Annotated in this window: 52 protein-coding genes (1 of these 52 running past the window's edge); 27 read left to right on the top strand and 25 right to left on the bottom strand. The window is 69.6% G+C overall.

Annotation, left to right across the window (positions count from 1 at the left end):
* Nucleotides 1-234: 234 nt before the first annotated feature.
* Nucleotides 235-558, top strand: a complete 324-nt coding sequence (locus MET9862_RS11300) for a YbaB/EbfC family nucleoid-associated protein (RefSeq protein ID WP_142583056.1) — start codon at nt 235-237, stop codon at nt 556-558.
* A 10-nt stretch (nt 559-568) separates the two neighbouring features.
* A complete protein-coding gene (locus tag MET9862_RS11305; protein ID WP_244612675.1) occupies nt 569-1,327 on the top strand; it encodes a class I SAM-dependent methyltransferase in 759 nt (252 codons plus the stop codon).
* A gap of 58 nt (nt 1,328-1,385) precedes the next feature.
* Here the strand turns inward: MET9862_RS11305 and MET9862_RS11310 are convergent, their stop codons facing one another.
* Both MET9862_RS11310 and MET9862_RS11315 read right to left on the bottom strand, forming a co-directional pair.
* Entirely contained in the window at nt 1,386-2,399 is a 1,014-nt protein-coding gene (locus MET9862_RS11310) for a PAS domain-containing protein (protein WP_142583057.1), read from the bottom strand.
* A gap of 357 nt (nt 2,400-2,756) precedes the next feature.
* Nucleotides 2,757-4,376: a phosphoenolpyruvate carboxykinase gene (locus tag MET9862_RS11315; protein WP_142583058.1), complete on the bottom strand. Its 1,620-nt coding sequence runs from the start codon at nt 4,374-4,376 to the stop codon at nt 2,757-2,759.
* Nucleotides 4,377-4,827: 451 nt separating this feature from the next.
* On the opposite strand from MET9862_RS11315, the gene recR reads away from it, so the two are divergent.
* The 4 genes from recR to truA all read left to right on the top strand — a co-directional run bounded on the left by recR (nt 4,828) and on the right by truA (nt 7,758).
* Nucleotides 4,828-5,433: a recombination mediator RecR gene (recR, locus tag MET9862_RS11320; RefSeq protein WP_142583059.1), complete on the top strand. Its 606-nt coding sequence runs from the start codon at nt 4,828-4,830 to the stop codon at nt 5,431-5,433.
* A gap of 103 nt (nt 5,434-5,536) precedes the next feature.
* Entirely contained in the window at nt 5,537-6,052 is a 516-nt protein-coding gene (gene def, locus MET9862_RS11325; protein WP_142583060.1) for a peptide deformylase, read from the top strand.
* Nucleotides 6,052-6,981 (top strand): methionyl-tRNA formyltransferase, encoded by a 930-nt coding sequence (fmt, locus tag MET9862_RS11330; protein ID WP_142583061.1) that lies wholly within the window; start codon nt 6,052-6,054, stop codon nt 6,979-6,981. The genes def and fmt overlap by 1 nt, the downstream gene beginning before the upstream one ends.
* Before the next feature lie 12 nt (nt 6,982-6,993).
* Nucleotides 6,994-7,758: a tRNA pseudouridine(38-40) synthase TruA gene (gene truA / locus MET9862_RS11335; protein WP_142583062.1), complete on the top strand. Its 765-nt coding sequence runs from the start codon at nt 6,994-6,996 to the stop codon at nt 7,756-7,758.
* On the opposite strand, the gene dapE is transcribed toward truA, so the two are convergent.
* The gene (gene dapE / locus MET9862_RS11340; protein WP_142583063.1) at nt 7,737-8,900 is read right to left on the bottom strand and encodes a succinyl-diaminopimelate desuccinylase; all 1,164 of its coding nucleotides are present in this window, start codon (nt 8,898-8,900) and stop codon (nt 7,737-7,739) included. The genes truA and dapE overlap by 22 nt on opposite strands.
* A 229-nt stretch (nt 8,901-9,129) precedes the next feature.
* Between dapE and MET9862_RS11345 the strand changes: the two genes are divergently transcribed.
* Nucleotides 9,130-9,471 carry a hypothetical protein gene (locus MET9862_RS11345; protein ID WP_142583064.1) on the top strand — a complete coding sequence of 114 codons (342 nt, stop codon included), beginning with the start codon at nt 9,130-9,132 and terminating at the stop codon, nt 9,469-9,471.
* Here the strand turns inward: MET9862_RS11345 and MET9862_RS11350 are convergent.
* Nucleotides 9,422-11,749, bottom strand: a complete 2,328-nt coding sequence (locus MET9862_RS11350) for an amylo-alpha-1,6-glucosidase (protein WP_142583065.1) — start codon at nt 11,747-11,749, stop codon at nt 9,422-9,424. The two genes, MET9862_RS11345 and MET9862_RS11350, sit on opposite strands and share 50 nt — an antisense overlap.
* 167 nt (nt 11,750-11,916) lie before the next feature.
* The gene (locus MET9862_RS11355; protein WP_142583066.1) at nt 11,917-13,050 is read right to left on the bottom strand and encodes a glycosyltransferase family 4 protein; all 1,134 of its coding nucleotides are present in this window, start codon (nt 13,048-13,050) and stop codon (nt 11,917-11,919) included.
* A gap of 401 nt (nt 13,051-13,451) precedes the next feature.
* Between MET9862_RS11355 and rpmI the strand changes: the two genes are divergently transcribed.
* The 5 genes from rpmI to MET9862_RS11380 all read left to right on the top strand — a co-directional run bounded on the left by rpmI (nt 13,452) and on the right by MET9862_RS11380 (nt 18,804).
* Nucleotides 13,452-13,655, top strand: coding sequence for a 50S ribosomal protein L35 (rpmI, locus tag MET9862_RS11360; RefSeq protein ID WP_142583067.1), 204 nt, complete (start codon nt 13,452-13,454; stop codon nt 13,653-13,655).
* A gap of 50 nt (nt 13,656-13,705) precedes the next feature.
* Nucleotides 13,706-14,071, top strand: a complete 366-nt coding sequence (rplT, locus tag MET9862_RS11365; RefSeq protein ID WP_142583068.1) for a 50S ribosomal protein L20 — start codon at nt 13,706-13,708, stop codon at nt 14,069-14,071.
* Between the two features lie 188 nt (nt 14,072-14,259).
* Nucleotides 14,260-15,348, top strand: a complete 1,089-nt coding sequence (gene pheS / locus MET9862_RS11370; RefSeq protein ID WP_142583069.1) for a phenylalanine--tRNA ligase subunit alpha — start codon at nt 14,260-14,262, stop codon at nt 15,346-15,348.
* 82 nt (nt 15,349-15,430) lie between these two features.
* A complete protein-coding gene (gene pheT, locus MET9862_RS11375; protein WP_142583070.1) occupies nt 15,431-17,851 on the top strand; it encodes a phenylalanine--tRNA ligase subunit beta in 2,421 nt (806 codons plus the stop codon).
* Between the two features lie 104 nt (nt 17,852-17,955).
* Complete coding sequence (locus MET9862_RS11380) at nt 17,956-18,804, top strand: DUF1186 domain-containing protein (RefSeq protein WP_142583071.1); 849 nt, start codon at nt 17,956-17,958, stop codon at nt 18,802-18,804.
* Here the strand turns inward: MET9862_RS11380 and MET9862_RS11385 are convergent.
* Nucleotides 18,799-19,638 (bottom strand): aldo/keto reductase, encoded by an 840-nt coding sequence (locus MET9862_RS11385; RefSeq protein ID WP_142583107.1) that lies wholly within the window; start codon nt 19,636-19,638, stop codon nt 18,799-18,801. The two genes, MET9862_RS11380 and MET9862_RS11385, sit on opposite strands and share 6 nt — an antisense overlap.
* 256 nt (nt 19,639-19,894) lie before the next feature.
* Here MET9862_RS11385 and MET9862_RS11390 point away from each other — a divergent pair, with 256 nt between their 5' ends.
* Together MET9862_RS11390 and MET9862_RS11395 are read left to right on the top strand one after the other, a co-directional pair.
* A complete protein-coding gene (locus MET9862_RS11390) occupies nt 19,895-20,971 on the top strand; it encodes an adenylate/guanylate cyclase domain-containing protein (protein WP_142583072.1) in 1,077 nt (358 codons plus the stop codon).
* Nucleotides 20,971-21,168 (top strand): hypothetical protein, encoded by a 198-nt coding sequence (locus MET9862_RS11395; protein WP_142583073.1) that lies wholly within the window; start codon nt 20,971-20,973, stop codon nt 21,166-21,168. The genes MET9862_RS11390 and MET9862_RS11395 overlap by 1 nt, the downstream gene beginning before the upstream one ends.
* A gap of 118 nt (nt 21,169-21,286) precedes the next feature.
* Here the strand turns inward: MET9862_RS11395 and MET9862_RS11400 are convergent, their stop codons facing one another.
* The 7 genes from MET9862_RS11400 to MET9862_RS11430 form a co-directional block, all read right to left on the bottom strand.
* Entirely contained in the window at nt 21,287-21,529 is a 243-nt protein-coding gene (locus MET9862_RS11400; protein ID WP_142583108.1) for a BrnA antitoxin family protein, read from the bottom strand.
* Nucleotides 21,530-21,534: 5 nt separating this feature from the next.
* A complete protein-coding gene (locus tag MET9862_RS11405) occupies nt 21,535-21,834 on the bottom strand; it encodes a hypothetical protein (RefSeq protein WP_244612677.1) in 300 nt (99 codons plus the stop codon).
* Nucleotides 21,835-22,216: 382 nt separating this feature from the next.
* On the bottom strand, nt 22,217-23,257 hold the full coding sequence (gene tolA, locus MET9862_RS11410; RefSeq protein WP_142583074.1) for a cell envelope integrity protein TolA: 1,041 nt from the start codon (nt 23,255-23,257) through the stop codon (nt 22,217-22,219).
* 4 nt (nt 23,258-23,261) lie between these two features.
* Nucleotides 23,262-23,753: a protein TolR gene (gene tolR, locus MET9862_RS11415; protein ID WP_142583075.1), complete on the bottom strand. Its 492-nt coding sequence runs from the start codon at nt 23,751-23,753 to the stop codon at nt 23,262-23,264.
* Between the two features lie 114 nt (nt 23,754-23,867).
* On the bottom strand, nt 23,868-24,554 hold the full coding sequence (locus tag MET9862_RS11420; protein ID WP_142583076.1) for a MotA/TolQ/ExbB proton channel family protein: 687 nt from the start codon (nt 24,552-24,554) through the stop codon (nt 23,868-23,870).
* A 120-nt stretch (nt 24,555-24,674) separates the two neighbouring features.
* A complete protein-coding gene (locus MET9862_RS11425) occupies nt 24,675-25,148 on the bottom strand; it encodes a Tat pathway signal protein (protein WP_142583077.1) in 474 nt (157 codons plus the stop codon).
* A 52-nt stretch (nt 25,149-25,200) separates the two neighbouring features.
* Complete coding sequence (locus tag MET9862_RS11430; protein WP_142583078.1) at nt 25,201-25,698, bottom strand: hypothetical protein; 498 nt, start codon at nt 25,696-25,698, stop codon at nt 25,201-25,203.
* Nucleotides 25,699-26,161: 463 nt separating this feature from the next.
* Here MET9862_RS11430 and MET9862_RS11435 point away from each other — a divergent pair, with 463 nt between their 5' ends.
* Together MET9862_RS11435 and MET9862_RS11440 are read left to right on the top strand one after the other, a co-directional pair.
* Nucleotides 26,162-26,590, top strand: a complete 429-nt coding sequence (locus MET9862_RS11435) for an Hsp20 family protein (RefSeq protein ID WP_142583079.1) — start codon at nt 26,162-26,164, stop codon at nt 26,588-26,590.
* Nucleotides 26,591-26,685: 95 nt separating this feature from the next.
* The gene (locus MET9862_RS11440; protein WP_142583080.1) at nt 26,686-26,970 is read left to right on the top strand and encodes a BQ00720 family protein; all 285 of its coding nucleotides are present in this window, start codon (nt 26,686-26,688) and stop codon (nt 26,968-26,970) included.
* Between the two features lie 101 nt (nt 26,971-27,071).
* Here MET9862_RS11440 and MET9862_RS11445 read toward each other — a convergent pair whose 3' ends face one another.
* Nucleotides 27,072-27,848, bottom strand: a complete 777-nt coding sequence (locus MET9862_RS11445) for an alpha/beta fold hydrolase (RefSeq protein WP_142583081.1) — start codon at nt 27,846-27,848, stop codon at nt 27,072-27,074.
* A gap of 145 nt (nt 27,849-27,993) precedes the next feature.
* On the opposite strand from MET9862_RS11445, the gene MET9862_RS11450 reads away from it, so the two are divergent.
* The 3 genes from MET9862_RS11450 (at nt 27,994) to MET9862_RS11460 (ending at nt 30,885) form a co-directional block, all read left to right on the top strand.
* Nucleotides 27,994-29,211, top strand: a complete 1,218-nt coding sequence (locus MET9862_RS11450; RefSeq protein WP_142583082.1) for a glycosyltransferase family 4 protein — start codon at nt 27,994-27,996, stop codon at nt 29,209-29,211.
* 284 nt (nt 29,212-29,495) lie between these two features.
* Entirely contained in the window at nt 29,496-30,017 is a 522-nt protein-coding gene (infC, locus tag MET9862_RS11455; RefSeq protein ID WP_244612678.1) for a translation initiation factor IF-3, read from the top strand.
* 88 nt (nt 30,018-30,105) lie between these two features.
* Nucleotides 30,106-30,885, top strand: coding sequence for a HesA/MoeB/ThiF family protein (locus MET9862_RS11460; protein ID WP_142583084.1), 780 nt, complete (start codon nt 30,106-30,108; stop codon nt 30,883-30,885).
* Nucleotides 30,886-30,889: 4 nt separating this feature from the next.
* Here MET9862_RS11460 and MET9862_RS11465 read toward each other — a convergent pair whose 3' ends face one another.
* On the bottom strand, nt 30,890-32,740 hold the full coding sequence (locus MET9862_RS11465; RefSeq protein WP_142583085.1) for an AsmA family protein: 1,851 nt from the start codon (nt 32,738-32,740) through the stop codon (nt 30,890-30,892).
* A gap of 265 nt (nt 32,741-33,005) precedes the next feature.
* Here MET9862_RS11465 and MET9862_RS11470 point away from each other — a divergent pair, with 265 nt between their 5' ends.
* Both MET9862_RS11470 and MET9862_RS11475 read left to right on the top strand, forming a co-directional pair.
* Nucleotides 33,006-33,737 (top strand): CoA transferase subunit A, encoded by a 732-nt coding sequence (locus tag MET9862_RS11470; RefSeq protein WP_142583086.1) that lies wholly within the window; start codon nt 33,006-33,008, stop codon nt 33,735-33,737.
* 28 nt (nt 33,738-33,765) lie between these two features.
* Nucleotides 33,766-34,428, top strand: coding sequence for a 3-oxoacid CoA-transferase subunit B (locus MET9862_RS11475; protein ID WP_142583087.1), 663 nt, complete (start codon nt 33,766-33,768; stop codon nt 34,426-34,428).
* A 156-nt stretch (nt 34,429-34,584) separates the two neighbouring features.
* On the opposite strand, the gene acnA is transcribed toward MET9862_RS11475, so the two are convergent.
* The gene (acnA, locus tag MET9862_RS11480; protein WP_142583088.1) at nt 34,585-37,284 is read right to left on the bottom strand and encodes an aconitate hydratase AcnA; all 2,700 of its coding nucleotides are present in this window, start codon (nt 37,282-37,284) and stop codon (nt 34,585-34,587) included.
* Between the two features lie 264 nt (nt 37,285-37,548).
* Nucleotides 37,549-37,914, bottom strand: a complete 366-nt coding sequence (locus tag MET9862_RS11485) for a hypothetical protein (RefSeq protein WP_142583089.1) — start codon at nt 37,912-37,914, stop codon at nt 37,549-37,551.
* A 232-nt stretch (nt 37,915-38,146) separates the two neighbouring features.
* Here MET9862_RS11485 and MET9862_RS11490 point away from each other — a divergent pair, with 232 nt between their 5' ends.
* Nucleotides 38,147-38,902: an ABC transporter permease gene (locus tag MET9862_RS11490; protein ID WP_244612679.1), complete on the top strand. Its 756-nt coding sequence runs from the start codon at nt 38,147-38,149 to the stop codon at nt 38,900-38,902.
* A 149-nt stretch (nt 38,903-39,051) separates the two neighbouring features.
* On the opposite strand, the gene fabG is transcribed toward MET9862_RS11490, so the two are convergent.
* Complete coding sequence (fabG, locus tag MET9862_RS11495; protein ID WP_142583091.1) at nt 39,052-39,789, bottom strand: 3-oxoacyl-[acyl-carrier-protein] reductase; 738 nt, start codon at nt 39,787-39,789, stop codon at nt 39,052-39,054.
* A 140-nt stretch (nt 39,790-39,929) separates the two neighbouring features.
* Nucleotides 39,930-40,865, bottom strand: a complete 936-nt coding sequence (gene fabD, locus MET9862_RS11500; RefSeq protein WP_142583092.1) for an ACP S-malonyltransferase — start codon at nt 40,863-40,865, stop codon at nt 39,930-39,932.
* A gap of 188 nt (nt 40,866-41,053) precedes the next feature.
* On the opposite strand from fabD, the gene MET9862_RS11505 reads away from it, so the two are divergent.
* From MET9862_RS11505 to MET9862_RS11515, 3 genes are all read left to right on the top strand, one after another.
* Complete coding sequence (locus tag MET9862_RS11505; RefSeq protein WP_142583093.1) at nt 41,054-42,289, top strand: FAD-dependent oxidoreductase; 1,236 nt, start codon at nt 41,054-41,056, stop codon at nt 42,287-42,289.
* Between the two features lie 257 nt (nt 42,290-42,546).
* A complete protein-coding gene (rpoZ, locus tag MET9862_RS11510; RefSeq protein WP_142583094.1) occupies nt 42,547-42,957 on the top strand; it encodes a DNA-directed RNA polymerase subunit omega in 411 nt (136 codons plus the stop codon).
* 182 nt (nt 42,958-43,139) lie between these two features.
* Nucleotides 43,140-45,371: a RelA/SpoT family protein gene (locus MET9862_RS11515; RefSeq protein WP_142583095.1), complete on the top strand. Its 2,232-nt coding sequence runs from the start codon at nt 43,140-43,142 to the stop codon at nt 45,369-45,371.
* Between the two features lie 16 nt (nt 45,372-45,387).
* On the opposite strand, the gene MET9862_RS11520 is transcribed toward MET9862_RS11515, so the two are convergent.
* On the bottom strand, nt 45,388-47,736 hold the full coding sequence (locus MET9862_RS11520) for a transglycosylase SLT domain-containing protein (RefSeq protein ID WP_142583096.1): 2,349 nt from the start codon (nt 47,734-47,736) through the stop codon (nt 45,388-45,390).
* A 224-nt stretch (nt 47,737-47,960) separates the two neighbouring features.
* Here MET9862_RS11520 and dapA point away from each other — a divergent pair, with 224 nt between their 5' ends.
* Together dapA and smpB are read left to right on the top strand one after the other, a co-directional pair.
* Complete coding sequence (gene dapA, locus MET9862_RS11525) at nt 47,961-48,824, top strand: 4-hydroxy-tetrahydrodipicolinate synthase (RefSeq protein ID WP_142583110.1); 864 nt, start codon at nt 47,961-47,963, stop codon at nt 48,822-48,824.
* Nucleotides 48,825-48,895: 71 nt separating this feature from the next.
* A complete protein-coding gene (gene smpB, locus MET9862_RS11530) occupies nt 48,896-49,369 on the top strand; it encodes an SsrA-binding protein SmpB (RefSeq protein WP_142583097.1) in 474 nt (157 codons plus the stop codon).
* Nucleotides 49,370-49,488: 119 nt separating this feature from the next.
* Here the strand turns inward: smpB and MET9862_RS11535 are convergent, their stop codons facing one another.
* The 5 genes from MET9862_RS11535 to MET9862_RS11555 all read right to left on the bottom strand — a co-directional run.
* Entirely contained in the window at nt 49,489-50,115 is a 627-nt protein-coding gene (locus MET9862_RS11535; protein ID WP_142583098.1) for a LabA-like NYN domain-containing protein, read from the bottom strand.
* A gap of 329 nt (nt 50,116-50,444) precedes the next feature.
* On the bottom strand, nt 50,445-51,035 hold the full coding sequence (gene pyrE / locus MET9862_RS11540) for an orotate phosphoribosyltransferase (RefSeq protein ID WP_142583111.1): 591 nt from the start codon (nt 51,033-51,035) through the stop codon (nt 50,445-50,447).
* Between the two features lie 446 nt (nt 51,036-51,481).
* Nucleotides 51,482-52,195, bottom strand: coding sequence for a ligase-associated DNA damage response endonuclease PdeM (gene pdeM, locus MET9862_RS11545; protein WP_142583099.1), 714 nt, complete (start codon nt 52,193-52,195; stop codon nt 51,482-51,484).
* 38 nt (nt 52,196-52,233) lie between these two features.
* On the bottom strand, nt 52,234-54,984 hold the full coding sequence (locus MET9862_RS11550) for a ligase-associated DNA damage response DEXH box helicase (protein WP_142583100.1): 2,751 nt from the start codon (nt 54,982-54,984) through the stop codon (nt 52,234-52,236).
* Nucleotides 54,981-55,778 carry the 3' portion of an alpha/beta hydrolase gene (locus MET9862_RS11555; protein WP_142583101.1) on the bottom strand. 159 nt of this gene lie beyond the right edge of the window, so the window shows 798 of its 957 coding nt (coding positions 160-957); its start codon lies beyond the right edge, outside the window — the gene reads right to left on this strand; its stop codon occupies nt 54,981-54,983. Before MET9862_RS11555 ends, MET9862_RS11550 begins: the two co-directional genes overlap by 4 nt.

A 55,778-nucleotide genomic window follows, 5' to 3' on the forward strand; every position in this document is an offset into this window, starting at 1 on the left:
ACTCTCGTTTCATGCATCATACACTCATCTCACAATCTACTATTTTTTTTTTTTTTTTAATGATCCGGCGCCCCCCGAGATCTACCCTCTTCCCCTCCACGCCGCTCTTCCGATCTAGACCGAGATTCTCGGCGAGGCCGACGCCGCCGAGGCGGGCGCCGAGGACGAGGCGTAGCATCTCGTCCGTTCGCGGCTTACATCGGACCAGAGAACTCGAACCGGACGGGACCCGCCATGCGCGACATCATGGGGCTGATGAAGCAGGCCCAGGCCATGCAGGAGAAGATGGCGAACCTGCAGGAGGAGCTTGAAACCGTCGAGGTCACTGGGGCCGCCGGCGGCGATGCCGTCCAGGTGACGATGACCGCCAAGGGCCAGACCCGGTCCGTGCGGATCGACCCGAGCCTGATGGTCGCCGACGAGCGCGAGATCCTGGAAGATCTGCTGGTCGCCGCCCTCAACGATGCCCGCGGCAAGGCCGAGCAGGCGGCGCAGGAGCGCATGGCCGAGCTGACCAAGGGCCTGCCCCTCCCCCCCGGCATGAAGCTGCCCTTCTAGGCCGGCGGCGATGATCAACCTGCTCCGCCCGGGGCGGCCCGCGCAGCTCCATCCGGGCTTCTCGGGCACGCTCTATCTCGATTTCCTGGCCGAGCTGGCGCGCAAGCGCGGCACGCGCAACTACCTGGAGATCGGTGTCCATTTCGGCCACGCCCTGACCCGGATCGCCTGCGACACCGCCATCGGCGTCGATCCCGACTACGTGCTGCAGGAGGACGTGACGAAGGAGAAGCGCCGCACCCTGCTCCATCGCTGCACCAGCGACCGCTTCTTCGCGGAGACGGATGTGCGGTCGCTGATCGGCGGCGGCATCGATCTCGCCTTCCTCGATGGCCTGCACCTGTTCGAGTTCCTGCTGCGCGACTTCTACAACACCGAGGCCGTGAGCGACCCGAACGGGCTGATCGTCCTGCACGATTGCATGCCGCTCAACATCGAGATGACGACCCGCGATCCGGCGGCGCCGCGCACCGACCCGTTCAAGGCGATGTGGACCGGCGACGTCTGGAAGATCGTGCCGATCCTCAAGACCTACCGGCCGGACCTCGACGTGGTGCTGGTGGATTGTCCCCCCACCGGGCTCGTCTGCATCACCGGGCTCGACCCGTCGTCGCGGTTGCTGCACGACCGCTACCGCGAGATCGTGCGCGCCTTCCGCAACCTGCCCGACCCGGCCGAGCGCATCGCCGCGATGTATGCCGAGACCCCGGTCCAGCGCTCGGCCGATATCCTGAGCGGCGAGGACCACTCGCTGTACTTCCGGGTCTGATCCGGCGTCCACGCGATCCGAGCGGCAACCGGATCGGCAAGCCCGCGCGGCGCGGCGCTCAGGCCCGCGCGACCGCGACGGTGCCGTCATCCATGCTGAGGAACCGCACGCCGCCCGCGCGCAGGGCCTCAATGGCCCGGTGGCGCGACCGGTCGGATTGCGGTGCGCCGTCCTCCTCCAGGCGGCGCACCGTGGAGAGCGACAATCCGCTGGCCCCGGCCAGCGCCGCCATCGACCAGTCGAGGAGCGCCCGCGCGGCTCGCAGGTGGTGGCCCTGCACGGATTGCTCCAGGGCTATCCGCAAGCGGTCGCTCACCTGCGCGCGCTCCGGCTTCTCGACGGGATATTTAAGCCCCGTCCGGCCGAGATAGGTGCCCTCCAGCCCCCAGACGGCAGCGGCCACGATCCGGAAATGCCGGATGTCCCCGTTGGTGAGCCGCTCGTGCACCAGGCCCTGGAAGTTCAGCCGCCGGCTGTCGGTCTCCCAGGCGTGAACCCGGAACCGCTCACGCTCCTCGGGAATGACCATCAGGAAGGGATCGAGGCAGATCTCGTCGTGATCGAGACCATGCACCTCCGAGACCGAATCCGGAAACTCGTAGCGCAGGTCCAAGTCGAGGGAGAACGTCGTGATCTGGGACGTGCGGTACAGAGCTTCGCGCCGCTGCCGCTCGATCTCTTGGAAGCGGGCCAGACTCTCCTTGTCGCTGACGTCGAGGGCGATGCCGCGCAGCCCGATGGGCCGTGCGTCGATGCCGAGATGAACCTCGATGCGGAGCGACAGGGTGCGGATCGCACCATCGGGAAGGATCACCCGCACGGTCCGGAACAAGGAACTGACCCCTTGCACCAGCAGTTGCGGTTCCAGACCCTGCCGGTCTTCGGGATGAATCAGGCTTAAAAAAAGGCCGTAGCTCGGCCTTGTAGTTTCCGGGTTCAGTCCGAGCATTCGGAACAATCCGGGAGACCAGACCTGCTCGTTCGTCGCGAACCGGACAGACCACAGACCGATCTGCAGCTCGCTTCCGGGGTCGGGATTAAATGCAGCAGATTTGACTAAAACGCCGCTCATATACGTGACTTATTGATTCATGATCATGCTTCGGCATCAAACCATCACAAAAATAAAGTCGAAATTTCGCTTCTGATCGCCATATTCATCAAGAAATCGTGTTCTCGAAGACGCTGGTGCGCCATCTGTCACCACTCAGCGACTTCCAAATCCTCCCCTACCCCATCCGGGTATTCCGGTCGAGACCCCGAAATCAGTATGGATAGCTGATCTGTGGTGCGAACGCTTTAGCGACCGATGATGATCGTTGAGGTTGCCTTCTCAGGTCGACCGCTCAACAAAAAACCCTCCCCGCGACGGCGGGGAGGGTCGGTGGTGATCGCGGGCGCTGCGAAGGCAGACGCTCGTGGGGGAGGCTCAGGCCGCGATCGATTGAGCGGCCGGGCCGGCCTGACGCACGTCGGCGTCGACATGGGTCTCGAACCGCTTGAAGTTGTCCTCGAACATCTGCACGAGGCGCGCCGCGGTCTCGACGAAGGCACCCTTGTTCGCCCAAGTCTTAACGGGGGTTAAGATATGCGGCTCGACACCGGGTACGGCGACCGGCACCGCGAAACCGAAATAGGGGTCGCGGCGGAATTCGGCCTTCGAGAGCGAGCCGTCGAGGGCGGCCGTCAGCAGGCGGCGGGTGACCCGAATCGGCATGCGGCGGCCGGTGCCGACGCCGCCGCCGGTCCAGCCGGTGTTCACGAGCCAGCAATCCACGCTGTGCTTGCCGATGAGGTCGCGCAGCAGGTTGCCGTAGGTGCTCGGATGCCGCGGCATGAAGGGGGCGCCGAAGCAGGTCGAGAAGGTCGCCTCCGGGCCGGTCAGGCCGCGCTCGGTGCCTGCCACCTTCGCGGTGTAGCCCGAGAGGAAGTGGTACATCGCCTCGGCGCCGGTCAGCTTGGCGATCGGCGGCATCACGCCGAAGGCATCGCAGGTCAGCATGACGATGTTCTTCGGGTGCCCGGCCCGGCCTGTGGCGCTGGCATTCGCGATGAAGTCGAGCGGGTAGGCGCAGCGGGTGTTCTCGGTGAGCGAGGCGTCGTCGAAGTCCGGCACTCGGGTGGTCGGGTCGATCACCACGTTCTCCATCACCGTGCCGAAGCGCTCGGTGGTGGCGTAGATCTCGGGCTCGGCGTTGCGCGAGAGGCGGATGGTCTTGGCGTAGCAGCCGCCCTCGAAGTTGAAGATGCCCTCGTTCGACCAGCCGTGCTCGTCGTCGCCGAGGAGCTGGCGCGAGGAATCGTTCGAGAGCGTGGTCTTGCCGGTGCCGGACAGGCCGAAGAAGATCGCCGAGCCGCCCTCGGCGTCGAGCGCCGCGTTGGCCGAGCAGTGCATCGGCATCACGCCCTGACCGGGCAGGATGTAGTTCAGGTAGGTGAAGACCGACTTCTTCATCTCGCCGGCATAGGCCGAACCGCCGATAAGGACGATCTTCCTGCTGAAATCGATCGCGATCACGGTCTTCGAGCGGCAGCCGTGCCGGGCGGGGTCCGCCTGGAAGCTCGGCAGGTCGATGATCGTCATGTCGGGCCGGTAGGTCCCGATCTCCGAGCGGTCGGGCCGGATCAGCAGGTTGCGGATGAACAGGGAGTGCCAAGCAAGCTCGGTGAAGACGCGGGCCTTCACGCGGTGGGCCGGGTCGGCGCCGCCGTAGAGGTCCTGCGCGAAGAGCTCCTTGCCTTCGGCGTGCTTCAGGAAGTCCTGGTATAGCGTCTCGAACTGCTCGGGCGTGATCGCGCCGTTGTTGTCCCACCAGACCTCGTTCTCGGTGGCCGCATCGCGCACCACGAACTTGTCCTTGGGCGAGCGGCCGGTATGGCTGCCGGTCGTGGCAACCAGAGCCCCGCCCTTGGCGAGCTGCGCCTCCTTGCGGCTCAGCGCCTCCTCGTAGAGGCGCGGCGCCTCGAAGTTCCAGTGGACGGCCTTCAGGTCGCGAAAGCCGATCGCTTCCGCGCCGTGGCCCGTGTTGAACTCACCGATATTGGTCACGTTCGTGTCTCCCGAGCCCCTGGTTCGTGCCGTTTCGCAACCCGGACAGGTCAGGGTGTCCGTGGCTCATTCGTGGAAGCGTCCGATCGCTCGCCGCTCCCGGCCCCGCTTTGGTTGGACAGCCACGCTGTCGCGTCAATATGTATTTTTGGCCTAGACTACCAAGCACAACCAAATGTAGGCCGAGGATGTGTGGAGAAAACCGGCCCCTCAGGACCATTCAAGTGTCGGCCCACCCCAGACCATGAATGGCAAGATCCTGTCCGGGTGCTTCGTGGACGGATCTGCTATATTGTAACATGGTCGACCAGATACTCTGACGGCTCGACGGCGGGCGCGCGGCGAGACGCGCCCTTCCACATGGGCTGCCTGTACCGCTATGCGCTGTGGGGGCGCCCGCCCCGTCCGCAGGCCCCTGCCCCGTGCCGTGCACGAGTGAGTTCGAGAACCCATGCCTCAAGCCGTCGCCGGACCCGAGATCGAGCGCCTGATCCAGCTCCTCGCTCGCATGCCGGGGCTCGGCCCTCGCTCCGCCCGGCGCGCCGCCCTGCAGCTGATCAAGAAGCGGGACACGCTGCTCGGCCCCCTCGCCGAGGCGATGCGGATCGCCGCCGAGAGCATCGTGGTCTGCAGCACGTGCGGCAACGTCGATACCCGCGACCCCTGCACCGTCTGCCGCGATCCGGCCCGCGACCCGACCACCCTCGTGGTGGTCGAGGACGTGTCCGATCTCTGGGCGCTGGAGCGATCGGGCGCGGTTTCCGCGCGCTACCACGTGCTCGGAGGCGTGCTCTCCGCCCTCGACGGGGTGCGGCCGGAGCATCTCAACATCGCCAAGCTCGTGGAGCGTGCGAGCGACCCGGCAGTCACGGAGGTGATCCTGGCGCTGAACGCGACCGTCGACGGCCAGACCACGGCCCATTACGTCACCGAATCGATCCGCCACCTGAATCTCAAGGTGACCCGGCTCGCCCACGGCGTGCCGGTCGGCGGTGAGCTCGACTATCTCGACGAGGGAACGCTCTCGGCGGCGATCCGCAGCCGGACGGCGTTCTGAACCCTCTTCATTTGACCGCTTCGGCGCCCCACCCTATTGCCTTGCGCTTTCGCGCATCGCCCGCGCGCGCGCCCTGCCCCCGTCGAGCCATTCCCGTCGATCCATGGCCATCCTTCCCCTCGTCATCCTGCCGGATTCGCGCCTGCGGCTCGTCTCCGAGCCCGTCGGCTCCGTGACGGGCGAGATCCGCAAGCTCGCCGACGACATGCTGGAGACGATGTATGACGCGCCCGGCGTCGGCCTCGCGGCGATCCAGATCGGCGTGCCGAAACGGCTCGTGACCATCGATACCTCGAAGGAGGAGAATGTCCGCCGTCCGCAGGTCTTCATCGATCCGGTGATCACCTGGGAATCGGAGGAGACGCGCAGCTACGACGAGGGCTGCCTGTCGATCCCCGATTACTATGCCGAGGTGATCCGGCCCGACCGGGTCCGCGTGCGCTTCCTCGACCTCGACGGGCAGACGCAGGAGATCGAGGCGGACGGCCTGCTCGCCACCTGCATCCAGCATGAGATCGACCACCTGAACGGCACGCTGTTCATCGATCACATCTCGAAGCTGAAGCGCGACCGCGTGATGAAGAAGTTCACCAAGGCGGCCAAGCGCGACGCCGCCTGATGCGCGTCGTCTTCATGGGCACCCCGGATTTCGCGGTGCCGACGCTCCAGCGCCTGGCGGAAGACGGGCACGACATCGTGGCCGTCTACACCCGCGCGCCCGCCAAGGCCGGCCGCGGCATGGCCCTGCGCCCCTCTCCCGTCCACGCGCTGGCCGACAGGCTCGGCGCCCCTGTGCTGACGCCCGCGAGCCTGAAGGGTCCCGAGGCGGTCGCGACCTTCGCGGAGCACCGGGCCGACGTTGCGGTGGTCGTCGCCTACGGCCTGCTGCTGCCCCAGGCGATCCTCGACCTGCCGGGCCACGGCTGCCTGAACCTGCACGGCTCGCTGCTGCCGCGCTGGCGCGGCGCCGCCCCGATCCAGCGTGCGGTGATGGCGGGCGATGCCGAGAGCGGCGTCGGGGTGATGCGGATGGAGGCCGGTCTCGATACCGGCCCGGTGGCGCTGGAGGCGCGGCTGCCGATCTCGACCGGCATGACGGCCGGCGAATTGCACGATGCCCTGATGCCACTTGGCGCCGGGCTGATGGCGGAGGCGCTGCGCCGCCTGGAGCGGGGCAACCTTGCCTTCACGCCCCAGCCCGCGGAGGGCGTCGTCTACGCGCACAAGATCACCAACGACGAGGCCCGGATCGACTGGTCCGAATCCGCCGAGGCGGTGGCGCGCAAGGTCAACGGGCTCGCGCCCTTCCCGGGCGCCTTCTTCGAGGCCGATCTCGGCAAGGGGCTGGAGCGGGTGAAGGTGCTGCGCGCCTTGGCCGCCGCCGGCACCAGCGCGCCGGGCACCCTCCTCGACGCCGACGCCACGGTCGCCTGCGGCAGCGGCGCCGTGCGCTTGGTCGAGCTGCGCCGCGCCGGCAAGGGCGGCAGCGCCAGCGGCGCCGACTTCCTGCGCGGTGCCCGGCTTGAGCCCGGCGCCCGGCTCGCCTGAGCGGCGGACGCCATGCCGCGCTACAAGCTCGTCATCGAGTATGACGGTGCGCCCTTCTGCGGCTGGCAGCGGCAGGCGGAGGACCCGTCCGTGCAGGCGGCGCTGGAGGCGGCGGTTCTGCGCTTCTCCGGCGAGTCGGTGCGCCTGACCTGCGCCGGGCGCACCGATGCGGGCGTCCACGCCATCCATCAGGTCGCCCATCTCGATCTTGCCAAGGACTGGCGCACGGACACGGTGCGCGACGCGCTGAACGCGCATCTGCGCCCGCTGCCCGTCGCGGTGCTCTCCGCGGAGATCGTGCCGGAGAGCTTCGACGCGCGCCATTCCGCGATCCGGCGGCATTACCGCTACCGCATCCTCAACCGCCGGAGCCCGGCCGCGCTGACCCGCGCCCAGGTCTGGCACGTGCCCTGGCCTCTCGACGCGGACCTGATGCACGCGGCCGCGCAGCGGCTCACCGGCCGCCACGATTTCTCGGCCTTCCGCGCCGCCGAATGCCAGGCGAACAGTCCGGTGCGGACGCTGGAGCAGCTCGACGTGGCCCGGCAGCAGGTCGGCCTGTTCGAGGAGATCGTGGTCTCGACCGCAGCCCGCTCGTTCCTGCACCATCAGGTCCGCGCCATGGTCGGCACGCTGATGCTGTCGGGATGCCGCCGCCTAGGCGCAGACGACGTCGCCGAGATCCTGGCGACCCGGGCCAAGCACCGCTGCGGCCCGCTCGCGCCGGCCTGCGGACTGACCTTCGCCGGCGTGGACTACGCCGAAGCGGAGAAATAGGCGTCGAGCACCCGCCGATAGATCGCCGTCAGCCGCGCGATGTCGGCGACCGCCACGCATTCGTCGACCTGATGCATGGTCTCGCCGACGAGGCCGAATTCGATCACCGGGCAGGCGTCCTTGATGAAGCGCGCATCCGAGGTACCGCCGGTGGTCGAGAGCGCCGGGCGCCGGCCCGTCTCGGCCTCGATCGCGTCCGAGACGAGGTCCACGAAGGCGTCGGGCCGGGTGAGGAAGGCCGGGGCGTTCGAGGGCTGCAGCGCGAGTGTGTAGCGCACCGCGTTGCCGGCCGCCGTCTGCAACCGCGCGCGGATCTCGTCGCCCAGCGTCTGCGCGGTCCAGATGTCGTTGAAGCGGATGTTGAACACGGCCCGCGCCTCGGCCGGGATGACGTTGGTCGCGGGGTTGCCGACGTCGATCGTCGTGAATTCCAGGTTCGAGGCGTCGAAATGCTCGGTGCCGCCGTCGATCGGATCGGCGGTCAGCGCCGCGACAAGACGGATCAGGCCGGGGATCGGGTTCTCGGCCCGGTGCGGATAGGCGACATGCCCCTGCCGCCCGTGCACGGTGAGCGTGCCGCTGAGCGAGCCGCGCCGGCCGATCTTGATCATGTCGCCGAGGGCCTGCGGATTGGTCGGCTCGCCGAGCAGGCAATGATCGAAACGCTCGCCGCGCGCCTTCGCCCAGTCGAGGAGCTTCACCGTGCCGTTGACCGCCGGCCCCTCCTCATCGCCGGTGATCAGGAAGGCGATGGAGCCCCGCTCCAGTCCGTATGCGCGCAGGTGCTCCAGCGTCGCGGCGAGCATGCAGGCGACGCCGCCCTTCATGTCGGCGGCGCCACGGCCGTAGAGCATCCCGTCCGCCACCGTGCCGCCGAACGGGTCGTGCCGCCAAGCGCCCGCGTCGCCCGGCGGCACCACATCGGTATGACCGGCGAAGACGAGGCAGGGCGCGCCGGTGCCGATCCGGGCGTAGAGATTCGCGATGTCCGGCGTCCCGGGCTCGGAGAAGACCGGCCGCTCCACCGCGAAACCCGCCTCGCCGAGCACCTGGGCGAGCAGAGCGAGCGCCCCGCCCTCCTCCGGCGTGACCGAGGGGCAGCGGATCAGGGCCTGGGCGAGATCGAGGGCAAGGGAGGACATGGCGCGTTCCGAGAGGCGAGCGGGGCGGACACGATCACGCCGCCGGATTCGGCGCAAGATCCAGACCGTTAAAATTTAGCGCAATTAGGCGCCTATTCACCGCAAGTCTCGATCTCGATTTGAGCATCTATTGCGTAATTCCATTCTATAGCCGTAGTGATTGTGGAGAAAGGAGCCGATCGACACAATCATGAGTGAAAATACGGATCAAGACACTTCTGAGGGTTGCATGTCGGATCTCGACACGCAGAAGCACACCTTCGTCACGATTCCGGCCGCCGTGATCATGCCGGGCGGCGCGATCGCGGCCTGCGTGGTTCGCGACATCACGCCGAAGGGCACCCGCATGTCGATCGCGCGGCGGCACAAGCTCCCGTCCACCTTCCTGCTGCGCATGCCGAAATACGCCAAGCCCTTCCCCATGCGCCTGGTCTGGCAGGAGGGCGACTTCGCGGGCGCGACCCTCGACCTGCCGGCCGCCAAGGAGAAGGCGGCCGGAGCCGAGGCGGCGAACGCGCCGCCTATTTCACCATCGACACCTGGGCGTCGCCCGTCCGGCGCAGGACGCTGACGGTGACGTCGTCCGCCAGCCGGTGCAGCTTGAGGTCGAGGCGGCTGCCGCCGAGCTTCAGGTTGAAGATCGAGATGCCGTCCAGGAAGGGCGGCAGGATCGGGTTGCGGAAGCGCACGCGGTTGCGCGCGTGGTCGATTTCCAGCCCGAGGCAGGCCGCCAGGAAGGCGAAGGGGGCGGCTGCCGCCCAGGCCTGCGGGCTGCAGGCCACCGGATAGGAGACCGGCCCGCGCTGGCGCCGCCGCATGAAGCCGCAGAACAGCTCGGGCAGGCGCTTCTGGTCCTGGTAGAGCGAGGTCTCGAACATGCCCTGGAAGATCCGGGCCGCCTCCTGCTTGAGGTCGTAGCGGGCAAGCCCCATCGCGATCATCGCGTTGTCGTGCGGCCAGATCGAGCCGTTGTGGTAGGACATCGGGTTGTAGCGCGCCTCGCCGCGGGCGATGGTGCGCACGCCCCATCCGTTGAACCCGTCCTTCGAGAGCAGCTGCTCGGCGACCTTGGCCGCGCGCTCGGGCAGCGCGATGCCGGTGAACAGGGCGTGCCCCGCATTCGAGGAGCGCACCGCGCACTGCTTCTTGGCCCCGTCGAGGGCGAGCGCGTAGGTGCCGATCTCCTCGTTCCAGAAGGCGGCGTCGAACGCCTCGCGCAGGGTGCGGGCCTCGTGGGTCAGCCGCTCGGCCAGGGCATCGTGGCCGAGCATGGCCGCGAGCTTCGCCATGCCGTTCTTGGCAGCGTAGACGTAGCCCTGCACCTCGCAGAGCGCGATCGGCCCCTTCGCCAGTTGTCCATCGGTATGGAAGATCGAATCGTGGCTGTCCTTCCAGCCCTGATTCTCCAGGCCCTTGTCGGTGTCGCGGGCATATTCCACGAAGCCGTCGCCGTCGCGGTCGCCGTACTCGTTCATCCAGGCGAGGGCGAGTTCCAGGGCCGGCCAGATCCGCGCGATCGTCTCGCGGTCGCCGGTGACGGCGTAGTACTCCCAGGCCAGCATCACGAAGAGCGGCGTGCCGTCGATCGTGCCGTAATAGTGCCGGAACGGCACCTCGCCGAGCATCGCCATCTCGCCGCGGCGGGTCTCGTGCAGCACCTTGCCGGGCTGCGCGTCGGCGGCCGGATCGACCGCCTTGGCCTGGGTCGAGGCGAGGTAGCGCAGCACGCCCTTGGCAAAATTCGGGTCGATCCACAGCGCCATCATCGCGGTGATGATGCCATCGCGGCCGAACACGGTGGAGTACCAGGGGATGCCGGCGAAGGGGTAGATGCCCTCGGGCGTCCGGCTCGCCAGCATGTAGAGGTCGGCGGTGGCGCGGCAGGCGCCCTCGTTGAACTGGTCGTTCGAGGAGATGATCGTGGTGATGCCGGCGCAGAGGGCGCGCAGGTCACGCCGCCCGTCGCGGTAGGCGCGGGCGAAGATCGTCCCCTCGGAGAGACCCTTCGGATGGCGGAGGCCGCCGCCGCTGCTGCCGGCCGCGAGGGAGAGCTTGGCCGCCGCATCCTCGCCGACCTGCTCGGCGCTCGGCGCGCTGATGAAGGCGCGGTGCGATTCAAACACCACGCGCACGAACAGCGAGGCCCGGCCGCCCGGCGGCAGGGAGACCTCGAACACCGCCTTGCCTGGCTCCAGGGTCTTCGGGGTCGGCCCGAAATGCAGGGCGGTGGTGCGCACGATCTCGTCGAGGCCGACATAGCGGAACTGCACCTCGGTCTCGCTCGCCACCTGAACGGCCCGGCGCCCGCGCCGCGGCCGGTCGGTGCCGCGCACCTCGAACAGGTCGCGGTAATCGGCGTCGAAGGTGACAGCGATCCGGAGGGTGCGGTGGCGCGAATCGTAGGAGCGCAGGCCGATCCGGTCGTAGCAGGCGCCCTTGAACAGGAACTTGGTGCGCTCGATCGCAATCACCTCGCGCGGGATCGTGGTCCCGTCATGGGCGTCGAGGCGGATGTCGGGCGTCGTCATGTCGACGCTCAGCGCGCCGTTGTCGTCCTGCATCACCGAGGAGAGCATCAGCGGGCGCTGGCCTTCCACGGTGAATTCGAGGCGCGAGAGATAGCGCGTGTCCTGAAAGTAGAGCCCCTCCGGCCCCGGCTGCACGCCGATATCGCCGTAGGAGTCGAGCACGGCGAAGGACTCGCCGTATTTGAGGGCGCGGAGCGGCCGCTCGGTGAGCGAGGTCTGCGCCTCGATGTGATAGGGGGGCAGCACCTCGTCGGCATCCTGGAAGCCGCGCAGAGCCGCCTTCATCGTGTTCTGCACCTTCGCCGTCACGCTCTCCGCCATGCTTCAGCTCTCCGGTCCGGGTGTGGTCAGGCTACGAATCGACAGGGCCGCCGCATCGCGATGCGGCGGCCCTTGTGACCGTCTGAGTTAGGCGCTTGTGGGACGCCCGCCAGGGTGCCCGGCCCGAAGCAGGCCCGGCGCCGGCACGAAATCCGGCGTCGCCGTCGTCAGGCCGGCATGGCGGCGACCGAGATCGCCGGACGGGCGGTGCCGTTCATCTCGCCATAATGCGGCGCGAAGGGCGCGGCCTTGGAGAGCTTGATGACCTCGCCCTGGCGCGAGAGCAGCTCCTCGTAGGCGGCGACGTACTTCTTCACCATGCATTCGGCGGTGAAGGCGGTCTCGAAGTGGCGGCGCACGCCGGCGCGGCTCATCGTCTTGACCTTGTCCACCGCGGCGACCGCCTCGTCCATCGAGTCGCAGAGCACGCCGCCGACACCGTCCTTGATCACCTCGGGGACCGAGCCGTTGCGGAAGGCGATCACCGGGGTGCCGGCCGACATCGCCTCGATCATCACCAGGCCGAAGGGCTCCGGCCAATCGATCGGGAAGGCGAGCGCCAGCGCGTTGCCGAGGAAGTCCTTCTTCTGCTCCTCGTTGATCTCGCCGATATACTCGATCAGCGGGTGGTGGATCATCGGCTCGATGACCTCGTCCCAGTACTCCTGGTCCGCCTTGTCGACCTTCGCGGCGATCTTCAGCGGCACGCCGGAGCGCTTGGCCATCTCGATCGCGCGGTCGGGGCGCTTCTCGGGCGAGATGCGGCCGAGGAAGGCGAGGTAGCCGCCCTTCGATTCGGGGTAGAACGGGCAGTTCTCCGCCGGCAGGCCGTGATGGATGGTCGACAGCCAGTTCGAGTTCGAGGGCATGGGCAGGCGCTGGTTGTCGGAGATCGACACCAGGGGCATGCCGGTGAAGGTCTTGTAGACCGGCATGAAGTCCGGCACGTCGAGGCGGCCGTGCATCGTGGTGACGCACTTGTAGTAGAGATCCTCGAACATCGGGTACTGCAGCAGGTCGATGTGGAAGTGCAGGATGTCGAATTCGTGCGCCCTGCGATGGACCTGATGCAGCATCGCGAGATGGCTCGCGGTGTGGTCGCGGTAGCCGAGCAGGCGCAGGCCCTCCGGCGTGCAGGCCGCAAGCTTGGCGCTCGTCTGGGAATCGCCGCTGGCGAACAGGGTCACATCATGGCCCTGGCGGACGAGTTCTTCGGTGATCCAGCTCACGACGCGCTCGGTGCCGCCGTAGAACTTCGGAGGGACGGCCTCCGAAAGCGGGGCAATCTGGGCAATGCGCACGAAAGTGTCTCCTGTGAAGGCCGGAATTTCGGGGATCTAACCCGTTCGGGCCTGAGTGGGACATGAACGAAACGGACGGCCAAGGTTTATGGTTCCTGGGCACCGCCACGGTCACGCGCGATTTGTGCAACGCGCAAACCGGTCCCCGATTTCCACGCCTCACCGCTGATTCGTGCGCGGTTTCGGGCCGGATGCGCCCCAGCCGCGCCGGGCGACGCCGCAGGCGGCGCGCCTTCGGGGCCGGGCATTGATGCGGCGTCTCGTTTCTGTCATAAGCCGCCCCGCGTCGAACCGCCCGGCCGTAGGGCTGCCGTGGCGGTTCGTGCTGCTCCTCAATGAAGCATCAAAGGCGCGTGGTTCCGGTCTCCCGGCCGGAAGCGTTCGCGCTATCGGAGAGCCAAATGCCCAAGCTGAAGACGAAATCGGGCGCCAAGAAGCGCTTCAAGATCACCGGGACCGGCAAGGTCCTCTACGCCCAGGCCGGCAAGCGCCACGGGATGATCAAGCGGACGACGAAGCAGATCCGCAACCTGCGCGGCACCACGACCCTGTTCGAGGGCGACGCCGCCAACGTGAAGAAGTACTTCCTGCCGAACCAGCGGTAAGTCCTTCATCCTTAAGCGTATCTGAATTCTAGAATTCCAGGAGATATCCCATGGCCCGCGTCAAGCGCGGCGTGACGAGTCACGCGAAGCACAAGAAGGTCCTGAAGGCGGCGAAGGGCTATTACGGCCGTCGCAAGAACACGATCCGCATCGCCAAGCAGGCGGTCGAGAAGGGCATGCAGTATGCCTACCGCGACCGCAAGAACAAGAAGCGCACCTTCCGCGCCCTCTGGATCCAGCGCCTCAACGCCGCGGTCCGTGAGCATGGCCTGACCTATTCGCGCTTCATCAATGGCCTCGCCAAGTCGGGCATCGTCGTCGACCGCAAGGCCCTGTCGGAGCTCGCCATCCACGAGCCGGCGAGCTTCGCCGCCGTCGTCGAGAAGGCCAAGGCCGCCCTCCCGAAGGCCGCCTGAGCGCGACCCGGCATCCCGCGATGCTGCGAAAGGCGCGGCGCTCCTCGTGAGCGCCGCGCCTTTGCTTTTTCCGGCGCCTCGCAATGCGGCGATGCGGGCGCCCGTCGTTTGCGCGCTTGCGTGAGATCGCGCAAACGCGCAAACGCCTCCGCACCAGCACGACCAGCGGCGACATGACGACCGGCGACATGGCAACGACCGACCTCGACACCCTCGAACGCGATCTCCTGGCCCAGGTCGAATCCGCCTCCGACGAGGCGGCGCTCGAGGCCGTGCGCGTCGCCGCGCTCGGCAAGAAGGGCAGCGTCTCGGACCTCCTGAAGACCTTGGGCGCCATGACGCCCGACGAGCGCAAGACCCGCGGCCCCCAGATCAACGGGCTGCGCGACCGCGTTCAGGGCGCGCTTGCCGGCCGCCGGGAAGCGCTCGCCGAGGCGGCGCTCGAGGCCCGTCTCGCAGCCGAGCGGATCGATGTGACGCTGCCCTTGCGCGAGGCGCCGGAAGCGCGCGGACGCATCCACCCGATCTCCCAGGTCGTGGACGAGATCACCGCGATCTTCGCCGATATGGGCTTCGCGGTGGCCGAGGGGCCGGACATCGAGACGGACGAGCTGAACTTCACCGCGCTCAACTTCCCGCCCGGCCATCCGGCGCGCGAGATGCACGACACCTTCTTCCTCGCGCCCGACGCGCAGGGGAAGCGGAAGGTGCTGCGCACGCACACCTCGCCGGTCCAGATCCGCACCATGCGCACCAAGGCGCCGCCGATCCGGGTGATCATCCCGGGCCGGACCTACCGGCACGATTCCGACCAGACCCACACGCCGATGTTCCACCAGTGCGAGGGGCTGGTGATCGACTCGGCGGCCAATATCGCGAACCTGAAATGGGTCCTGGAGGAGTTCTGCCGCGCCTTCTTCGAGGTTGACGCCGTGAAGATGCGCTTTCGGCCCTCGTTCTTCCCCTTCACGGAGCCCTCGGCCGAGGTCGACATCCAGTGCGCCCGCAAGGGCGGCGAGATCCGTTTCGGCGAGGGCACGGATTGGCTGGAGATCCTCGGCTGCGGCATGGTCCACCCCAACGTGCTGCGCAATTGCGGTCTCGATCCGGACCAGGTCCAGGGCTTCGCCTTCGGCGTCGGTCTCGACCGCATCGCCATGCTCAAATACGGCATGCCGGACCTGCGCCCCTTCTTCGAGGCGGATGTGCGCTGGCTCGACCATTACGGCTTCCGCCCGCTCGACGTGCCGAGCCTGGTCGCCGGCCTGACCGCCTGATCCCTGCGGCGGCCGCGGGCCGCCCTCCGCGCATCCTGCCCGGCGCGCCGGCCCGACCGGCGCCTGCCGAGGGACCTATCCGATGAAGTTCACGCTCTCCTGGCTCAAGGACCACCTCGATACCACCGCGACCCTGGACGAGATCGCCGAGACGCTCACGCGCATCGGCCTCGAGGTCGAGGGCATCGAGGACAAGGCCGCCGCCCTGAAGCCCTACGTCGTGGCCAAGGTGCTCACCGCCGAGCAGCATCCGAACGCCGACCGGCTGCGCGTCTGCACCGTCGATGCCGGCGACGGCCAGCCGCTGCAGGTGGTCTGCGGCGCGCCCAACGCCCGCGCCGGCATGCTCTCGGTCTTCGCGCCGCCGGGCACCTACGTTCCGGGCAAGAACATCACCCTCGCGGTCGGCACCATCCGCGGTGTCGAGAGCCGGGGCATGCTCTGCTCGGGCGCCGAGCTGGGCCTCGGCGACGATCATGACGGCATCCTCGACCTGCCCGCGGACGCGCCCGTCGGCACGCCCTACGCGCTCTATGCCGGGCTCGACGATCCGGTCATCGAGATCAACCTGACCCCGAACCGGCCGGACTGCACCGCCGTCACCGGCATCGCCCGCGACCTCGCCGCGGCCGGTCTCGGCAGCCTGAAGCGCGAGCCGCAGCCGCCGGTGCGCGGCGAGGGCCCCTGCCCCGTGGGCGTCAGCCTCGACCTCGACCCGAACCACCGCGACCTCGCCCCGCTCTTCGCCCTTCGCCTCGTGCGCGGCGTGCGCAACGGGCCCTCGCCCGACTGGATGCAGGCGCGGCTGCGGGCGATCGGGCTTCGCCCGATCAACGCGCTCGTCGACATCACCAACTACATGACCTTCGACCGCGGCCGGCCGCTGCACGTCTTCGACGCGGCCAAGGTGCAGGGCGACCTCTCCGTCCGCCTCGCCCGCGAGGGCGAGAGCCTGAAGGCGCTCGACGGCCGCACGCACGCGCTCACCGCCGAGATGGTGGTGATCGCTGATCGGCAGGGCATCGAGTCGATCGCCGGCATCATCGGCGGCGAGGCCTCGGGTTGCGACGAGACCACCACCGACGTGCTGATCGAATCGGCCCTGTGGAATCCGCAGAACATTGCACAGACCGGGCGGCGCCTCGGCGTCGTGACGGATGCCCGCTACCGCTTCGAGCGCGGCGTCGATCCGGCCTCGACCCTGCCCGGCCTCGACATCGCCACCCGCCTCGTCCTCGAGATCTGCGGCGGCAGCCCGACCGAGGCCGTGATCGCGGGCGAGCTGCCCGAGACCGAGCATGTCATCGACTTCCCGTGGACGGAGGTGCGCCGGCTCGCCGGCATCGACCTGCCGCGGCCGGAGATGAAGGTGATCCTCGAGTCCCTCGGCTTCCACGTGGCCGGCTCGGGCGACCGGGTGAAGGTACTCACCCCCTCCTGGCGCCCGGACGTCGAGGGTAAGGCGGATCTCGTCGAGGAGATCGTGCGCATCGCCGGTCTCGACCGGATCGAGGCGAAGCCCCTGCCCCGGCCCGCCAGCGTCGCGAAATCCGTGCTCACGCCCCTGCAGAAGCGCACCCGCCTCGCCCGCCGAGCGCTGGCGAGCCGCGGCCTGATGGAGGCGGTGACCTGGTCCTTCATCCCGCACGCCGTTGCCGAACTGTTCGGGGGCGGACGCGCGGATCTGGTTCTCGCCAACCCGATCGCCTCCGACCTGTCGGACATGCGCCCGAGCCTCGTCCCCGGCCTCGCGCGCGCGGCCCAGCGCAACGCCGACCGCGGCTACCCGGATGTGGCCCTGTTCGAGGTCGGCCAGTGCTTCGGCAACGACGAGCCCGAGGGGCAGTCCCTGCGTGCGGCGGCCCTGCGCCGCGGCACCGCCGGCTTCACCGGGGCCGGCCGGCACTGGGACGGCACGGCCGCGACCGTCGACGCCTTCGAGGCCAAGGCCGACGCCCTCGCCCTGCTGGCGAGCCTGGGCGTGCCGACTGGTGGCCTGCAGGTGGCCGCTGGCGGCCCGGCGTGGCTCCATCCCGGCCGGTCCGGCACCCTGCAATTCGGGCCGAAGAATCAGGTCGGCTTCTTCGGCGAGATCCATCCGCGGGTCATGAAGGCCCTCGACCTGAAGGGGACGCTCGTCGCCTTCGAGATCGATCTGGGCGCCCTGCCGCTGCCGAAGCAGAAGGCGACCAAGACCAAGCCCGTCCTGGCGCTGTCCGACTTCCAGCCGCTCTCGCGCGACTTCGCCTTCGTGGTCGGCCGCGACGTGCCGGCGGGCGAGATCGTGCGCGCGGCGCAGGGCGCGGAGCGCAAGCTCGTCGCAGGCATCGACGTGTTCGACATCTACGAGGGCGCGGGCATCCCCGAGGGCCAGAAGTCGGTGGCCATCGCCGTCCGGCTCCAGCCCGTCGAGCGCACCCTGACCGATGCCGAGATCGAGACGGTGAGCCAGCGGATCGTCGCCGAGGTCGCGCGCAAGACCGGCGCCACCCTGCGGGCCTGACCGGGGCCCCGGCCTCGCCCGCCACAAGCCGGCGGAGCGACCGGATCGGGGCTCTCCCCATATCGCATCGCCTGGCGCCGAACCGGCCACCCAAGGAGCGGAGCATGGACGACGCCGCGCTGATCGAGGCACTCTCGGGCTCCCTCCACCTGCCGAAGGCCGCGCTGCGCGAGGCGCTGGAGCGGCCGGAGGTACTCGCGCCGGAGACCCTGCGGCTCCTCGAGAAGTCCGCCTCCGGCGCCGACCTGGAGGAGGCTGAAGCGAGCCTGATGTTCTGGGGCCTGCACGTGCTGGCGCATGCCCGGGACGGGCGCGCCCTGCCCCCGCTCCTGCGTCTGCTGCGCCAGGACGGTGACACGGTCGATGCCTATCTCGGTGACGCCGTCACCACGACGCTCGCCAAGGTCGTTGCGAGCCTGTTCGATGGGGATCCGGCGCCGATCTTCGCGCTCATCCTCGACAGCACTGTGGACGATCCCGTGCGGCAGGCGTTGTTCTCGGCCTGCATCACCCTCTGCCACACAGGCCGGATCCCACGGGAGGCCCTGCACGCCCTGCTCGTGCGTTTCGACGAGGCCTCCGCGGCCGTCGAGGAGGCGCCGGCCTGGATCGGCTGGGAGGAGGCGATCGCGCAGCTCGGCTTCCGCGATCTGGCACCAAGGGTCGAGGCCGCGCGGCGCGACGGACGCATCACCGATGAGTTCAGCGACTTCGCCTGGTTCAAGGAGACCCTGCGCAAGGCGGAGGCGCGGCCGGACGACCTGCGCCGCTTCGACCGCTGGAGCTACGGCACCCTCGACGATCCGCTGGACGACCTCGCCTGGACGGCGGAGGGCGCCGGAGAGCCGCAGCGCAACCCGTACAAGGATGTGGGCCGCAATGACCCCTGCCCCTGCGGCAGCGGCAAGAAGTTCAAGAAATGCTGCCTGCCGACGGTCGAAGCCGACCTATAGCATCGGCAGCGTGCGGGGACGCGGCCCCCGCGGGAAATGCGCATCGATCATCGCGATCTCGGCCGCGTTCAACACGAGATCGGCAGCGCCGGCATTCTCGATCGCCCGCGCGGCGCGCACGGTCTTCGGCACGGTGAAGGTGTTGTCGAGCCGCGTGAGGAAAGCCAGGGCCACCGCGTAGGGCGTCGTCCCGTGGGCTTGGGCGATGCTCGCGAGCACGGCGCCGCCCGCGCTCGACGGGTCGGGAAATTCGCCGCTTCCGAAGGGTGAGTAGCCGACGAGCGCGACGCCGTGCTGCGCGCACCAGGGGATGACCGCGTGCTCGATGGCCCGTTCGCCGAGGTGGTAGAGCACCTGATTGCAGGCGATGCGGTAGGGCCCGGCGATCCGCAGCGCGGCTTCCAGATCGTCCACGTCGAAATTGCTGAGCCCCCAGGACAGGATCTTGCCGTCGCGGCGCAGGTCCTCGAACCCCGCAATCGTTTCCTCGAGCGGATGATGACCGGGCCAGTGCAGCAGGTAACAGTCGAGCCGGTCGGTGCCGAGGCGCTTCAGCGACTGCTCGCAGGCGCGCACGACTCCGCGGCGCGTCGCGTTGCCGGGCACCACCTTGGAGACGAGAAAGACTTCCTCCCGGAGACCTTCAACGGCCTCGCGCACGATCGCCTCGCCGTCGTCGTACATCTCGGCCGTATCGATATGCGTCATTCCCGCATCGATGCCGGCCCGCAACGCCTCCACCGCGGCGGAGCGGTCCGCCGAGTCGATGCGCCACGTGCCCTGGCCGATCACGGGCACCCGTACCCCCGTCGAGCCGAAGCCTCTGGCGTACATGCAGCGCTCCCTCTCGTGCCGCCGACTTTCACGACGCGTCCGCGGCTTCGTCATGCGCGTCCGGCAGAACCCAACCTGTGGTTGTTGGGCTCGGGGCGGGCGCGTCGCATCCGCGTAGACCGCCTTATTCACGCCATCAACGGGGAATGAGCAATGGGTCGGTCCCGTCGTCGGTGGTAGACTTTCGGCCAGGATGTCGCTTACGGGCGGCCCGGCCTCGCCGTCGCTGCGGACGTGGACCGAACGGGGGGCGTGGATGCTGCCGCAGCATCGCTGGTTCTGGATCTTCATCCTGCTCGCCACGGCGGGGGCCGGCGTCGTCTACAATTTCGTCTTCGCCGCGGGCGCGTCGCCGCTCGCCGGGCTCGCCTACGGCCTGTGCATGGGCGGCACGGCCCTCGCCTTCGATCGCGGACTGATCCTGGCAGGCCTCCAGGCCCACATCCGCCGCCTGCCGGCCGTCCTGTTCGTGCCGGCGGCCGAGCTCGCCTACGTCGCCATGATCGTCCTCGGCAATGCCCTCGGTGGCCTCGTCGTCTGGACCTTCGGATTGACGGGCGATCCGCTGAACGAGGCGATCCGGATAACGCCGCGCGTGCTCACCTACGCGCTCGCCGTCTCGGCGCTTCTGGTCTTCGTCATCCGCATGCGCGACCTCATCGGGGCCGAGGTCTTCGTGAACCTGCTCGTCGGGCGCTACCACCGACCGGTTGAGGAGGAACGGATCTTCCTGTTCCTCGACGTGGTCGGCTCGACCGCTTTCGCCGAGACCCATGGCGACCTGCGCGCTCAGGAATATCTGAGCGCCGTCTTCGCGGCCCTCGCCGAGCCGGTGCGGCGCAATCTGGGCTCGACCGACGACTATATCGGCGACCTTGCCATGATCACCTGGCCGATGAGCCGGGGCCTGCCCGAGGCACGCTGCGTCGCCTGCGTCTTCGACGTGCTCGACAAGATCGAAGCGGAGGCTGACAGCTGGATCGCCCGTTTCGGCACGGTGCCGCGCCTGCGGGCCGCCTTGCATGGCGGCTCGGTCGTGACGGCCGAAGTCGGTGTCGACCGGCACAAGATCGCCTATTTCGGGGATGCGGTGAACGTCACCTCCCGGATCGAGGCCCTGTGCCGCCCGCTCGGCGCCAGCATCCTGATCTCGCAGGATCTGCTCGACCGTTTGCCGGATTTGCCACCCGGCATCCAGGCTCGCTCCCTCGGCGCGCATGCCCTGCGCGGTCGCGGCCAGCCCCTGTCGATCGCCACTCTCGAACGGGACGTGGCGGGGACGGACACGGTACGGCCCCTGCGCCGGCCGATCCGGGCGATGGGGCGGCGCTGATGGCAGGCGACGGCGCCTTGCGCATCCTTCGCCCTCTCCTGCAATTCGGCTTCCCGCTCGCCGGCCTGATCGTGATCGGGCACGCGGTTGTCATTTCGATGGGCGGGGATATCGAGCGCTGGCAGTTCGCCCTCGGCGTGCTGCTGATCCTGCTCAGCTTCAGCGCCCGGCTGGTGCCGGCACCGCAGCGCCGCTGACGCGACAGGACCGAACGCTCGCCGCCGGAGCGCCCGTCGCTCCGGCCGAGACGGCATCGATCGTATCGGGTGCACCGCACTTGTCCGCAGGACTGGCGGCCCAGTCACGGCACAGGCGCTAACGCGCGATCAGCGCCTTCAGTGCATCGTTGATCCGGTCCTGCCAACCGGGACCGTCCTTCTGGAAATGCTCAAGCACGGCGCTGTCGATGCGCAGCGTGACGCTCTCGCGAATTCCGGGGATCGCGGCAGAGGCAGGGGCTTCCACAGGACCTTCCGGCCGGCGCGTGGTGGCCGCCCGGAACGCGGCCTCCGCAGCTTTGCGCGGATCGGAGGATCGGCGACCTCGCGTCTCTGACAAGATCGTCAAGCCTTCTTCGCCGCGGCCTTGCGCGTGCCGGTCTTGCGGCTGGCAGGCGGCTCGGCGGCCTTTGCCTGGGCGTCGGCAGCTTCCTTTGCGAGACGCAGGGCCCGCAGGCGCACCGTCCGTTCATCGACGGCCTTGATCGCGGCGAGGTGCTCGGCCATCGCCTGCGCACCCTCGCGGGCCATGCGCTCCGCCCGCTCCGCTCGCTCCGCGCGGTTCTCAGCCTTCGCCTTGGCCTGAGCCTCGGCATCCTGAACCTCGTCGTCGATCTCGATCTCGGTGTCGATCTGCTGGCTCATCCTGTCCCTTTCTGGCCTGGCCGCCCGAGCGTTCGAGAACGCACGAGAGCATCGGCTGATGCAGGTCCGGCCCCGGAGGGGAGTGAATCACGGGCCGACATTCCGACCCGACGAACGGCCGCGAAGGATCTTCGGCGGGCACGGCACACAATATGTAGGGGGCCGTGCCGGAACCGCCAGCGTTAGACCAAAATTTCCCGCCCCAATTCCGGCTGGGACAACCGCTAGTCGCAGGATTTTTAGCTCCGAGAACGGCGCGTGACCGACGGATCATCAGATGTTCACCGGCGCGGCGGCGTCGATGCGGGAGCGGTTCAGGATGAGAGCCCGTCCCGATCGCATGGCGATCGGGACGGACGCTCGCTCGTTGTTTCGACGCGTCCTAGCGCGCAACCGTAAAGCGCAGCGGAATCGTGACCGACAGGCTCGGTACGGTGACCCCCGCCGGAGCCGCCGGCATTCCGCCCCGCACGGCCGCGAGGGCGGCGCTATCGATCTGGCCGATGCCGCTGCTGCTGGCGAGGCCGGCGCTGGTGACCTGACCCGACCGTGTGACCGTGAAGCGGACCGAGGCCACGCCGCCCGCCGTTCCGACGGCCGCGTTGCGATTCATCCGGCCGTGGATCGCGGCGCTGATCGCGCCCTGCCATTGCCGCATCGCCGAGGGGTCGTTGCCCGCCGCCGCCCGACCGCTGGCATTCTCCCGGGAGGATGCGGCGGAGCTCCGCTCGGCTCCCTGCGCAGCACGCGCCTGGCGGGCCCGCGCCTCGCGCTCGGCCTTGAGCTTGGCCTCCTTGGCCGCCTCGCGCCGCGCCTCGATGATCTCCTCGCGGCGCTTCTCCTCGCGGATCGCCTTCAGGCGCGCCTCGCGGGCCGCCTTCAGCTTCGCGAGATCGGGCTTCGGCTTCTCCGGCTCGAGGGGCTTGGGCTGCTCGGCCACCACGGGCGGCGGGGGCGCGAGCGGTTCAGCCTCAGGCGCGGTCGAGGTGATGACCTGGCTCTCGGGCTCGGCCGGCAACGCCTCGGTCGGCGCCTCGGTCATCGCCTGGGTCTCGGGCGGCCTCTCGGCCGGCACCTCCTCGGGCTTGACCTCGGCCACCTCAGGAGGCGGAGGAGGCTGCGTGGCCTCCTCGACCGGCTTCTCGACAGGCTGGGTCTCGGGCGGCGTCTCGACGCTCGCCTGCTGCTCGCTCTGCGTCTGGGTCGGCGCCTCGGTCATCAGGGGGGCGAGGTCGACCGTCACCTGCTGCTCGCCCGGCGGCGTCGGCGGGGTGAGGCGGAGATAGGTCAGTCCGATCAGGCCGAAACCGTGAAGCGCGAGGGCGACGAGCAGGGCGGCGACGAGGCCGGACGGTCGGTTCTTCGGGGCCTCCGGCATCGTCCCGGCGAGGCTCGGTCCGGCGGGCATGGGAGTCGCGCTCATCGGATCAGCGGGCCGCTCCGTCCGACGCCGCAGCCGGCGCGGCCGCGGCCGGGGACGGGCCGCCCGGCGACTGCGCGATCAGCGAGACCTTGCTGAACCCGGCCTGACCGACGAGGCCCATCACCTCCATGACCTTGCCGTAGGGCACGTCGCGGTCGCCGCGCACCAGCACGACCTGATCCTTGTTCTCGGCCGCCATCTCGCGCAGGCGCGGCACCAGGCTCTCGAGCGTGAAGATCTCCTTGGCGATCGAGGGTTGGCCCTCCTTGTCGACGGTGACCTCCAGAGGCTTCTTCGACTGGGCGACCTTAGCGGCGGCAGTCTTGGGCAATTGCACCGGAACGCCCGTCGTCATCAGCGGCGCCGCGACCATGAAGATGATCAGCAGCACCAGCATCACGTCCACCATCGGGGTGACGTTGATGTCGGCCATCGGCGTCGCGTCGAGGCCATCCTCGTCGTCGCCCCCGCTCGTGCGGATCGAACCCATCGCCATCGGATATATCCTCCGGGCCGGCGCCGCCCGCGCGAGCGCCGCGTCAAACCATCAAAACGACATGCTGAGGAGGCGCCCGGACCGTCCCGGGCGGGCGCCGAAGCAGGCTGCGCCCTACTCCGCAGCGGCCCGGCGCTGCACGCCGCGGTCGCGGGCGAGGCGGTTGCCGAGAACACCGATGCAGGAGACGAACGCGCTCTGGATGCGGGCCACGTCACCGGTGAGCTTGTTGTAGGCCATCACCGCCGGGATCGCGACGACGAGGCCGATCGCGGTGGCGAACAGCGCCTCGGCGATGCCGGGTGCCACCACCGCGAGTGAGGTGTCCTGGCTCTTCGCGATCGACGAGAAGGAGTTCATGATGCCCCAGACCGTGCCGAACAGGCCGATGAACGGGGCGGTCGAACCCGAGGTCGCGAGCAGCGCGAGGCCGCCCTGCATCCGCTTGACCTCCAAGCCGAGGGCGGCGCGCATGGCGCGCTCGATGCGGTCGCGGCGCTCGGCCCGGGTCTCGCTCGGATCCTGGTCGCGCCAGGCCTCGACGCCGGCCTGGACGACGCGGCCCGAGATGCCCGTCTGCGCGCCGTCGAGATTGCCGCCGGAGCGCACCAGGGCTTCGAAGGCCTTGGCCTGGCGCTTGGCCGCGGCGAGCCGCACGATCTTCTCGAAGACCACGGTCCAGCAGGCGATCGAGGCGACCACGAGCAGGAGCATCACGCCCTTCACGATCGGGTCGGCCTGAAGGAACAGGCCGACGAACGACAGATCGTGCGCGGCAGCGATCGGGGCGGAATTCTCCATCACGGGCTCCTCAAATCATGATCCGGTGCGGCAACGGCCGCATGCCGCCCGGAGGCGGGCTGCCTCCGGCCGGTCGTCGGGTTCGGTCCGGCCACCGCCCGCTCCGGGCGGCGGCGGCGGTCAGCGATCGAACGGAACGCTGGCCTTGGTCTCTGTCTCCGTCCGCTCGAGGCACGCGTCGCGGCCGCCGGCATCGCCCTCGCAGGCGAGCACGTCGTTGAGCAGCACGCGCCCGATCTTCGGGCAGGCGATGCCGGAGAATTCGAAGATCTTCACGGTTGTCTTGCGCGCCGGCAGCGGGCCGAGCTCGACCGCGACCCGCTTCTGCGCCACGCCCTCGGTGTCGAAGGCGAAGAGGTCCACCTTGTAGGATTTCAGCGCGCCGCCGCGGCCGTTATCGACCAGCATGGTGACGCGGCAGGCCTCGCCGGCGGGCTCGAGACGGTTGAGCTGCAGCTTCAGCGGCGCCTTGTCCGCCGATACGGCTTCCTGCGCGGCGGCGGGCCCGGCAACGGCGAGGCAGGCCGCCGCGGCGACTGCCGCGCGCCCGAGCCGAATCTGCCCGAAGGCCCCTGCGAAAACCCGTCTCGTCACCGTCGGTATTCTCCTCGCCCTGCGCGTCATTCGTCCCGAATCCAGCGCCGTCTCAGTGCAGCCGCCCGCCCGCCGGCCGGACATCGGGGCCGCTGCCAAGCCGCTCGGCCGCAGCGTCGATCGCCACGACGGCCGCGCGCACCGCCGCGACCAGCCGCGGCGCCGATTCCCGGCCGGTGATCGTCGCCGCGTCCCGCGCCACCTCGTCCCAGAGGCAGCGACGGCCGCGCCCGAGCAGGCCGACCAGCGCGCATTCATGGCCCGTCACGCGGCAGCAGGTCGCCGGCATGAAGGACCAATCCCGGTCGCGCTCCGCCCGAAGGGCACGCACGATGCCGACCGCGCAGGCCACCAGGCGCCCGCCATCCTCGACACCGAGCAGGCGCTCGGCGCCGTCGAAGGCTGCGTCCCAGCAGGCCACGTCGCTCGTCATGTAGCCGGCTGCCACGAAGCGGACGACGGACAGGGCGAGGACGTCGGCATCGTCCCCGCACACGTCGGTGACCCGCGGCATCGGGCTCTGGCTCGGCGGGGTCGACGACGCGGTCATGAAGCCTCCGGTCCGGCAAGCGGCCCGCGAGCCGCCGGCCACGAGCGAAGAATGCTTGCGGCGATATCCGAGGTCGCCCCTCCGGATCAAGGCTTGCCGAGAAAATCAGAGCAGTTCCAAACTGTTACTCGAATGGCCCGAGCCGATGAAGGCGGTCGTCCCGAAGTATTGGCGCAGCATTGCCATTTTATCCCGCTACACCGTGCCGCTTCATCCCGGAGTTGCCCGCGATCGGCTTTTCGAAGCGGTGCGCCGAGCGGCATCGGTGGCCATACGCCGCTGTGCAGGGGCGGCCGGCGCCGGCCGCCATCCCTTGATGAGCGCCGCGCAGCCGCCATATCCTGGCCGTCCCGGCCCGGTGCCGGGTGGAGCGCTGCGCGCGCGGGCTCCAGTGCGACGAGGTGCCCATCGGAGCCGGACCCGCGTCCGGAGCCACGGGGCCTCGCTGGAAGGCTTGGCCACGATGACCCGTCCCTCCCCGTTCGGACACCCATTCCTGCTCGGCTTCGACGAGATCGAGCAGGCCCTCGATCGGGTGTCCAAGGCCGCCAATGACGGCTATCCGCCCTACAATATCGAGCGCGTGCCGCGCACCGAGCGCGAGCCGGAGCGCCTGCGCATCACCCTCGCCGTGGCGGGCTTCTCCCGCGACCAGCTCGACGTGATGCTGGAGGAGAACCAGCTGATCGTGCGCGGCCGGCAGGTCGAGGACCGCGAGCGCCACTACCTGCACCGCGGCATCGCGGCGCGGCAGTTCCAGCGCGCCTTCCTGCTCGCCGACGGGATGGAGGTGCTCGGCGCCGACCTCTCGAACGGACTGCTCTCCATCGACCTCGCCCGGCCGGAGCCTGAGCGCGTCGTGCGCAAGATCGCGATCGCCGCGCGCGATTGATTACGGGGCGAGGGTTTCCCACATAGGCTTCAAGCCCCGCGGTCGCTTCGGGACCTCTGGGGCGACACGCTCTGCCTTGAAGGAGGGCACGCGCTATGACTGACCTGAATGCTTCCCCGCTGACCCCTGCCGATCTCGACCCCACCCAGTTCAACGCCGCCGATCTCGCGGCGCTCGGCGAGGGCCACATCGCCTATGTGCGCCCGATCCGATCGGACGAGGTGAAGCGGATGTTCCCGCAGGCCCCGGACCTCACGCCCGGCCTCGACCTCTTCGCCCTGCTCTCGGCCAGCGGCGCTCCGATCCTGCTCGCGGATTCGCGCGAGGTCGTGCTCGCGAACGCCTTCGCGCATGATCTGCAGCCGGTGAGCCTGCACTGAGCCGTCGCTGCCCCTGATCATCAGGCACGTTCCGGCCGTGACGGGGCTGATCGCCCCGTCCGAGCCCATTCCGGCGGCGCCGGGCCTTGGGCCCGGCGCCGTCAGCGCATCTCCGCCACCGCCGCCACGAGGCGCGCGATGTCCTCGGGCCGCGACAGGCGGTGGTCTCCATCCGCGATCAGGGTGAGCACCGTCCCCTCGGCCGGGAGCCGGTCGAGGAGCTTGAAGGCGTGCGGGTGCGGCACGTCCGGGTCGCGCATGCCCTGGAGGATGTGGACCGGGCAGCCGAGATCGAGCGGACCGGTGAGCAGCCGATTGGCGCGCCCGTCCTCGATCAGCCGCATGGTGACCGGGTCGGGCTCCGGCGCGTAGGCGCTCTGGCGCAGCCAGACGCCGTCGCGCTCCAGGGTATCGCGCACCGATTGCGGGAACTGCGCCCACATCAGGTCCTCGGTGAAGTCGAGGGCGGGGGCGATCAGCACGAGTCCGGCTGCCGGACCGGCCCCCGCGGCGAGACGGTTGCGCGCCGCGAGGCAGGCGATCCAGCCGCCCATCGACGAGCCGATCAGGACCGGGCGCTTCGGCGCGTGGGCCGCGATCACCGCCTCGGCGTCGGCGAGCCAGGTCGAGATCGTACAGTCGGCGAACGCCCCGCCGGACTGGCCGTGCCCCGTATAGTCGAAGCGCACGAAGCGCCGCCCGGCCTCAGCCGCCCAGGCATCGACGGCTGTCGCCTTGGTGGCGCCCATGTCCGAGCGGAAACCACCGAGCCAGACCACCGGCGGTCCGCTACCGTCGCGGACCCGCACCGCGATCCGACGCGCCCCGCCGCCCGTGCCGACATCGAGGAAGGCGAGGGTGTCGCCGCCATCAGCCATCTCGTTCTCCCGCTTGCGAGCTTCCCGCCCTGAACGCTTCGTCTTCAAGCTCCGTTTACCGGACCGTAAAGCGCGCCCACGATCCTGAGGCAATGTTCACACGCGTTTTGGCGGACCGCCCTCCGTCCCGTCCGGTGCGCCACCGATGATTGCGGGGACGCATCCCTTGACCGGATTCCGCTCCGAGGCCGCGCCGCTCGCCGGCGCCTGCGTGCTCCAGATCATCCCCGAACTCGAGGCGGGCGGGGCCGAGCGCACCGCCGTCGACGTGGCCGAGGGCCTCGCCGCGGCGGGCGCCCGCGCGCTCGTCGCCACCGAGGGTGGGCGGTTGGTGGGCGAGCTCCAGGCCAAGGGCGGAAGCTGGGTCCCCTTCCCGGCGGCCTCGAAGAACCCGCTCGCCATGGCGCTCAATGTCGGCCGCCTTGCGCGCTTGTGCCGCCGTGAGGGCGTGCAGATCATCCACGCCCGGTCGCGCGCGCCGGCCTGGGTGGCGCTCGGCGCCGCGCGCCGCCTGCGCCTGCCCTACGTCACGACCTATCACGGCAGCTATTCCGGCCGGACCGGGGTGAAGGTGCTCTACAACTCGGTCATGGCCCGCGGCGACGTGGTCATCGCCAACTCGCACTACACCGCCGACCTGATCCACCGCCTCCACGCCGAGCAGGCGGGCAACCGGGTCCAGGTGATCCATCGCGGCACCGACCTCGCCACGTTCAGTCCGGTCGCCGTGGGGCCGGCCCGCGTCGAGGCCCTGCGCCGGGCCTGGGGCGTCGCGCCCCACCAGCGCGTGGTGCTGCTGGCCGCCCGGCTCACCGCCTGGAAGGGCCACCGCGTGCTGATCGAGGCCGCGGCGCAGATGCGCGACCGCGGCATCGGCGACCTCGCGGTGATCCTTGCGGGCGATCCGCAGGGACGCAGCGCCTACGAGCGCGAGCTCGACGCCCTGATCGCCGCGCGCAGCCTCGGCGGCATCGTGCGCCGGGTCGGCCATTGCACGGACATGCCTGCGGCTTTCCGGGCGGCCTCCGTCGTGGCCGTGCCCTCGATCGAGCCGGAAGCCTTCGGCCGGTCGGCCGTGGAGGCGCAGGCGCTCGGCACTCCCGTCGTGGTCTCCGACCTCGGCGCTGTGCCCGAGACCGTGCTCAGCCCGCCCGACGTCGATCCCACCCAGCGCACCGGATGGCGCGTGCCGGCCGGCGACCCCACGGCGCTGGCGGGCGCGCTGGCGGAAGCCCTATCCCTCGGCGCCAGCGCGCGGGACGGGCTGGCCCGGCGCGCCCGGGCCCATGTGGAAGCGAACTTCTCGCTGGAGCGCATGGTCGGGGACACGCTCGGCGTCTACGCGCGGCTGCTCGGCCATTGAGAGGCCGCTCGGAGGCTGCTGCAGCGACGGATCTTGCAGGATGGCCCGCGCGTTCTCACATCCGCATTCTCGTATCGGAACGTGTCAATCGGGGAACCATGTGCAAAGATTGCTTCCCCGCCATGCGGTGACAGGTTGACTCGCCGAACGCTTGAGCCAAGGTATTGTAATCCGGAGTATGGCCGGAGCGGTCGGCGGTCGGGGCATCTCCGGATGGGTGTCCCTTGATCGCCGTTTCGTCGTTGGACCAGGAGATAGCAGCCATTCGTAGACCTATGAGAGCCATGCCGGCCCCGCAGAAGGACGGGCCGCGCGCCAACCGGGACATTCGCGGTGTCCGCGATGTGCAGCTCATCGACGCGGACGGGCAGAACCGCGGCGTGGTCCCGTTCTTCGACGCCCTTCAGATGGCGGAGGAGGCCGGACTCGACCTTGTCGAGATCGCGCCGAACTCGGCGCCGCCGGTCTGCAAGCTGTTGGATTACGGCCGCTTCCGGTTCAACGAGCAGAAGAAGCAGAACGAGGCGCGCAAGCGCCAGAAGACGGTCGAGGTCAAGGAGATCAAGCTCCGCCCCGGCATCGACAAGCACGACTACGACGTCAAGATGAAGTCCGTGCAGCGCTTCTTCGAGGAGGGCGACAAGGTCAAGGTGACCCTGCGCTTCCGCGGCCGCGAGATGGCCCACCAGGATATCGGACTGCGCCTTCTCGAGCGCGTGAAGTCCGAGACCGCCGAGATCGCCAAGGTCGAGAGCGAGCCGATGCTCGAAGGCCGGCAGATGATCATGATCCTGGCGCCGCGCTGATTCGGCGGGCTGACAGGTCGATCGCGTTCGCGCCGTCCCCACCGGGACGGCGCTTTCGTTTGGGCCGCGCCCCGCTTATCTGAGGCTCATGGCCCTCGCTCCCGAAGAGATCGAACGCTATGCCCGCCATCTCGTGCTGCGCGAGGTGGGCGGCCCTGGACAGGCGAAGCTCAAGGCGGCCCGGGTCCTCGTGATCGGGGCCGGCGGGCTCGGAGCGCCGCTGATCCAGTACCTCGCCGCCGCCGGCATCGGGACGCTCGGCGTTGTCGACGACGATACGGTCTCGCTCTCGAACCTGCAGCGTCAGGTCATCCACGGCACGCCCGATCTCGGCCGGCCGAAGGTGGAGAGCGCCGCCGACGCCGTGGCCCGGCTCAACCCGCATGTCCGGTTCGTGGCGCATGCCGAGCGCATCACCGCCGAGACGGCCGCCTCCCTCGCCGCGCAATACGATGTCGTCGCCGACGGCTCGGACAATTTCGCGACGCGCTACGCCGTGTCTGATGCCTGTTTCCACGCCGGGCGCCCGCTGGTGACCGCCGCGCTCGGCCAGTTCGACGGCTCGCTGACGACGATCCGCGCGCACGAAACCGGCGCGGATGGCCGCCCGAACCCGACCTATCGCTGCCTCTTCCCGAACCCGCCGCCGCCCGGCAGCGTGCCGCCCTGCGCCGAGGCCGGGGTGCTCGGGGCGCTGGCCGGCGTCATGGGCTCTCTGATGGCGATGGAGGTGATCCGTGCGGTCGCCGGATTCGGCGAGCCGCTGGTCGGGCGGCTGCTGATGGTCGATGCCCGCTCCATGCGCTTCGAGACGCTGCATTATGCCTGGGACGAGGCGAATCCGCTGAGCGGCAGCGCCGCCGCCTGACAGGTCAGGGCGCGTAGGCGCGCGCCGTGCCGGGCAGGATCAGGCCCGGTACACCCTGGAACGCGGTCGGCGCGGCGCTACCCGTCGGAAGCTCCGGCTCCGCCTCGCCGGGCCGTACGGCCCGGACCTCCACCGCATCCCAGGGGCCGGCGAGATCGAAGAGCGGGCCGGGGCGTCCCGAATCCGTTCGGGGATGCACCTCCGCCCGGGCCCGGAAGCTGTGATCGCGCAAGGAAACGTAGCCGCGCAGGTTCGCGCTGAGCGCTGAGGCCTGCAGATTGCCTTCGGCGATCTCGCCGATCCCGTCGGCGAAGCGCAGGCTGAGGCTCGCCCGCTCGAAGGGCGTGCGGCCGTTGCGCCGCGCGAGCGCGCCCGCCGCGACGCCGCCGTGCCGTTGGATCACGTCCGCGAGGTCGAGGCCGACGATCGCGCCGCGGTCGATGCTGAGCACGGCGCGGCCCGCGGTCCGGGCGGCCAAATCGGCGAGGTCGCGGCCGCGCCCCTCGAGAGAGAAGCTGCCCTGGCTCGGGCCGAGCACCCAGCGCGCCGCACCGAGATCGATGAGCAGGCCGCCGAGATCGACCTGATCCAGCCCGCCCTGCGCCTTCACCTCGGTCTCGGTCCCGTTGATCCCGGCGCTGGTCAGCGTCGCCCGTCCCTTCACGGTGCCGCCCTGGATCGCGGCGCGGTTGAGGGCGATCTCGACGGCGCCATCGCGCACCAGCAGGCTCGCCGCCATGTCCTCCAGAGCGACCGGGCCGATCCGCGCGGCGGCGGCCGAGAGGCGCAGGTCGAGGTCGCCCCCGGTGAAGGGCTGGAGTGCCAGGGCCGGGGCCTGCCGCTCCTCGCCGTCGAGGCCGAGCACGCGAACGAGCTGACCGAGGAGCGGGGCGAGGTTCAGGCTGTCGGCGGCGAGCGTTGCCTGGACGGAGGCCCGCGGCGTCGCCAGGCTCGCCTGAGCGGCGCCGTCGAGAACGTTCTGGCCCAGGCGGACGCGCAGGCGCGGCAGCATCAGCGCCGCGCCCTCCGCCGTGAAGCTTCCCTCCAGGGCGAAGGTCTCCGCGAGGGGCGCCAGCGCGGCGTCGCGCCCGATCCAGGCGAGCGTCTGCGGGAGGGAGCGGGTCTCGAGCCTGCCCGTGCCCTCAAGCGCCAGCCCACGCGACGGCTCGGCCGCGCGGCGCGCATCGCCCTCGGCGCTGAGGCTGCCGCCGGGCCAGGTCAGGCTCGCCGTGAAGGGCGAAGCGGTGCCCTCGGCAAGCGCCGCCGGACGCAGGTCCGTGAGGCTCGCCCGCGCCCGCTGCCCGCGCCAGACGAAGGTCGCGGTGCCGTCGAGGGTGCCGCCCCAGGCGGGCCAATCGAGATCGAGGTCGAGGTCCTGGATCTCGGGCTCCGTCTGGCCGAGCCCGATCAGCACGGCGTCCTTCAAGACCAGGCGGTGCGGGCGCAAGAACCAGCCGGACCGCATCTGTCCGGAGACGCGGCGCAGGAGGCCGGCCCAGCGGGCGTCCTCGGATAGGGGGAGGCGCGCGCCGTCGAGAGTCAGGCTGCCGATCCCGATCCGGCCGGTAACCAGGCTGAAAGGATCGAGCACGATGGTGAGGCGGCCGCCCTCGGCGAGGGTCGCGGCGTCGGCCTGGTCCGTGATACGTGTGCGGGCGAAGTCGAGGCGCGGCAGCGGCAGCAGGCGCAGGGTCGCCGGACCTTCGGCGCCGAGCGACAGGCCGTAGGCGCCGAGTTGCCGGCCGACGAGGCGCGCGGCCTCCTCCGTCCCGATGGTCCAGGGAAGAGCAGCCGAGATGCCCGCGACCGTGAAGGTTGCAAGGCCGAGGGCGAGGGACAGGCGGCGCGGCGACATCGCACTCCGGGCGCAGGAACGGGCTCGGTCCAGCAGGCGCCGGGCCGCGAGCGCGGAGGTTTCAGGCGCCCCCGTGCCGTCACGCTTCACGCACTCGCCCGCTCGCCATAGCGGGTTCGGTGCGATTTGTCTGCCCGGGACGCGGATCCCCGCAACTTCGCTGTGATTCCATCCGCTGCACCGCACTGGACCCGGATGGCGGAATCAGGGACAGGATAGCGGCTTTGATGCGCCGCACGATGACAGACCCGGGAAGGACGGCCTGATGAAGAAGGTGTTTTCGGATCCGACCAGTGCCCTGGCGGGGCTGTTGCGCGACGACATGACGATCATGTGCGGCGGCTTTGGATTGTGCGGCATTCCCGACGAGCTGATCGAGGCGGTGAAGGCCTCCGGCGTGAAGGGGCTGACCGTCGTCTCGAACAATGCCGGCGTCGACGGCGTGGGCCTCGGCAAGCTTCTGGAGACTCGTCAGGTCAGGAAGATGATCTCGTCCTATGTCGGCGAGAACAAGGAGTTCGCCCGGCAGTTCCTCGCCGGCGAGCTCGAGATCGAGTTCAACCCGCAGGGGACGCTGGCCGAGCGCATCCGGGCGGGCGGCGCCGGCATCCCGGCCTTCTTCACCAAGACCGGCGTCGGCACAAAGGTCGCCGAGGGCAAGGAGGTGCGCGAATTCGACGGTGAGGACTACGTGATGGAGCGCGGCCTCTTCGCCGACCTCGCGCTGGTCCACGCCTACCAGGGCGACACGGAAGGCAACCTCGCCTACCGGCTCACCGCGCGCAACTTCAACCCGATGATGGCGACCGCAGCCAAGGTCACGGTCGCTCAGGTCGAGCACCTCGTCCAGCCCGGCGAGATCGATGCGGCCAACATCCACACACCCGGCATCTACGTGAAGCGCATCGTGCACGTGCCGATCCGCGAGAAGCGCATCGAGCAGCGCACCACGCGCAAGCGCGCCGAGGGCGCGGCGGCCGGCGGCGGCCAGATCTGAAGCCATCAAGGACAAGGGAGAGACATCCATGGCCTGGACCCGCGAGCAGATGGCAGCGCGCGCCGCGCGTGAGCTGGAGGACGGCTTCTACGTGAATCTCGGCATTGGCATCCCGACGCTGGTGTCGAACTACATCCCCGACGGCATGTCGGTTCAGCTCCAGTCCGAGAACGGGATGCTCGGCATGGGCCCCTTTCCATTCGAGGGTGAGGAGGACCCGGACCTGATCAATGCCGGCAAGCAGACGATCACGGCGCTGCCGACCACGAGCTATTTCTCGTCGGCCGATTCGTTCGCGATGATCCGCGGCGGGCACATCAACCTGTCGATCCTCGGTGCCATGCAGGTGGCCGAGAACGGCGACCTCGCCAACTGGATGATCCCCGGCAAGATGGTGAAGGGCATGGGCGGCGCCATGGACCTCGTGGCGGGCGTCAAGCGCGTCGTGGTGGTGATGGAGCACGTCGCCAAGAACAAGGACGGCTCGGAGAGCGCCAAGCTCCTGAAGGCCTGCGACCTGCCGCTCACCGGCACCCATGTGGTCGACATGGTGATCACCGATCTCGGCGTCTTCACCATCGACAAGAAGGGCGACGGCGGCATGACGCTGATCGAGCTCGCCGACGGCGTGACCGAGGAGGAGGTCCGCGCCAAGACCGAGGCCGCCTACACGGTGGCGCTCGCCGCCTGACCGTCCGGGATTCCAAAGGGATCATCCCTTTGGCGGGGTGTCGGGGCAGAGCCCCGACTGCTTGCTTCCTGAAATGAAGAACCCCGCGCCGGACGCCCGGCGCGGGGGTCTTCGTTTGGATGATAGCCGGGCGGCGGGAGCCGCCCGGCCGAAGCGTCAGGCCGCGAGCGAGCGCAGCACGTAAGGCAGGATGCCGCCGTTGCGGAAATACTCAAGCTCGTCGAGCGTATCGATGCGGCAGGTCAGCGGGACCTCCTTCACCGAGCCGTCCGCCGACTTGATCTCCGCCACCAGGGTCTGGCGCGGCTTCAGCTCGCCGGAGAGTCCCTTGATGGTGACGGTCTCGTCGCCCTTGAGGCCGAGCGACTGCCAGCTCGTGTCGCCCTGGAAGACCAGCGGCACCACACCCATGCCGACGAGGTTCGAGCGGTGGATGCGCTCGAAGCTCTCGGCGATCACGGCGCGCACGCCGAGCAGCTTGGTGCCCTTGGCCGCCCAGTCACGGGACGAGCCGGTGCCGTACTCCTTGCCCGCGAAGATCACGAGCGGGGTGCCGGCCTCGGCGTACTTCATCGCTGCGTCGTAGATGAACATCTTCTCGCCCGAGGGCTGGAAGTGCGTCCAACCGCCCTCGACCACGTTGCCGGAGGCGTCCTTCACCACCTGGTTCTTGATGCGGATGTTGGCGAAGGTGCCCCGCATCATCACCTCGTGGTTGCCGCGCCGGGTGCCGTACTGGTTGAAGTCCTGCACGCGCACCTGATGCGACTGCAGGTACTCGCCGGCCGGCGACGCCGCGCGGATGTTACCCGCGGGCGAGATGTGGTCGGTGGTGATCGAGTCGAGGAAGAGGCCGAGGATCCGGGCCCCCTCGATGTCGGTCACGGGCTTCGGGGTCTTCTCCATGCCGACGAAGTAGGGCGGGTTCTGGACATAGGTCGAGCCCGGGTTCCAGGCGAAGGTCTCCGCCTCGGTGACCTCGACGTCCTTCCAGTTCTGGTCACCGCCGAACACGTCCGCGTAGCGGCTCTTGAACAGCTCGGACGTGATGTTCTGCTCGATGAACGCGGCCACCTCGGCCGAGGACGGCCAGATGTCCTTGAGGTAGACGGGCTGACCGTCGCTGCCCTTGCCGATCGGATCCCTGGTGAGATCGACCTGCAGCGAGCCGGCCAGCGCGTAGGCCACCACGAGCGGCGGCGAGGCGAGGTAGTTCGCCCGCACGTCCGGGTTCACGCGGCCCTCGAAGTTGCGGTTGCCCGAGAGCACGGCCGCGGCGACTACGTCGTTGTCGTTGATCGCCTTCGAGATCGGCGCCGGGAGCGGCCCCGAATTGCCGATGCAGGTGGTGCAGCCGAAACCGACGAGGTTGAAGCCGAGGGCGTCGAGAGGCTTCTGTAGGCCGGCCTTTTCCAGGTACTCGGCGACGACCTGCGATCCGGGCGCCAGCGAGGTCTTCACCCAGGGCTTCGCCGTGAGGCCCTTGGCCACCGCGTTGCGGGCGAGAAGCCCGGCGCCGATCATCACGCTCGGGTTCGAGGTGTTGGTGCAGCTCGTGATGGCCGCGATCACTACGTCGCCGTGGCCGATATCGTAGTTCGTGCCCTCGACGGCGTAGCGGCTGGCGATGTCGGCCGCCTTCTTGAACTCCGTCTCCATCGCGCCGGCAAAGCCGGTCTTGGCGTCGGCCAGAAGCACGCGGTCCTGCGGGCGCTTCGGGCCGGCGAGCGATGGCTTCACGTCGCCCATGTCGAGCTCGAGCGTGTCCGTGAAGACCGGATCGGCCGTGTCGGCGTCGCGCCACATGCCCTGGGCCTTGGCATAGGCCTCGACGAGGGCGATGCGGTCGTCGGAGCGGCCGGTGACCTTCAGGAAGTCGATGGTCTTCTGGTCGACCGGGAAGAAGCCGCAGGTCGCGCCGTATTCGGGCGCCATGTTGGAGATGGTGGCGCGGTCGGCCACCGCCATGTCGTCGAGGCCGGGGCCGTAGAACTCCACGAACTTGCCGACCACGCCCTTCTTGCGCAGCATCTGCGTCACGGTGAGCACGAGGTCGGTCGCCGTGGTGCCCTCGGGCAGCTTGCCGGAGAGCTTGAAGCCGACCACCTCGGGGATCAGCATCGAGAGCGGCTGGCCGAGCATGGCCGCCTCGGCCTCGATGCCGCCGACGCCCCAGCCGAGCACGGCGAGGCCGTTCACCATCGTGGTGTGCGAGTCGGTGCCGACGAGCGAGTCGGGATAGGCCACGTCGGAGCCGTCCTCGGACTTCGTCCACACCGTCTGCGACAGGTATTCGAGGTTGACTTGGTGGCAGATGCCGGTGCCCGGGGGCACCACCGAGAAGTTGCGGAACGCCGACTGGCCCCACTTGAGGAAGGTGTAGCGCTCGCCGTTGCGCTCGTATTCGAGCGCGACGTTGTCGGCCAGCGCCTTCGGGGTGCCGAACTCGTCGACGATCACCGAGTGGTCGATGACGAGATCGACCGGGACCAGCGGGTTGATCTTCTGCGGGTCGCCGCCGAGCGCCACCATCGCGTCGCGCATGGCGGCGAGATCCACCACGGCCGGCACGCCGGTGAAGTCCTGCATCAGCACGCGCGAGGGACGGAAGGCGATCTCCGTCTCGGCCTTGCCCTTGTTGCCGAGCCAGGCGACCGTGGCCTCGATATCGGCCTTGCGGACCGAGCGGTCGTCCTCGTAGCGGAGCAGATTCTCCAGGAGCACCTTCATCGAGAAGGGCAGCGCGGCGGCGTCGGCGAGGCCGCCCTTCTGGGCCGCCGGAATCGAGTAGTAGGTGTAGGTCTTGCCCCCGGCCTCAAGGGTCTGGCGGGACTTGAAGCTGTCGAGTGATGCCACGGCTTTCTGTTTCCTCGCTGGCGATTGTCGAACACGCGCAGGCATTTCCCGCGCCACGGATTCTGTGTTCGGCCGGTGCGCTCCGGGGAGCGCGCGCCGCCTCGGGTGTGCCCGAGCAGGAGGTGCGCGAGGGTCGAATTGGACGACCCGGACTCGCGCGGCGCAGCCTGGCGCCCGTATAGAACGTTTCGAATCTGGCCGCTACGGCCTCACCGGTAACACTCGGATGAGCCTGTCCGTCCGGAGGCGCGGTCGCCGCCTGACTCAGTCACGGCGCTGCTCGCGGGCGGTGCTCGGCGGGGTCAGCGGCCGGCGCTCGCGCCGTCCGTGCTCGATATAGTGGATCAGCGGGTTCAGCCCGTCCGCCGCCACGTCGGGATTGGCCGCGAGATAGGACGGGGCGTCGAAGTTCGGTCCCGGAGAGAGCCGGCCGGCGGCGCCGTATGCGAGGAAGTGATCGATCGGATCCCAACCGGCGGCGGGGGCCTCCGGATAGGTCCGGCAGTACCAGGCGGCGTCGAGGAGATCGGATTCCGCCAGGATGGCCCGATCGCGGATGCGGCGACGGCGCCTCTCGCCCCACGCAAGGGACCGCACGAGGCGGGACGCGACGCGCAGGAGCCGGGCCATCGACGCGCAAAGCCTCCGATCGTGGCCCGTCCTGGCCGACCGCACCCTAGTGCCGGTCGCCCGGCCCGGCGGGACTTTGTGCACAGGGAACCGCGGGCGGCAAGATCGCGCGCCCCCGCCCGCGCATCCACAATCTTGGCGCGATTTGCGGGCAGGAGGCCTCTCGAAACCAGACGGACGCTCCATGTACGGATCCGCGAGCCTTCCAACCTCCGCGCCCAAGCGGGGCCGGATGGATGCCTACCTGCACGTGCTGCACGCGCTGATCCTGCGCGACATGCGGACCCGCTTCGGCGGCTCGCACTGGGGCTACGCGGTCGTCGTGCTGTGGCCGGTGACGCACATCTTCCTGCTGGTGCTGATCTACACCTTTCGCCACGTCCCGGCTCCGATCGGCGAATCCCGCGCGATCTTCTTCGCCAGCGGGGCGGTGCCTGTGCTGTGCTACCAGTACATCTCCCGCGAGGTGATGAAGGCGGTGTCGCAGAACCGACCGCTGACCTACTATCCCCAGGTGAAGCTGGTCGACGTGATCTTCGCTCGGCTCCTGGTCGAGATCGTCACCGGGTTCCTGGGCCTTCTCACCGTCTTCTCGATCCTGATCGCGGCCGGGATCGATCCGCGCCCGGAAGATTCCTTCGTGGCGGTCTGCGGCTATCTCTGCGCGATCATGCTGGGACTGGGCATCGGCACGATCAACGTGGCCATCTGCGCCTTCATCCCGGCCTGGCAGATCGGCTACATCCTGTTCAACATTCTGATGTATCTCTCGAGCGGCGTGATGTTCCTGCCGCACTTTCTGCCGGAGCAGATCTACGCGATCCTGAAATACAACCCGGCCGTCCAAATCGTCGAGTGGGTGCGGCTCGGCTACTATCCGCAGATGGGCGTTCAGGTGGACTACGCCTATACGGTTCTCTTTGCCCTGACGGCCTTCTCAATCGGGATGTTCCTCGAGAAGCACGTCGTCCGCAAGATGACCGGCTGAGGTCTCGGCCTCAGGCGGCGCATCCGGCCTCCGCCCGGCTTCGCCGAGAGCGCTCCCCGTTCAGCGGAGGGCGTTCGGCGGCGCGATCGAACCCGTCTCGACAGCGACGGCCCCTCGCGACCGCCGCTGCCCAGCCCGGCGCGCCGGCCTCACACCATCGCCATGCCGCCGTTCACGTGCAGATTGTGGCCCGTGACATAGGCCGCCTCGTCGGAGGCGAGGTAGACCACGGCGGCGCCGATCTCGGCGCCCGTGCCGAGCCGACCGGCAGGCACACGGCCGAGGATGCCGTCGCGCTGCTTCTCGTTCAGCACGTCGGTCATCGGCGAGGTAATGAAGCCGGGGCTGATGCAGTTCACGGTGACGTTGCGGGACGCCACCTCTGCGGCGAGCGCCTTGGTCAGGCCGACGAGGCCAGCCTTGGCGGCGGCGTAGTTGCCCTGGCCGGGATTGCCGGTGGTGCCGACCACCGAGCCGATATTGACGATGCGGCCCGCGCGGCGGCGCATCATGCCTTTCACCGCGGCGCGCGAGAGACGGAAGGCGGCGGTGAGGTTGACCGAGATCACCTGCTCCCATTCCTCATCCTTCATGCGCAGGAAGAGGTTGTCGCGGGTGATGCCGGCGTTGTTCACCAGGATGTCGAGCCCGCCGAGGGCCGCTTCCGCGGCTGGAACCAGCGCCTCGACCGATTCGGCATCCGCGAGATTCGCCGGGACCACATGGGTGCGTTCGCCGAGCTCGCCCGCCAGCGCTTCCAGCGCCTCGGCGCGGGTGCCGGAGAGAGCGACGGTGGCGCCCTGGGCGTGGAGCGCCCGCGCGATGGCGCCGCCGAGGCCGCCCGTGGCGCCGGTGACGAGAGCCTTGCGGCCGCTGAGATCGAACATGCTGTCGTCCTGTGAAAGGCGTGGGCCGGGATCCCAAAGGGACCATCCCTTTGTCGGGTTCAGAGCGGAGCCCTGGAAGCGAACGTCAGGGCCTTGCCCCGACACCCCGCCAAAGGCCTGAGGCCTTTGGCAACCCGGATTCAGGGCGCGAAGGCGGCGACGTCGTCGGGCGTCCCGACGGCGGAGGCCGTGGCGCCCGGGGCGATGCGCTTGACGAGCCCCGTGAGCACCTTGCCCGAGCCGATCTCGTGGAAGCGGTCGGCACCGGCGTCCGCCATCGCCGCCACGCTCTCGCGCCAGCGCACCGTGCCGGTGACCTGGGCCACGAGGTTGTCGCGGATCGCCGCCGGGTCGGAGACCGGCGCGGCCGTCACGTTGGCGTAGAGCGGAACCGCCGGCGCCCGGAGCGCGACCTCGGCGAGCGCCGCGCGCATGGCCTCGGCGGCAGGGGCCATCAGGCGGCAATGGAAGGGCGCGGAGACGTTGAGCATCACCGCGCGCTTGATGCCGCGCCCCTGCGCGATCGCAACCGCGCGCTCGACCGCAGCCTTGTGGCCGGAGAGCACGACCTGTCCGCCACCATTGTCGTTGGCGACGTCGCAGATCTCCCCATCCGCGGCTTCCTCCGCGATGGCATGCGCCGTCTCGATCTCGGCGCCGATCAGGGCCGCCATGGCGCCCGCGCCGGGGGCGACCGCGCGCTGCATCGCCTCGCCGCGGATGCGCAGCAGCCGCGCCGCATCGGAGATCGTGAGGCTGCCGGCGGCGGCGAGCGCCGCATATTCGCCCAGCGAATGGCCTGCGACGCAGGCCACGTCGCGCGACAGCTCCAGACCGCGCTCGGCTTCCAGCACGCGCAGGGCCGCGAGGCTCGCGGCCATCAGCGCCGGCTGGGCGTTGGCGGTCAACGTCAGCTCCTCGGCCGGCCCCTCGAACATCAGGCTCGACAGGTTCTGCCTCAGCGCCGCATCGACCTCGTCGAAGACCGCGCGGGCCTGGGGGAAGCGCTCGGCGAGCGCCTTGCCCATGCCGACCGCCTGGCTGCCCTGTCCCGGAAAGATGAGTGCGCGCGCCATGGCTCCGCCGTGATTCATCGCGTGTCGGAAAGCGCGGCGCACTCGCATCGCGGGACATCGAAGTCAATCATGCGACGCAAAAACGGAGGGTCCGGCCGCGCACGGGAATTGCCCGGTTGACCACGAATGACCATCGCGGTGTCCCGGAACGGGTCGTGTGCAAGCGGTGGTTGTGGAGACATCCCGCAATGAACCAGCCCGAAGCCGCAGATCCCGTCCCAGTTTCGAACAGCCCCGATCCGACGCCGGAACGTCCTCTTTACGATGTCCTGGTGGTCGGCGCCGGAATCGCCGGGTTGAGCCTTGCCGCCGCGGCGGCGCGCCAGGGGCGCAGCGTCCTGCTCGTCGCCGCGCGGGACACCCATCCGCGCGAGTTCCGGGCGGAAAAGTTCTCCGCCAGCGAGATGGCGATCCTCGACGGGTGCGGCCTCGGCGTGGGCGCCCGCGCCGTGTCGACCCCCCTGCACACGGTCATCGAGGGCCGCTGGGGGCGCCTGATCAAGCGCATGGCCTCGCAGGAATTCGCCTTCCATTATCCGGAACTGGTGGACGCCGCGCGGGCGGCACTGCCCACGGCGGTCACGAGCGTGACCGGGCGCATCTCTGCGGCCGAGACGGGCGCGGAGACGCAGACGCTGACCCTGGCCGACGGGCGCCGCTACACCGGTCGGCTCCTCGTGGTCGCGACCGGCCTCGGCGAGGGATTGCAGCGCGAGCTCGGCTTCGAGCGGCGCCTCGTCAGCCAGGGCAACACCCTCGTCTACGGCTTCAACACAGCCTTCTCCTACGCGCTCCTGGCCGGCGAGCAGCTGATCTGGAGTGCCGAGGCGGGTGGGGACGGCGTCGCCTACCTGACCCTGTTCCCGCTCGGGACACAGATCCGGGCGAACCTGTTCACCTACTGGCCGCGGGGCGGCACCGCCGCCGAGGCCTTCCTGGCCGACCCGGCGGGCACGATGCGCCGGCTGATGCCCGGCCTCGCCCGGACCTACGGCACCGTCGAGCCCGTCGGTGCGATCCAGCAGCGGCCGATCGACCTCGTCGAGATCACTGACCCTGTCCGCGATGGGGTCGTCGTGATCGGCGACGCGTTCTGCACCACCTGTCCCGCCTACGGGACCGGCATCCGCAAGGCCCTGTCGGACGTGACTGTCCTGGCCTCGCTCCTGCCGGCTTGGTTCGCGACGCCGGGGATGGATGCGGCGAAGATCGGCTCGTACTACGCCCATCCCGAGAAGCTCGCCGCCGACCAGCGCTCGGTCGGCGTCAGCCTGCGCCTGCGGCGGATGGCGATGGGCCGCGACCTCGTCTCCCGCTTCCTCAACCTGCGCAGCACGGTCTACCGGCGCGGACAGCAGGCCGTGGTCGATGCCGCGGCCAAGCTGCGCCGGGGCACGCACGGCGCGTCCGCGACGAATCCCTGACCCTGCAGGGAACCGGGTGCCCCGTCCCGACGCGACGGTCGGGGCACCGGGACCGCCCCGAAGGCCGACACGGATCCCGCGGGATCCGGCTTCGTTGCTCCGATCGACCGCTGCTTGGGGTCAGCGTGACGGCGGCCGGGACGCGGGGCGTCCCCTCAACGCGCTGTGCTTGTTGCAGAACCGCATCCGGTGTAAGACGCGCGCACAGCCCGACATCGTTCGTCCCGCACCGTCCTGTTGAGAGGAGCCGCACCGCAATGGCTCGCGTCACCGTCGAAGACTGCATCGAGAAGGTCGAGAACCGCTTCGAGCTGGTCCTGCTCGCCAGCCACCGCGCCCGGCTGATTGCCGCCGGCGCTCCGCTCACCGTCGACCGCGACCGCGACAAGAACCCCGTGGTGGCGCTCCGCGAGATCGGCGACGAGACCATCACCGCGGACGACCTCAAGGAACAGCTCATCCACTCGATGCAGAAATACGTCGAGGTGGACGAGCCGGAGGCCGAGACCGTGCCGCTGCTCTCGAGCTCTCCGGCTGCTGCCGCCGTGGCGCCCCAGTCCTCCTCGGACGACGCCTCCGTCCAGTTCGACCGCATGAGCGAGGAGGACCTGCTGCGCGGCCTCGAGAATCTCGCGCCCCCGGTCGAGACCGAGGACGAGGGCGAGTAAGAGCCCTCCAGCACCTGTGCGATTCGAGGCCCGGCGGCGACGCCGGGCCTTTTTGTTGGCCCCTGCGCCGGAAACAGCCGCGATGCGACCCCGTGCATCTGGCGCGGACGCGTGCGATGCGGGAGACTTGAGGCCGCGGCAACAAGCCGGGCGAGCCGAAGGGCAAGGGTCTGTCTCGCGTTATGATGCGCCAGTACGAACTCGTGGAGCGGGTGAAGCGCTACAACCCGGCCGCGAACGAGGCCCTGCTCAATCGAGCCTACGTCTACGCGATGCGCGCCCACGGCGCGCAGAAGCGGGCCTCCGGCGACCCGTTCTTCGCCCATCCCCTGGAAGTCGCCGCGATCCTCACGGATCTGCGCCTCGACGACGCGACCATCGTCGCGGCCGTCCTGCACGACACGGTGGAGGATACCGAGGCCACGCTCGACGAGATCCGCGAGCTGTTCGGGCCTGAGATCGTCGCCCTCGTCGACGGTCTGACCAAGCTCAAGCGCCTCGATCTCGTCTCGAAGCGGGCGGCCCAGGGCGAGAATTTCCGTAAGCTGCTGCTCGCCGTCGCCGAGGACGTGCGCGTGCTTCTCGTGAAGCTCGCCGACCGGCTGCACAACATGCGCACCCTCGGGCACATGCCGGCCGAGAAGCGTGCCCGCATCGCCCAGGAGACACTCGACATCTACGCGCCGCTCGCCGGCCGGATGGGCATGCAGGAACTGCGCGACGAGCTGGAAGATCTCTCGCTGCGCAACCTCAAGCCCGAGATCTACGCCACCATCACCCAGCGGCTGACGCAGCTCTCGGCGAAGTCCGAGGAGATGGTCGAGAGCATCGAGCGGGACCTCACCGCCAAGCTCGCCGCGCAGGGAATCGCCGCGAGCGTCACCGGCCGGCTGAAGCGTCCGTTCTCGATCTGGTCGAAGATGGAGCGCAAGTCGGTCGCCTTCGAGCAGCTCTCGGATATCTTCGGCTTCCGCGTCGTGGTGGGATCGCTCGCCGAATGCTACGCGGCGCTCGGCGTCGTCCACACGAGCTGGCCGATGGTTCCGGGCCGGTACAAGGACTACATCTCGACCCCGAAGCAGAACGATTACCGCTCGATCCACACCACCGTGATCGGCCCGCGCAGCCAGCGCGTCGAGTTGCAGATCCGGACTGAGACCATGGACGAGATCGCCGAGTACGGCATCGCGGCCCATGCCCACTACAAGGAGGTGTCGGGGCGCGAGGAAGGCGGCATCCACCCGCGGCTCGCCACCGAGAGCGGTGCCTATCAGTGGCTGCGCCGCACGATCGAGCTCCTGGCCGAGGGCGACAGCCCCGAGGAATTCCTGGAGCACACGAAGCTCGAACTGTTCCAGGACCAGGTCTTCTGCTTCACCCCGAAGGGCCGGCTGATCGCCCTGCCGCGAGGCGCCACGCCGATCGATTTCGCCTACGCCGTGCACACCGATGTCGGCAACTCGGCGGTCGGCGCCAAGATCAACGGCCGCATCGTGCCGCTGCTGCACGAGCTGAACAACGGCGACGAGGTCGAGATCGCCCGCTCCGACGGGGCGGCGCCGCCGGCCGCCTGGGAATCCCTCGTCGTCACCGGCAAGGCGCGGGCCGCGATTCGGCGCGCCACGCGCTCGGCCGTGCGGCGGCAATATGCCGGCCTCGGCCGTCAGATTCTCGACCGCGCCTTCGAGCGGGCCGGCAAGAGCTTCTCCGAGGAGAAGCTGCGCGGCGCCCTGCCCCGCCTCGCCCGGTCCTCGGCCGAGGACGTGTTCGCGGCGGTCGGCCGGGGCGAGATGTTCTCCGGCGACGTCGTGCGGGCGGTCTATCCCGACTACAAGGATGAGCGCCGGATCGCCTCACCCTCGCCGCAGGTCCCGATCAACGGCGCGGGGCGGCTGACCCGCTCCAAGGATCAGACCATGCGCCTGACCTTCCCCGAGGGGGGCGAGGGGGCGGCGCAATCGGACGCGATCCCGATCCGAGGGCTTGCCGGCGACCTCCCGGTGAGTTTCGCCCCCAATGGCGGCGCGGTGCCCGGCGACCGCATCGTCGGCATCCTGACACCCGGCGTCGGCGTCACGATCTACCCGATCCAGTCGGCGGCGCTCGCCGCCTTCGACAACGAGCCGGAGCGCTGGATCGACGTGCGCTGGGACATCGAGGGGCAGGCGAGCGAGCGTTTCCCCGCGCGCCTCTCGCTGCAATCGATCAACGAGCCCGGCGTGCTGGCGCAGATCGCCCAGGTCATCGCCGACCACGACGGCAATATCGACAACATCTCGATGAAGCGCCGGACCCAGGACTTCACCGATGTGGGCATCGACCTCTCGGTCTGGGATCTGCAGCACCTCAACGCGATCATCGCGGAATTGCGCGGCAAGCGGGCGGTCAGCAAGGTTGAGCGGGTGAACGGGTGAGCGCGCCGCGCTCCCCCTACCGCGCCCCGCGCCTGAGGTCCCCGTCGATCAGCAGGGCGCTCTTGCCGTCGAGCCGCGTGCGGTAGACCTGCAGGTTCTCCATCACCCGCTGCACGTAGTTGCGCGTCTCGGTGAAGGGGATGCGCTCGACCCAGTCGACCACGTCGACCTCACCCTTGCGCGGGTCGCCATAGGCGTCGATCCACTTCTTCACGTTGCCGCCGCCCGCATTGTAGGCGGCGAAGGCGAGCACGTAGGAGCCGCGCCAATCCTCCATCAGCTCGCCGAGATGGGCTTGGCCGAGGCGGGCATTGTAGGCCGGATCGCTGGTGAGGCGGTCCTGGTCGTAGGCGGCCGCGACGCGCCGGGCTGTGCGCTGGGCGGTGGCCGGCATCATCTGCATCAGGCCGCGGGCGCCGACGCCGGACTGGGCGCGGGGATCGAACTGGCTCTCCTGCCGCGCGATGGCGAAGACCATGGCCCGCTCCACCTGCGGTACCGCCGTGAAGGTCTCGTACTGGGGGATGCCGATGGTCGGGTAGGCATGCGCGTCGAGGGGCAGGCCGCGCTGCACGGCGAGCTTGCCGATGGCGACGAGGGCGCGGGCATCCTTCATCTCGACGGCGAGGTCGCCGAGCGCCTGGATCTCGGCCGGGTCGGTGAGGCGCTGCGCCGTATCGATATAGAGCGGCAGCGCCAGCTCCTTCAGCGATGCGGCGGCGAGCAGCTTCAGGGCGCGGATGCAGAGCCGGTCGTCGAAAGCGGCGCGTGCCGTCCCGTCGAGATCAGCCGGCGCGCGCAGGGCGAGGCTGGTCTGGCCGAGCCGCGTCCGGGCGAGCTGGCCGTAATAGGCGATCGGCTGCTGGGCGGCCTTGGCGTAGAAGTCCTTGGCCGCCTCCTGCTGGCCGAGCGCCTCGGCCGAGCGTCCCTGCCAGTAGGCCGCGCGCGCGATGGAGATCGGCGTCTCTGCGGCTCGGGCCGCCTCCGCGAAATGCCGGGCGGCGGAGGCGGGGTCGTTCGCGAAGCGGAGCGCGATCCAGCCCGCATGGAACTCTGCCTCGATGCGCTTCTCCGGCGTGCGGGCGCCGTGGCCGCTCGCCACCGCATAGGCGGTCCTGGCATCGCCGAGATCGAGCAGCTTGCGCGCCACGATGCGGCGCTCGACCCACCACTCGTCGCCATCCACCAGGACATCGGGGTTGGTCGGGGCCGTGGCGAGCACGGAGGCCGCCTCCACCGCCTTGTCGGCCCGGCGGAAGAACTGGGCCCGCGAGAACAGGTAGGAGGGGTCGCTGCGCAGCGAGGGCGGCACGGCGGCGAGTGCCGCAGCGGCGCCCGAGCTCTTGTCCTCGACCGCGCGGCGAGCCCGCACGAGGCTGGCATAGGAGCCGCCCGCATAGCCGGCGGCGCGGCCGGCCGCCTCCCAATCCTCCTTCAGGAGCGCCCGCTCCATGCGGTAGCGGTGGTCGATTCGGGTGAGCAGGCCGGGAAAGGCGTCGAGGACGCGGGTCTCCAGGCTGCGCCCGAAGGTCTCCCCGCGCCAGAGCTCGCGGACGAGGTCCGCGGCGTCGGCGTCCAGCCCGTCCGCCTTGAAGGCCAGCGCCAGGGCGAACTTGCCCGGCGCGCTCGCCGGCCGCGATCCGCCGAAGAAGGCGCGCACCACGGACGGGCTCTTGCGCTCGGAGAGCAGCGCCTCCTCGGCCCGGCGGCGCAGCATGGCACCCGCCGGCCAATCGGGATTGGCCCGGGCGAAGGCCACGGTGCGCTCGAAGCCGATGCCGGCGCCGGCACGGATCGCGATCCATTCGAGGAGGGCGCGCGCGGCCGGATCCGGGAAGCTGTCGCGCAGGCGGTCGCCGTCGGTGACCTTGCCCTTGCGGTAGAACTCGATCGCCTGGCGCAGCAGGGTCACGTCGGTGGAGCCCGCCTTGGCCGCGGCGGCGAGGTCCGGCACCTCCGGCACGGGCGCGCTCGGCGACAGGCTGGCATCGGGCACCGGGAAAGCGATCGGCGCCTCCGGATCGGCCGAGGCATAGGCGGTGGTCCCGGCCGGCAGGGCCTTGGCCGTGCCGCCCTCCTCCGCCTTCGGGCCGAGCTTCGCCTCGGCGGCGTCGGCGGTCTTCTCGGGCGCCGCGGATTCGGCCGCGGGCGGTTCGGGCGTCGCCTTGTCGTTCGGTATCGTGTCGAGCGAACGCGTCGCGTCCTGGATCAGGCGGCCGGGCGCGGCCTCCGTGCTCGCCGGGGCAGCCGCCGTGCTCTGGCCGGCCGTGTCGGCGCCGCGCAGGGCGGGGGCCGCCGCCAGGGTCGCCCCGCCGGTGAGCGCGAGGCCGAGAAGCGCGATCTGCGCGCGCGCGAGGGACGCCATGGCTGCGATCACTCCGCTTCGGTCAAGCTTGCACGAGGCAGCATGCCACAAGGTCCGGCCAAGCTCGTTAACACCTGCTTAACCGCGGTCCGGACCCGTTTGCGCGCGTGCGGCGGAAGCCCTATGTCTGCCGCCCGGCGCCGCTGCGGCGCGCAACGGGAGGAACGGCGGGGCCGGTCGGGAAAAGAGCGGTGAGCGAGACACTGGCCCCCCTCCGGGGGTCGATGACCGCGCTGGTCACCCCCCTCCCCGAAGGCGCCTTCGACGAGGCGGCCTTCCGCCGCTTCGTGAACTGGCAGATCGAGCAGGGCACGCACGGCCTCGTCCCGACCGGCACCACCGGCGAGAGCCCGACGCTCACCCATGCCGAGCACGACCGGGTGGTCGAGGCCTGCATCGACGAGGCGCGCGGCCGGGTGCCGGTGATCGCGGGCGCGGGCTCGAATTCCACCGCCGAGGCGATCGAGCGGGCCCAGCATGCCGAGCGCGCCGGCGCCGACGCCGTGCTCGTGGTCACGCCCTATTACAACAAGCCGACCCAAGGCGGCCTCTACGCCCACTTCAAGGCCGTCAACGACGCCGTCGGGATCCCGATCATCATCTACAACATCCCGCCCCGCTCCGTGATCGACATGACCGTCGACACAATGAAGCGGCTGTTCGAGCTCAAGAACATCGCCGGCGTGAAGGATGCCACGGCCAAGATCGACCGCGTCAGCGCCCAGCGCCTGGCGATGGGCGAGAGCTTCGTGCAGCTTTCGGGCGAAGATGCGACCGCGATCGGCTTCAACGCCCAGGGCGGCGTCGGCTGCATCTCGGTGGTCTCGAACGTGGCGCCGCGCCTCTGCGCGGACCTGCAGGAGGCGACGCTCGCGGGCGATTACGCCAAGGCCCTGGCCGTGCAGGACCGGCTCTTCCCGCTCCAGACCGGCCTCTTCGCCGAGTCGAATCCCTCCCCGGTCAAGTACGCCCTGTCCCGCCTCGGCCATATGAGCGAGGAGGTCCGCCTGCCGCTGGTGACGGTCTCCGACGAGACCCGCCGCGTCGTGGACGCGGCCCTGCGCCATGCCGGCCTGATCGAGGGCTGAACCCGAAGCGCTGAACCCGCATTGTCCGCCGGAGCGCCCCGCCCTCCGGCGGACATGCCCGAAGGACGAGAATGGCCCCGAAGCCCGACCCGAAGCGGCGCGTGGTGGCGGATAACCGCGCCGCGCGCTTTCACTACGCCATCGAGGATACGCTCGAGGCCGGCATCGCGCTGACCGGCACCGAGGTCAAGTCGCTGCGCAACGGCAAGGCGACGATCGGCGAGGCCTATGCCGGTCCCTCCGGCCACGACCTGATGCTGTTCAACGCCTTCATCCCCGAATATCTCGAGGCGAACCGCTTCAACCACGACACCAAGCGCCCGCGGCGCCTGCTCCTGCACCGACGCCAGATCGACAAGCTGATCGGCGCGACGCAGCGCCAGGGCTACACGGTGATCCCGCTGAAGATCTACTTCAACGAGAGCGGGCGCGCGAAGGTGGAGCTCGGCCTCGGCAAGGGCAAGCAGGCGCACGACAAGCGCGAGGCCGTGAAGGAGCGCGACTGGAAGCGGGATCAGGCCCGCCTGCTGCGCGACCGCGGATAGGGGGCACATCCACCCTCTCCCATCCCAAGTCGGGCCTGCCCGGCTTGGGCAGAGGTGAGCGGAACTCGGGCAAGCCCGAGTTCCGTGTGGGAAAGGGAGATGCGCCGGGGCGCCCGACCCTATTCCTCCTCGGCATCCCCGTTCTGGCGGATGCCGTAGCGGCTCTCCAGGCCGGGATTGGCGCGCGGTCCGCGCTCGGCCGGCGGACGGGACGGACGCTCGCTGGGGTCGCGGCCGATCTTCGGCATCAGATGGGCGAGGTCGAGGAACTCGTCGGCCTGACGGCGCAGGTCGTCCGAGATCATGGCCGGCTGGGTCTGGATGGTGGAGACCACCGTGACGCGCACGCCGCGGCGCTGCATCGCCTCGACCAGCGATCGGAAATCCCCGTCGCCGGAGAACAGCACCATGTGATCGATATGGGCGGCAAGCTCGAGGGCGTCGATCGCCAGCTCGATATCCATGTTGCCCTTGAACCGCCGCCGGCCCATCGAATCCGTGAATTCGCGCGCGGGCTTCGTGACGACCCGGTAGCCGTTGTAGTCGAGCCAGTCGATCAGCGGCCGGATCGAGGAATATTCCTGATCTTCGACCATGGCGGTGTAGTAGAAGGCCCGAAGAAGGTTGTCCCGAGCCTGAAATTCCTTCAGCAGTCGTTTGTAGTCGATATCGAAGCCTAGGGCCTTGGTCGTGGCATACAGGTTCGCGCCGTCGATGAACAGCGCGCTACGCTGATTCCCGCTCATGGAATGTTTCGCTTTCTCTAAAAATTTTATGCTTCAGAATGTCAATGCAGGGAAGCTCAAACGACGCCGTGCGGCAATATCTTTTGTCATGTTCGCAGTCGATTCCGTTCATGAAACGAAATCGATCATATGCTATGCTCGGCGTAACCGTTCGAAGTGCCGTCTTGAAGGATCGACAGCTTGAGCATGGGCTTCCGTTGTCGCCCAAGTCAAGCCGGCACGTTATCTCGATTGCGGACAGCAGATCATGTGTTCGCGAGCCCGAACCTGAGATCGCAGATCGTCACCTTACGTCACGTCAGATCGCGTGCGCCCTGTGGATGGGTCCATCAGGGCTTCGGCATCGCGCGGCTGCCGGGCTTCACCGCGGGAATCGCTGCGAGGTCCGGCGGGAGCGCGTCGGCCGGGTAGGCCGGAATGTCGAGCGTCACGAGTGACACGAAGGGCACACCAATCTCGCCCTTACCCCCCGAGCGGTCGATCAGGCAGGCCGCGCCGACGATCTCGCCCGGCTCCGACCGGATCGCCGCGAGACATTCCCGCGCGGACAGGCCCGTGGTGACGATGTCCTCGACGATGACGGCGCGCTGGCCGGCCGGGATCTGGAAGCCACGCCGCAGGGTGAAGGGACCGCCGGGATCGCGCTCCACGAAGATTGCTCGGGCGCCGAGATGGCGGGCCGTCTCGTAGCCCGGCACGATGCCACCGATGGCCGGAGAGACCACGATGTCGATCTTGCCGAACTTCGCAGCGATCGCGGCGGCGAGCGCCCGGCACAGCCGCTCCGTGCGCGGCGGCTCGGAGAAGATCGCCATCTTCTGCAGGAAGACCGGTGAGCGGAGGCCCGAGCTCAGGATGAAGTGCCCTTCGAGCAGGGCGCCCGCGTCGCGGAACTCGGCAAGGACCTGGTCCGGGCTCATCGGGGCGGAAGTCATCGGCGCGCGGGTCTCCGGGAATTTGGGGGCTTGTGGCAGCGCCCCGGCGCGAGAGCAAGCTGGCTGACGTCACGCCGGCCTGAGAGCCTGTTTGAGGTCGAGCGGTGTTGATCCAGCCTATCCCGTCCTCGACCTCATCCTGAGGTGCCGGAGCGAAGCGGAGGCCTCCCGATTGCGCCGTGATCCCTGGAGTCCTCCTTCGAGGCTCGGCTTTCGCCTCGCACCTCAGGATGAGGCGGATGGGTGGGACGAGCCGGATCTCCGCATGACGACCGGGGCATCTGCGATATCCAACCCCTGCGCCTCGGAATGAGGTCGCGGAAGGGATCGGCCGAGCGGAAGACCGGTCGAGATCGCCCAGAGGGGCTCTCAGGCGCCGGCGGCCGCATTCGCGGCCGTGGCCCGCGCCGCGGGACGCTCTCCGCGCCCTGTCAATCCCTGACCAGCGTGGCGCGCCCGATGGCGAAGACGCGCCCGTCCCCGAGGAGATGGGCGGTGAAGCCCTTCGGGAAGAGCGGATCAAAGGCCTTGTCCCGCACGTTCAGGCCGCCGGCGAAGGCGCCGAACGCCGGCATCACGAGGCGCGCCCCGTCCGAGACGAAGCAGCGGCGGCGCACGGCGCGGCCCCGCATCGCGACCTTGCCGCAGGGATGGAGATGGCCCGCGACCTCGCCGGGCCTAGCGCCAGCCGCCGGCTCGTGCCGGAGCGTCAGCGCACCGAGCGCGAGTTCCGCCGCGTAGCGCCCGCCGACGCCCTCGCCGATCTCCGCGTCGTGGTTGCCGGCAATCCAGACCCAGTCGCGGCCCTCCTGCAGCGCGGCCACCATGGCGCGGTCGCCCGGCTCCATCCGCTCGGGGCCCCGCGCGTCGTGAAAGGAATCGCCCAGGGCGACGACGCAGGCCGGGTCGAGCCGGGCAATGACCTCGTGCAGGTTCGCCAGGGTCTCGCGGGTGTCGTAGGGCGGCAGGAACTGGCCGGAGCGCGCGGCATAGGCCGAGCCCTTCTCCAGGTGCAGGTCCGACACCACGAGGGTGCCATGGGCCGGCAGCCACAGGGCGCCGCTGAGGTCCAGCACCGCGTCCTCGCCGGCCAGCATCAGGCCAGCGGGCTTCACACTCTTCTCAAGTCTCTGGCCGAGCGCCAAGATCGCATCCTCATCCGGGGGATCGGGGCGCATCGGACTCAGCCGAGGGCTTCTTCGAGAAGCTGCGCCTCGGCTTCGGCCAGGATCTCGTCCGCGCCCTCGCCGTAGACCTTCTCGCGGCCGATCTCCAGCATCACGGAGACGGAGAGCGGGGAGACCCGGTCGAGGGCACGGTGGATGATTCGCCCCTGGATGCGCTCTAGCATCACACCGAGGCGCCTCACGTCGAGGAGTCCGGTTGCCGCATCCTGCCGCGCGGCGCGCAGGAGCAGGTGGTCGGGCTGGTGCTTGCGCAGCACGTCGTAGACGAGGTCGGTGGAGATCGTGACTTGGCGGCCGGTCTTCTTCTGGCCCGGATGGCGCCGCTCGATCAGCCCGGCGATCACCGCGCATTGCCGGAAGGTGCGCTTCATCATCGCCGATTCCGCGAGCCAGGATTCCAGATCGTCGCCGAGCATGTCCTGCGCGAAGAGGTCCGCGAGGAAGCCGGGCTCCGCGGCGATCCGGTCGGAGAGGTCCCGCGTCATCCAGATCGCGATGCCGTAATCGTTGGCCGCAAAGCCGAGCGGCCGCAGCCCCGCGCGCTCCAGGCGCCGGGTGAGGAGCATCCCGAGCGTCTGGTGCGCGAGCCGTCCCTCGAACGGGAAGGCGGTGAGATAGTGGCGCTTGGCCCGCGGGAAGGTCTCGACCAGCAGGTCCTTCGGGCCGGGCAGGACCGAGCGGCTGCGCTGCTGCACGAGGTAGTCGGCGACCTGCTTCGGCAGGCGGTCCCAGGCGAAGGGGTCGGCGATGATCTCCCGCACCCGCGCGGCGAGGAAGGTCGAGAGCGGGAACTTGGCGCCCGCATAGGACGGGATCGCCGGATCGGTGCCGGGCCCGGCCCGGGTCGCCATCGCCTCGTCCTCAATCAGCCCCTCGAAGCGCAGCACCTCGCCCGCGAACAGGAAGGTGTCGCCCGGCGTCAGCGTCTCGGCGAAATCCTCCTCGATCTCACCGAGCACGCGCCCGGTCTTCGGCAGCAGCGTGCCGGGCTTGGCGCGCACCGAGCGGGCAAGACGCACCTTCACCTTCGCGGATTCGACGATGGTGCCGATATTCATGCGGTATTGCTGCGCCACCCGGCCGTCCCGCACCCGCCAGAGCCCGTCGGTCCCGCGCAGGATCTTCGCGAAACGCTCGTAGGCGCGTAGCGCATAGCCGCCGGTCGCCACGTAATCGACCACCGCCTCGAAATCCTCCCAGGCGAGGCCCGCATAGGGCGCGGCGGAGACGATCTCCGCGTAGAGGTCGTTTGGATCGAAGGCGTCGGCGCAGGCCATGCCGAGCACGTGCTGGGCGAGCACGTCGAGGGCACCGGTCCGGGCGTCCGGCGTGTCCTGCGCGGCCTCCTCGACGGCGTCGAGGGCGGCGCGGCATTCCAGCATCTCGAAGCGGTTGGCCGGCACCAGATAGGCCTTCGAGGGCTCGTCCATGCGGTGGTTCGCCCGGCCGATCCGCTGCATGATCCGGCTCGCTCCCTTCGGCGCGCCGATATTGACGACGAGATCCACGTCGCCCCAGTCGATGCCGAGATCGAGGGTCGCGGTGCAGACGATGGCCCTGAGCTGCCCCGCCGCCATCGCCGCTTCGACCCTCCGGCGCTGCTGCGCGTCGAGCGAGCCGTGGTGGAGCGCGATCGGCAGCAGGTCGTCGTTGAGGTTCCAGAGTTCCTGGAAGGTGTACTCGGCCTGGAGCCGGGTGTTGACGAAGACCAGCACCGTGCGGTGCTCGCGGATCAGCGTGTAGATCGCCGGCATGGCGGAATGCGCCGTGTGGCCCGCGAGCGGCAGGGTCCGCGCGGATTCCAGCATGCGCAGGTCCGGCCGCGCGCCGCCTGTAACGACGACGAGGTCGGCCATGGCTGGCACACGCCCTCCCCCCTCTGCGGGGGCGGGAAGCCCGGCTTCAGGTCGTGCGCAGGACTCGCGACAGGCCCCGTCTCCCGTTCGGGAGAGGGCTGGGGTGAGGGTTGAGGATGTTCCGGACGAGTCGCGACGATGAGGCGGCCTCGGCTCCGCTTGATCGGGAGAGGTCTCGACCCTCACCCTGTCCCTCTCCGGAACGGGAGAGGGGACCCGCGCTTCCGCATCGAGGCCTGCCCTGATGCGAGGACTGGAGCCCTGCGGCACCAGATACTTCCGCAATTCGTCCGGCTCACGGACCGTGGCCGAGAGGCCGATCGCGGTCAGCCCCGGGCTGAGGCGGTGCAGCCGCGCGAGCCCCAGGGACAGGAGGTCTCCGCGCTTCGAGGTCACCAGCGCGTGCAGCTCGTCGAGGATCACGCAGGACAGGTTCGCGAGCAGGTCGGCCGCCTCGCGATGAGCGATGAGGAGCCCGAGCTGCTCGGGTGTCGTCAGCAGGATGTCGGGCGGCCGCGCGATCTGACGGGTGCGCTTGTGGGCGGGGGTGTCGCCGGTCCGCGTCTCGATGCGCACGGGCAGCCCCATCTCGGCGACCGGCGCCTCGAGGTTGCGGGCGATGTCGACGGCGAGCGCCTTCAGCGGGGAGATGTAGAGGGTGTGCAGGCCGCGCCGTGCGGAGGGCTTGGTCCGCGACAGGGCGACGAGGCTCGGCAGGAAGCCGGCGAGCGTCTTGCCGGCACCCGTGGGCGCCACCAGCAGCGCCGAGCGGCCGGCGCCGGCGATGCGGAGCAGGTCGAGCTGGTGCGGACGGGGCGCCCAGCCGCGGCCCGCGAACCAGGCCGCGAAGGCCGGCGGCAGCAGGTCGTCGCCGGGACGGTCCCCGCTCAGGCGAGCGCCATCAGGAAGCGGTCGATCAGCTCCAGCGCCCGCTCGGTGAGCGCGCCGGGATAGCGCACGAAGATGTGGCAGCCCCCCGGATAGATCGCCGTATGGCCGCCATTGCCCGCCGCCGCCCAGCGGGACGACATGTAGAGCGTGTCGTCGAGGAGCGGGTCGGCGGTGCCCACCGTGAACAGGGCCGGCGGCAGACCTTTCAGCTCGGCATAGATCGGCGACACGTCGGGCCGCCGCCGGTCGATCCCCTCGCGCACGTAGCCGTCGGCGAAGCGGGTCAGATCCTCGGTGTTCACCACGAGGCGTTCGGTGCCCCAGTTGCGCACCGAGGGCGTCAGGCCGAGATCGAAGAAGCCGGCATTGAGGTTGGCGCCGCGGAAGGCGCGCGGCAGGTTGTGCCGGTCGCGCAGGCGCAGCAGCACCATCACCGCGAGATGGGCGCCGACGGATTCACCGCCGATGGTCAGGGCCGAGATGCCGAACTCCGCCTTGCCGGGCCCGGCGAGCCAGAGCGCGGCGGCCTCGCAATCGAGCAGCGCGGCCGGATAGGGGTGCTCGGGCGCCAGCCGGTAATCGACCGAGAGACAGATGAAGCCGCAGGAATCGGCGATGCGCTCGAGCCAGGGGTCCTGCTCGTCGGCCCCGCCCCAGATCCAGCCGCCGCGGTGGAGGTGAAGATAGGCGCCGCGCAGGCGCACGCCGGGCCGCGGGCGGATCACCCGCAGCGGCAGCGCGCCGCCCGGGCCGTCGATCAGCATGGTCTCGGCCCGGGTGCTGCGCGGCATGGC

Source organism: Methylobacterium symbioticum (assembly GCF_902141845.1).
Classification (GTDB): domain Bacteria; phylum Pseudomonadota; class Alphaproteobacteria; order Rhizobiales; family Beijerinckiaceae; genus Methylobacterium; species Methylobacterium symbioticum.

Bases quoted from the DNA above. Each gene is read 5' to 3' on its own strand.
- MET9862_RS11300 (WP_142583056.1), top strand. From the start codon at position 235: ATGCGCGACATCATGGGGCTGATGAAGCAGGCCCAGGCCATGCAGGAG.
- MET9862_RS11305 (WP_244612675.1), top strand. From the start codon at position 569: ATGATCAACCTGCTCCGCCCGGGGCGGCCCGCGCAGCTCCATCCGGGC.
- MET9862_RS11310 (WP_142583057.1), bottom strand. From the start codon at position 2,399: ATGAGCGGCGTTTTAGTCAAATCTGCTGCATTTAATCCCGACCCCGGA.
- recR (WP_142583059.1), top strand. From the start codon at position 4,828: ATGCCTCAAGCCGTCGCCGGACCCGAGATCGAGCGCCTGATCCAGCTC.
- def (WP_142583060.1), top strand. From the start codon at position 5,537: ATGGCCATCCTTCCCCTCGTCATCCTGCCGGATTCGCGCCTGCGGCTC.
- fmt (WP_142583061.1), top strand. From the start codon at position 6,052: ATGCGCGTCGTCTTCATGGGCACCCCGGATTTCGCGGTGCCGACGCTC.
- truA (WP_142583062.1), top strand. From the start codon at position 6,994: ATGCCGCGCTACAAGCTCGTCATCGAGTATGACGGTGCGCCCTTCTGC.
- dapE (WP_142583063.1), bottom strand. From the start codon at position 8,900: ATGTCCTCCCTTGCCCTCGATCTCGCCCAGGCCCTGATCCGCTGCCCC.
- MET9862_RS11345 (WP_142583064.1), top strand. From the start codon at position 9,130: ATGTCGGATCTCGACACGCAGAAGCACACCTTCGTCACGATTCCGGCC.
- MET9862_RS11350 (WP_142583065.1), bottom strand. From the start codon at position 11,749: ATGGCGGAGAGCGTGACGGCGAAGGTGCAGAACACGATGAAGGCGGCT.
- rpmI (WP_142583067.1), top strand. From the start codon at position 13,452: ATGCCCAAGCTGAAGACGAAATCGGGCGCCAAGAAGCGCTTCAAGATC.
- rplT (WP_142583068.1), top strand. From the start codon at position 13,706: ATGGCCCGCGTCAAGCGCGGCGTGACGAGTCACGCGAAGCACAAGAAG.
- pheS (WP_142583069.1), top strand. From the start codon at position 14,260: ATGGCAACGACCGACCTCGACACCCTCGAACGCGATCTCCTGGCCCAG.
- pheT (WP_142583070.1), top strand. From the start codon at position 15,431: ATGAAGTTCACGCTCTCCTGGCTCAAGGACCACCTCGATACCACCGCG.
- MET9862_RS11380 (WP_142583071.1), top strand. From the start codon at position 17,956: ATGGACGACGCCGCGCTGATCGAGGCACTCTCGGGCTCCCTCCACCTG.
- MET9862_RS11385 (WP_142583107.1), bottom strand. From the start codon at position 19,638: ATGTACGCCAGAGGCTTCGGCTCGACGGGGGTACGGGTGCCCGTGATC.
- MET9862_RS11390 (WP_142583072.1), top strand. From the start codon at position 19,895: ATGCTGCCGCAGCATCGCTGGTTCTGGATCTTCATCCTGCTCGCCACG.
- MET9862_RS11395 (WP_142583073.1), top strand. From the start codon at position 20,971: ATGGCAGGCGACGGCGCCTTGCGCATCCTTCGCCCTCTCCTGCAATTC.
- MET9862_RS11405 (WP_244612677.1), bottom strand. From the start codon at position 21,834: ATGAGCCAGCAGATCGACACCGAGATCGAGATCGACGACGAGGTTCAG.
- tolA (WP_142583074.1), bottom strand. From the start codon at position 23,257: ATGAGCGCGACTCCCATGCCCGCCGGACCGAGCCTCGCCGGGACGATG.
- tolR (WP_142583075.1), bottom strand. From the start codon at position 23,753: ATGGCGATGGGTTCGATCCGCACGAGCGGGGGCGACGACGAGGATGGC.
- MET9862_RS11420 (WP_142583076.1), bottom strand. From the start codon at position 24,554: ATGGAGAATTCCGCCCCGATCGCTGCCGCGCACGATCTGTCGTTCGTC.
- MET9862_RS11430 (WP_142583078.1), bottom strand. From the start codon at position 25,698: ATGACCGCGTCGTCGACCCCGCCGAGCCAGAGCCCGATGCCGCGGGTC.
- MET9862_RS11435 (WP_142583079.1), top strand. From the start codon at position 26,162: ATGACCCGTCCCTCCCCGTTCGGACACCCATTCCTGCTCGGCTTCGAC.
- MET9862_RS11440 (WP_142583080.1), top strand. From the start codon at position 26,686: ATGACTGACCTGAATGCTTCCCCGCTGACCCCTGCCGATCTCGACCCC.
- MET9862_RS11445 (WP_142583081.1), bottom strand. From the start codon at position 27,848: ATGGCTGATGGCGGCGACACCCTCGCCTTCCTCGATGTCGGCACGGGC.
- MET9862_RS11450 (WP_142583082.1), top strand. From the start codon at position 27,994: ATGATTGCGGGGACGCATCCCTTGACCGGATTCCGCTCCGAGGCCGCG.
- infC (WP_244612678.1), top strand. From the start codon at position 29,496: ATGCCGGCCCCGCAGAAGGACGGGCCGCGCGCCAACCGGGACATTCGC.
- MET9862_RS11460 (WP_142583084.1), top strand. From the start codon at position 30,106: ATGGCCCTCGCTCCCGAAGAGATCGAACGCTATGCCCGCCATCTCGTG.
- MET9862_RS11465 (WP_142583085.1), bottom strand. From the start codon at position 32,740: ATGTCGCCGCGCCGCCTGTCCCTCGCCCTCGGCCTTGCAACCTTCACG.
- MET9862_RS11470 (WP_142583086.1), top strand. From the start codon at position 33,006: ATGAAGAAGGTGTTTTCGGATCCGACCAGTGCCCTGGCGGGGCTGTTG.
- MET9862_RS11475 (WP_142583087.1), top strand. From the start codon at position 33,766: ATGGCCTGGACCCGCGAGCAGATGGCAGCGCGCGCCGCGCGTGAGCTG.
- MET9862_RS11485 (WP_142583089.1), bottom strand. From the start codon at position 37,914: ATGGCCCGGCTCCTGCGCGTCGCGTCCCGCCTCGTGCGGTCCCTTGCG.
- MET9862_RS11490 (WP_244612679.1), top strand. From the start codon at position 38,147: ATGGATGCCTACCTGCACGTGCTGCACGCGCTGATCCTGCGCGACATG.
- fabG (WP_142583091.1), bottom strand. From the start codon at position 39,789: ATGTTCGATCTCAGCGGCCGCAAGGCTCTCGTCACCGGCGCCACGGGC.
- fabD (WP_142583092.1), bottom strand. From the start codon at position 40,865: ATGGCGCGCGCACTCATCTTTCCGGGACAGGGCAGCCAGGCGGTCGGC.
- MET9862_RS11505 (WP_142583093.1), top strand. From the start codon at position 41,054: ATGAACCAGCCCGAAGCCGCAGATCCCGTCCCAGTTTCGAACAGCCCC.
- rpoZ (WP_142583094.1), top strand. From the start codon at position 42,547: ATGGCTCGCGTCACCGTCGAAGACTGCATCGAGAAGGTCGAGAACCGC.
- MET9862_RS11515 (WP_142583095.1), top strand. From the start codon at position 43,140: ATGATGCGCCAGTACGAACTCGTGGAGCGGGTGAAGCGCTACAACCCG.
- MET9862_RS11520 (WP_142583096.1), bottom strand. From the start codon at position 47,736: ATGGCGTCCCTCGCGCGCGCGCAGATCGCGCTTCTCGGCCTCGCGCTC.
- dapA (WP_142583110.1), top strand. From the start codon at position 47,961: ATGACCGCGCTGGTCACCCCCCTCCCCGAAGGCGCCTTCGACGAGGCG.
- smpB (WP_142583097.1), top strand. From the start codon at position 48,896: ATGGCCCCGAAGCCCGACCCGAAGCGGCGCGTGGTGGCGGATAACCGC.
- MET9862_RS11535 (WP_142583098.1), bottom strand. From the start codon at position 50,115: ATGAGCGGGAATCAGCGTAGCGCGCTGTTCATCGACGGCGCGAACCTG.
- pyrE (WP_142583111.1), bottom strand. From the start codon at position 51,035: ATGAGCCCGGACCAGGTCCTTGCCGAGTTCCGCGACGCGGGCGCCCTG.